This window comes from Bacillota bacterium, from assembly GCA_023511455.1.
Lineage (GTDB): Bacteria > Armatimonadota > HRBIN16 > HRBIN16 > HRBIN16 > HRBIN16.
In genome coordinates this window covers 1-57671 of the sequence record JAIMBJ010000006.1, presented here as the reverse complement: position 1 = coordinate 57671, position 57671 = coordinate 1, and the positions used below count along the sequence as shown (strand labels likewise).

The 57671-nt window shown below is 58.8% G+C and carries 42 protein-coding genes (1 of these 42 running past the window's edge); 29 read left to right on the top strand and 13 right to left on the bottom strand.

The window, feature by feature from the left end:
• Positions 1-285, top strand: the 3' end of a protein-coding gene (locus tag K6U75_05690) for a tetratricopeptide repeat protein (protein ID MCL6474527.1). The gene continues 651 nt to the left of window position 1, outside the view; only the last 285 of its 936 coding nucleotides appear in the window; its start codon lies beyond the left edge, outside the window; the stop codon is at positions 283-285.
• Here the strand turns inward: K6U75_05690 and K6U75_05685 are convergent.
• Together K6U75_05685 and K6U75_05680 are read right to left on the bottom strand one after the other, a co-directional pair.
• Positions 266-772 (bottom strand): VanZ family protein, encoded by a 507-nt coding sequence (locus K6U75_05685; GenBank protein MCL6474526.1) that lies wholly within the window; start codon positions 770-772, stop codon positions 266-268. The two genes, K6U75_05690 and K6U75_05685, sit on opposite strands and share 20 nt — an antisense overlap.
• A 17-nt stretch (positions 773-789) precedes the next feature.
• Positions 790-2619 (bottom strand): PDZ domain-containing protein, encoded by a 1830-nt coding sequence (locus K6U75_05680; protein MCL6474525.1) that lies wholly within the window; start codon positions 2617-2619, stop codon positions 790-792.
• 235 nt (positions 2620-2854) lie between these two features.
• On the opposite strand from K6U75_05680, the gene nadA reads away from it, so the two are divergent.
• The 10 genes from nadA to K6U75_05630 all read left to right on the top strand — a co-directional run bounded on the left by nadA (position 2855) and on the right by K6U75_05630 (position 22603).
• Positions 2855-3988 (top strand): quinolinate synthase NadA, encoded by a 1134-nt coding sequence (gene nadA, locus K6U75_05675; protein ID MCL6474524.1) that lies wholly within the window; start codon positions 2855-2857, stop codon positions 3986-3988.
• 152 nt (positions 3989-4140) lie between these two features.
• The gene (locus K6U75_05670) at positions 4141-4887 is read left to right on the top strand and encodes a hypothetical protein (GenBank protein ID MCL6474523.1); all 747 of its coding nucleotides are present in this window, start codon (positions 4141-4143) and stop codon (positions 4885-4887) included.
• Positions 4888-4941: 54 nt separating this feature from the next.
• Positions 4942-8457 carry an NPCBM/NEW2 domain-containing protein gene (locus K6U75_05665; GenBank protein MCL6474522.1) on the top strand — a complete coding sequence of 1172 codons (3516 nt, stop codon included), beginning with the start codon at positions 4942-4944 and terminating at the stop codon, positions 8455-8457.
• 482 nt (positions 8458-8939) lie between these two features.
• Complete coding sequence (locus K6U75_05660; GenBank protein ID MCL6474521.1) at positions 8940-15998, top strand: hypothetical protein; 7059 nt, start codon at positions 8940-8942, stop codon at positions 15996-15998.
• Positions 15999-16013: 15 nt separating this feature from the next.
• Positions 16014-16385 carry a hypothetical protein gene (locus K6U75_05655; protein MCL6474520.1) on the top strand — a complete coding sequence of 124 codons (372 nt, stop codon included), beginning with the start codon at positions 16014-16016 and terminating at the stop codon, positions 16383-16385.
• A 20-nt stretch (positions 16386-16405) separates the two neighbouring features.
• Positions 16406-17968: a hypothetical protein gene (locus K6U75_05650; GenBank protein ID MCL6474519.1), complete on the top strand. Its 1563-nt coding sequence runs from the start codon at positions 16406-16408 to the stop codon at positions 17966-17968.
• 103 nt (positions 17969-18071) lie between these two features.
• Positions 18072-18767, top strand: coding sequence for a hypothetical protein (locus K6U75_05645; protein ID MCL6474518.1), 696 nt, complete (start codon positions 18072-18074; stop codon positions 18765-18767).
• 82 nt (positions 18768-18849) lie between these two features.
• Positions 18850-20202 (top strand): diaminopimelate decarboxylase, encoded by a 1353-nt coding sequence (lysA, locus tag K6U75_05640; GenBank protein MCL6474517.1) that lies wholly within the window; start codon positions 18850-18852, stop codon positions 20200-20202.
• A 119-nt stretch (positions 20203-20321) separates the two neighbouring features.
• Entirely contained in the window at positions 20322-20957 is a 636-nt protein-coding gene (locus tag K6U75_05635) for a site-2 protease family protein (GenBank protein ID MCL6474516.1), read from the top strand.
• Positions 20958-20983: 26 nt separating this feature from the next.
• Positions 20984-22603: a mechanosensitive ion channel family protein gene (locus tag K6U75_05630; protein MCL6474515.1), complete on the top strand. Its 1620-nt coding sequence runs from the start codon at positions 20984-20986 to the stop codon at positions 22601-22603.
• Positions 22604-22614: 11 nt separating this feature from the next.
• Here K6U75_05630 and K6U75_05625 read toward each other — a convergent pair whose 3' ends face one another.
• Positions 22615-24495, bottom strand: coding sequence for a glycoside hydrolase family 127 protein (locus K6U75_05625; protein MCL6474514.1), 1881 nt, complete (start codon positions 24493-24495; stop codon positions 22615-22617).
• Positions 24496-24710: 215 nt separating this feature from the next.
• On the opposite strand from K6U75_05625, the gene K6U75_05620 reads away from it, so the two are divergent.
• Positions 24711-25499: a phytanoyl-CoA dioxygenase family protein gene (locus K6U75_05620; protein MCL6474513.1), complete on the top strand. Its 789-nt coding sequence runs from the start codon at positions 24711-24713 to the stop codon at positions 25497-25499.
• On the opposite strand, the gene K6U75_05615 is transcribed toward K6U75_05620, so the two are convergent.
• A complete protein-coding gene (locus K6U75_05615; GenBank protein MCL6474512.1) occupies positions 25500-25949 on the bottom strand; it encodes a hypothetical protein in 450 nt (149 codons plus the stop codon).
• Between the two features lie 87 nt (positions 25950-26036).
• Between K6U75_05615 and K6U75_05610 the strand changes: the two genes are divergently transcribed.
• Positions 26037-29156 carry a PD-(D/E)XK nuclease family protein gene (locus tag K6U75_05610; protein MCL6474511.1) on the top strand — a complete coding sequence of 1040 codons (3120 nt, stop codon included), beginning with the start codon at positions 26037-26039 and terminating at the stop codon, positions 29154-29156.
• Between the two features lie 127 nt (positions 29157-29283).
• On the opposite strand, the gene K6U75_05605 is transcribed toward K6U75_05610, so the two are convergent.
• Positions 29284-31962, bottom strand: coding sequence for a hypothetical protein (locus tag K6U75_05605; GenBank protein MCL6474510.1), 2679 nt, complete (start codon positions 31960-31962; stop codon positions 29284-29286).
• A gap of 278 nt (positions 31963-32240) precedes the next feature.
• Here K6U75_05605 and K6U75_05600 point away from each other — a divergent pair, with 278 nt between their 5' ends.
• Both K6U75_05600 and K6U75_05595 read left to right on the top strand, forming a co-directional pair.
• A complete protein-coding gene (locus K6U75_05600; GenBank protein ID MCL6474509.1) occupies positions 32241-33605 on the top strand; it encodes a nicotinate phosphoribosyltransferase in 1365 nt (454 codons plus the stop codon).
• Positions 33602-34789, top strand: coding sequence for an AGE family epimerase/isomerase (locus tag K6U75_05595; GenBank protein ID MCL6474508.1), 1188 nt, complete (start codon positions 33602-33604; stop codon positions 34787-34789). The genes K6U75_05600 and K6U75_05595 overlap by 4 nt, the downstream gene beginning before the upstream one ends.
• Positions 34790-34865: 76 nt before the next feature.
• On the opposite strand, the gene K6U75_05590 is transcribed toward K6U75_05595, so the two are convergent.
• The 6 genes from K6U75_05590 to K6U75_05565 all read right to left on the bottom strand — a co-directional run bounded on the left by K6U75_05590 (position 34866) and on the right by K6U75_05565 (position 42042).
• Positions 34866-35813, bottom strand: a complete 948-nt coding sequence (locus K6U75_05590) for a hypothetical protein (protein ID MCL6474507.1) — start codon at positions 35811-35813, stop codon at positions 34866-34868.
• Positions 35792-35989 carry a hypothetical protein gene (locus tag K6U75_05585; protein MCL6474506.1) on the bottom strand — a complete coding sequence of 66 codons (198 nt, stop codon included), beginning with the start codon at positions 35987-35989 and terminating at the stop codon, positions 35792-35794. Before K6U75_05585 ends, K6U75_05590 begins: the two co-directional genes overlap by 22 nt.
• Positions 35990-36296: 307 nt before the next feature.
• Positions 36297-37430, bottom strand: a complete 1134-nt coding sequence (locus K6U75_05580; protein MCL6474505.1) for a hypothetical protein — start codon at positions 37428-37430, stop codon at positions 36297-36299.
• 19 nt (positions 37431-37449) lie between these two features.
• The gene (locus K6U75_05575; protein MCL6474504.1) at positions 37450-39021 is read right to left on the bottom strand and encodes a hypothetical protein; all 1572 of its coding nucleotides are present in this window, start codon (positions 39019-39021) and stop codon (positions 37450-37452) included.
• A 52-nt stretch (positions 39022-39073) separates the two neighbouring features.
• On the bottom strand, positions 39074-40204 hold the full coding sequence (locus K6U75_05570) for a hypothetical protein (protein ID MCL6474503.1): 1131 nt from the start codon (positions 40202-40204) through the stop codon (positions 39074-39076).
• Between the two features lie 5 nt (positions 40205-40209).
• The gene (locus K6U75_05565; protein MCL6474502.1) at positions 40210-42042 is read right to left on the bottom strand and encodes an N-acetylmuramoyl-L-alanine amidase; all 1833 of its coding nucleotides are present in this window, start codon (positions 42040-42042) and stop codon (positions 40210-40212) included.
• Between the two features lie 543 nt (positions 42043-42585).
• On the opposite strand from K6U75_05565, the gene recA reads away from it, so the two are divergent.
• The 13 genes from recA to fliR all read left to right on the top strand — a co-directional run bounded on the left by recA (position 42586) and on the right by fliR (position 54879).
• Positions 42586-43617: a recombinase RecA gene (gene recA / locus K6U75_05560; protein ID MCL6474501.1), complete on the top strand. Its 1032-nt coding sequence runs from the start codon at positions 42586-42588 to the stop codon at positions 43615-43617.
• Positions 43618-43707: 90 nt separating this feature from the next.
• On the top strand, positions 43708-45249 hold the full coding sequence (gene rny, locus K6U75_05555; GenBank protein ID MCL6474500.1) for a ribonuclease Y: 1542 nt from the start codon (positions 43708-43710) through the stop codon (positions 45247-45249).
• 8 nt (positions 45250-45257) lie between these two features.
• Positions 45258-46082 carry a TIGR00282 family metallophosphoesterase gene (locus tag K6U75_05550; GenBank protein MCL6474499.1) on the top strand — a complete coding sequence of 275 codons (825 nt, stop codon included), beginning with the start codon at positions 45258-45260 and terminating at the stop codon, positions 46080-46082.
• A gap of 576 nt (positions 46083-46658) precedes the next feature.
• Positions 46659-47300: a PKD domain-containing protein gene (locus K6U75_05545; GenBank protein MCL6474498.1), complete on the top strand. Its 642-nt coding sequence runs from the start codon at positions 46659-46661 to the stop codon at positions 47298-47300.
• A gap of 165 nt (positions 47301-47465) precedes the next feature.
• Entirely contained in the window at positions 47466-48518 is a 1053-nt protein-coding gene (gene hrcA / locus K6U75_05540; protein ID MCL6474497.1) for a heat-inducible transcriptional repressor HrcA, read from the top strand.
• 34 nt (positions 48519-48552) lie between these two features.
• Positions 48553-49155, top strand: a complete 603-nt coding sequence (grpE, locus tag K6U75_05535) for a nucleotide exchange factor GrpE (protein MCL6474496.1) — start codon at positions 48553-48555, stop codon at positions 49153-49155.
• Entirely contained in the window at positions 49155-50504 is a 1350-nt protein-coding gene (gene glmM / locus K6U75_05530; protein MCL6474495.1) for a phosphoglucosamine mutase, read from the top strand. Before grpE ends, glmM begins: the two co-directional genes overlap by 1 nt.
• A gap of 4 nt (positions 50505-50508) precedes the next feature.
• Positions 50509-51279: a type III pantothenate kinase gene (locus K6U75_05525; protein MCL6474494.1), complete on the top strand. Its 771-nt coding sequence runs from the start codon at positions 50509-50511 to the stop codon at positions 51277-51279.
• Between the two features lie 59 nt (positions 51280-51338).
• A complete protein-coding gene (locus K6U75_05520; protein ID MCL6474493.1) occupies positions 51339-52265 on the top strand; it encodes a DNA adenine methylase in 927 nt (308 codons plus the stop codon).
• Between the two features lie 166 nt (positions 52266-52431).
• Positions 52432-52980, top strand: coding sequence for an HNH endonuclease (locus K6U75_05515; protein MCL6474492.1), 549 nt, complete (start codon positions 52432-52434; stop codon positions 52978-52980).
• A gap of 80 nt (positions 52981-53060) precedes the next feature.
• Entirely contained in the window at positions 53061-53819 is a 759-nt protein-coding gene (gene fliP, locus K6U75_05510) for a flagellar type III secretion system pore protein FliP (protein ID MCL6474491.1), read from the top strand.
• Between the two features lie 10 nt (positions 53820-53829).
• Positions 53830-54090, top strand: a complete 261-nt coding sequence (fliQ, locus tag K6U75_05505; GenBank protein ID MCL6474490.1) for a flagellar biosynthesis protein FliQ — start codon at positions 53830-53832, stop codon at positions 54088-54090.
• A 3-nt stretch (positions 54091-54093) separates the two neighbouring features.
• On the top strand, positions 54094-54879 hold the full coding sequence (gene fliR / locus K6U75_05500; GenBank protein ID MCL6474489.1) for a flagellar biosynthetic protein FliR: 786 nt from the start codon (positions 54094-54096) through the stop codon (positions 54877-54879).
• Between the two features lie 6 nt (positions 54880-54885).
• Here the strand turns inward: fliR and K6U75_05495 are convergent, their stop codons facing one another.
• The gene (locus K6U75_05495; protein ID MCL6474488.1) at positions 54886-55116 is read right to left on the bottom strand and encodes a hypothetical protein; all 231 of its coding nucleotides are present in this window, start codon (positions 55114-55116) and stop codon (positions 54886-54888) included.
• A gap of 1596 nt (positions 55117-56712) precedes the next feature.
• On the bottom strand, positions 56713-57174 hold the full coding sequence (locus K6U75_05490) for a hypothetical protein (GenBank protein ID MCL6474487.1): 462 nt from the start codon (positions 57172-57174) through the stop codon (positions 56713-56715).
• Between the two features lie 201 nt (positions 57175-57375).
• On the opposite strand from K6U75_05490, the gene K6U75_05485 reads away from it, so the two are divergent.
• A partial coding sequence (locus tag K6U75_05485; protein ID MCL6474486.1) for an IS701 family transposase occupies positions 57376-57671 on the top strand: 296 nt, incomplete at its 3' end.

Sequence of the window (57671 nt, the reverse complement as noted above, 5' to 3'; positions counted from 1 at the left end):
CATCTGGCTACTGTATTCGCCCCATACGACGATTACTACAGTGCGTGTCTGGGTATTATGCACCTGCACACCGGCTCCCTGCCTAAAGCGGCGTCCGCCTTCCGTCAGGCGATACGCCTGAACCCCGATAACCCGAGCTACCACTACCTGCTCGCGGACACATACCGGCGGATGGGCATGGTGAAACACGCCGCCGCACATTATCGCAAGGCGGGCAGACTGGGGGCATACGACTCCGTTTTCGTGCGCCGCGTGCGGGACGAAGTCAGTCAATCGCGCGAGTAGTCGCCCCCATGGGTGCGGTGTGCATCGCCTCCCGCACGTTCTGCCATGCGTAAAGCACCGCCAACAGGATGAAACCGGTCATTACTCCCAGCGCATCGATGCCCACATCACGCAACGAAGGAGTGCGCGACGCCCAAAACACCTGATGAAACTCGTCTGTAAAAGCATACAGGATGCTGAAGCTACCGGAGAACCCCAGCGCACGCCAGTGTCTCCACGCTTCGCCATAGCGGAAAGCACGGTACGCCAGCACGGTGAGGATGAGATACTCCGTAAAGTGCGCTCCCTTACGCACCCAGTAATGCAGTTCGAACAGCTGCTCTGGTGTGGCGTTTGCCAGCCAGTGGGGGAAAAAGCGTTGCAGCAACCTGTAGAGCAACCCGGCTGTATGGGAAGCGGAGCCAATCTCGGTGGACATGGCGAAAATCAGCCCCATCCATGCCACCATTGGTCCCACATACCAGAGAAAACGTGCTGTCTTGCTCACCAGTTTCCTTGTGCTCCTTAATCTACCCCTGCTTGAGCGGAGACGCGGGTGGTACCCCGTAACAATCCTTCCCGCACCCGTATCACCGCGTCGTCAGCCGTTGGCTCGGGTGTCAGGCGGATGGAGTAGCGGGTCTCACCCCCGATTTTGCCTTCCATCACGACCAGACTGCCCCTGCGCCACACCGCTATTTTTATCGGGTCGCCGAGCTTCTTACGAGAGACCACGTCTTCAATGCGCCTGTCAGCGGGCTCTTCGTCCACTTCCATCACAATGTCGCCTGCCCGCAGACCCATTAGAAACGCCGGGCTCTGGGACTCCACCGCCTGTATAATCACCCGCCCGACTTCGTCTACCATGCTCGTCGCACCAAAATACGTGGTAGAGGTGCTCTGACGTTCCAGACGATAGCCGATATATTTCAAAATCTCGTCATATGGCAGAGGTTCGGTACTGGCAACCATTCGGCGATAGAGCGCACTCACGTCTTGCGCGACCACGCGGTTGATAGCCTGCAGGATACCGTCTTCCTCAAAGCCCGGCTTCGGGTAGCCGTAGCGTTCCATCAGGAAGCGCATCACATCGTCCAGACTCTTCCGGTTGCCGGTAACGCCACGGATGTATACGTCCAGCAAGAATCCCACCACTTTGCCCTTATTGTAGTAGCTTAAGCCACCGTAGCCCATGCCGTTGCCTTCCCAGACGTTCCAGCTCGCCTCTTCCAGCGTCACCCGCTCCCGCGCAGGATTGTTCTCCAGCGTGAAGATTTCCCGCTCCATCTCCTGCCAGAAATCGCGGTCACCGATGAGACCGGCACGCAGAAGGAGAAGATAGGCGTAGTAATCGGTGACACCTTCGCACCACCACAGCGCGCGCGTGCGCACCGGCTGCGTGTAATCAAAGGGTCCCAGCACCTTCGGGCGTATGCGCTTGACGTTCCACGCATGAAAGTACTCGTGTGCCGCCAATGCGTTGATGTTCAGGTCGCGGCGGTCTGGCACATTCAGCACGGTGGATTTCAGATGCTCCAGTCCACCCGCAAATCCTCTGCCGCTTAAATGAACGATGAACAGGTAGCGTTTGAACGGTGCACTACCGAAAAGGTCGATGCCCACACTGGCGATACGCTGAAAATCGGCAGTTATTCTGTCCATATTGCACAGGATGTTGCCCGTCTCAGAGGCGAAAACCACACGCATCGGCACGCCACGAGCACGGAACTCACGCACGTCAAAATGCCCCATCTGCACAGGGTCATCGATGAGTTCGTCGTAGTTGGGGGCGATAAAGGTGTCTCGCACATCCCCAAACGGCCTCTGCTCACTCTGCGAGGCAAAATCCATCGCTGTTGCGACCTGCCAGCCGACAGGCAACCGGAACCGCACCTCGTGTGGCACATTTTTCGAATCCATCTCGTAGACGAAAGCAGCAGCGCCATTGATGAAGGCGTGGTGGGGTCCCATCGCCACCCCAAAGAAGCCCATCCCCTCTTCGCGCGCCAGCACGCGATAGCGCAAACGCACCGTTTGCGCCCCGCCGGTATCTATCCACCAGCTATAATGATTCACGGACTGAATCGACAACGGCTCACCCCTTTCGTTCTCCGCCTGCATATCGCGGATACCCTCGCTGTAAGGCATCGTCTGATACCAGCCGGGTGTCCATGTCGGTATCGCCACTTTCAAAGTGCCCGAGTCAATGCCCTGAAACGTGTACTCCATCAGGAAGGCTTTCTGCGAGGGGTCTTCCAGGTGCACCAGAACGCTCACCCTGGAAACCGACGCCCAAGCAGTGCCGATGACAAACCACAGCACACACCCCGTTACTGCAATAAACCATCGTTTCATGGGTAGGGTTCCTCCATCGCGCGACAGAAAGTCCGGTTACATTTTGCGGGATTATAGGTGGGAAGTCAAGAGGTTCACCGGCAGACACAGCACCTCCGATGGTATTCCTGCGCTTGCATCTCGTTTCTTTCATCCGGTATACTATGAACACAAAACACCACAACGTTTGCTGTGTGCCAACATCCCCGTCCCGTGCAACCGGGACTGGCGCACAGCGTAGAAAGGACAGCGGAAAATGGTTCAGGCTCCTTTGCCACTGGAGTATTCCCAGCTTTCCGATGAGGAAACGCATGAGCGCATTCGCCGTGCGAAACAGTTGCTGGGCGAGCGCGTGGTGATCCTGGGTCACCACTACCAGCGCGACGAGATTATCCAGCACGCCGACTACAGGGGCGATAGCTATAAACTCGCCCTTGATGCGACCCGCCATCCCGACGCGGAGTTCATCGTCTTCTGTGGCGTGCACTTTATGGCGGAAACTGCCGATATCCTCACCCCCGATTACCAGAAGGTCATTCTGCCGAACATGTCTGCAGGCTGTTCGATGGCGGACATGGCGAACATCTATCAGGTGCGCGCCTGCTGGCGCGAGCTTACCAGCCTGTTCCCACCCGACAGCATCGTGCCTGTGACCTACATGAACTCCGCCGCCAACCTGAAAGCCTTCTGTGGCGAGCGTGGCGGTATCGTGTGCACCTCCTCCAATGCCAGAGCCATCCTCACCTGGGCTTTGCAGCAGGGCGAGCGTGTGCTGTTCTTCCCCGACCAGCATCTCGGGCGCAATACGGGTATCAAGATGGGTATAGACCCTGATACCGAGATGGTGGTGTGGAACCCCGACCTGCCCCTCGGTGGCAACATGGAGGAAGCTCTGCGCCGCGCGAAGCTCATCCTGTGGAAAGGACACTGCTCGGTTCACATGCGCTTTACGGTGGCGCAGATCGAAGCCGCCCGCAAGATGTATCCGGGCATCAAGGTGGTGGTGCATCCCGAATGCCGTCGCGAGGTGGTAGAAGCGGCAGACTGCGACGGCTCTACCGAATATATCGTGAGGGTGATTCGCGAGTCGCCGCCGGGCAGCCAGTGGGCGGTCGGCACGGAGATTAACCTGGTGCACCGCCTCGCCGCGGAGCATCCCGATAAGTTCATCATGTGCCTGGACCCCATCGTGTGCCCCTGCTCTACGATGTACCGCATCCATCCGTCCTACCTGTGCTGGGCGATGGAGAATCTGGCGCAGGGCAACGTGGTCAACCAGGTGAAAGTGCCCGAAGACATCGCGCACTGGGCGCGTGTGGCGTTGAACCGCATGATCGAGGTTACCGAAGCCGCCAGACGCGCCGAGACGTTAGCTGCAGCCGCGCAATGAGAAGTCTGCGGCGAAAAACCTTTTCCCCAGCCCCTCTCGCTCCGCGAGAGGGGCGCCATCTGCGGCTCACTGTGCAGTCATCGGTCACCGCGCTCCTGTTTGCGGTGCACGCACTAGTCTGCCTATCCCAGCCTGCTCTGGGGCAGGCAGAGGTGTTCCGAGCGCGTATCGTGCTGCTTCCGGGAGGCACGGTGAGCATCAGTGTGGACGGAGGCACACACTTCACGACCATCGGGCGTGTTATCGCTCTGCCCCAGCGTTTAAGCAATTCCAAACTCCCCCCGCGCACAGCGGCGGTTCAGGGCAAGGGACTGTGGCTGCTACAGCATAACGAGACTCAGAGCGTCGGTCTCGCAGCGGCAAATGTCCAGTCCCTCACCGCTCTGCGCACCGACATCCCCGCCGAGTCGGTGCTTTTCCGCGACTTCGGACAGGAGATCTCTGTGCGGCTGCTGCAACAAGAAGGGCGCATGGCATATTCCCTGCTTCCGGGGCATCGCTACCGTGTGGGCGACGTGTGGGTGCTGCAGGTGCTGGTACAGGACGAGGCAGGCGCGCAAGCGATGCGCGAGACAGTAGCGGCTGCTCTGCCAGGCGAGTCGCGGGAGGCGATCAAGCGCAGTATCCAGCGCGCAGAAAAAGCAAACCTGCCTGTGGTCAACGGCATCCTGAACCTGGAGGTTACCGCCCGCCACTCCGAGACGGTGCAGTTCGTGTTTTTCAGCGTGGACGGTTACCCCGTCGGCACGTCCAACGTGCTACCCACCATCTTCCGCTGGGACAGCACACAGGTTCCCGACGGCGAGTATGTTCTGGAGGCACGCGCAGTCAACACAGATGGGCGGGAGGTGGCACTGGTGCGCAAACGAATCCTGGTCAAGAATGGACAAAGTACGTAAGTGCAGGCAGGTAATGAAGCGGTTCCGGCGAATGTCTGACAGCGGGGATAACCAATGTTGCTTTCACTGATACGATTCATAGGAGCATTACTGACCATGACGAACAACCCTCAGCCGGTCGTGGAGTACCTCGCCGACTTGCAGCACCGCCTCGTGTACGTGCAGCAGGGCTGGGGCGAGCTGGGCATCAACACCTGCGCACACGCACCCGGGCAAACTCCTCTGCCCCTGCGTATCCGCGATAAGCAGTACGCCAGAGGTGTAGGGCATCATGCGCCCGGCGAAATCGTCATAGACCTCAACGGTGAATACGAGGCATTCGAAGCGGAGGTCGGGGTGCAATGGCAGAATGGTAATGTGGGCAGTGTGGTCTTTCAGGTTTACGTGGACGGCAAAAAGCGTTTTGACAGTGGTGTGATGCGCGAAACCGATGCCCCCAAACCGGTACGCGTGTCCGTCAAGGGAGCAAACGAGCTCAGGCTGGTGGTAACCGACGCCGGAGACGGCATCACCTGCGACTGCGCGAACTGGGCGGAGGCGCGTCTGACGCGTGCCCGTCAACCTGCCAGAGCGCAACGGCAGACCCTGCGCGTGGATATCGCTCCCTTTGCGCGGGTGATTACCTCGGACCCGAATCGAACCGAGGGTTGCCGCGCAGGACGCACCGAAGAGTATCTTGCGGAGGACATCTTCTTGGAACAGCCGCTGCTTCCCAGCTCCAACGGCACATACGCAGTGCCCCCTGGTGCCAATGGCCGGGGCAGTATCGGTTTGCAATGGCTGGAGAGAAGGAGGCTGGAGGAGCTGCGCCTTCGCTTCGCCTCCACACCGCCACCATCGGAGACGGTGCAAATGCAGGCATGGGTGGGCGAGTCACACTGGCAGGGCCGATGGGTTCCTGTCTCCGCGTCCATCGAGCAGGCGGAGCAGGAATGGGTCATCCGTCCGGACTGGCGAGGCATCGCAGGGGTGACCTACGGCGTGCGGAAGGTGCGCTGGGTTTTCGACCCCGTGACCGGGCCTCTTTCCATTCGCTCCATCCACGCCTTTACCAGTTCTCGCTGGGACGAAACAGAGTTGACACTCCGCCTGCAATCCGCGCGACAGGTCTCTATCCGCATGTATAACGGCGAGATTGTGCTGGATGAGAATCCGACACACGAGACGCAATGGGACGGGCAGACGCCCCTTCGCCTGCGTGTTCGCTGCAGCCGTGCCTCCCTGCTTAAATCCGACCGCACCGTGCTGCGCATTCGCCTTTCCGATAGCGCGTTTGGCGTGGCAGTAGATGACGTGCTGACGAACGGCGCGGTGTACGTACCTCATGTGGGCTTGCTGGTATCTCGAGACCCTGATCTGACCATAGAGCAATACCGGCGCAGAATCGCACGGCGCAAGACGGTGCTGGAGCGCGTTCGTCGGCTGCCCGAACAAACCTTCGCACAGGCGATGGAGAAGACGCATCACAAAGTGCAGAACAACGGTCCCATGATGCTTTCGCTGGCGTGCGACAACCGCAAATTCATCGTAGAACGCGATGGCACGCTCCGTAAAGAGGAGCTTCAAATACAGCCTCTGTACGCGGGCGGAAAGGCGCAGTGGACGGAGCGACACCTGCATCATGGCTGGCTACCTGTGACTGTCATGACGTGGCGGGACGGCGGTATGGTATATCGGCAGACCGCTTTTGTGGCGCCGCTGGACGAGAACCCCATCCCCGATTCGAACGGCTGGTTGTACGAACGCGCCGCCTGCTTCGTGCTCATCGAGGCAGAGAACACCGGTTCACACCCCAATACCGCACAGTTAGGATTGCTGGTAAAACCCGAACCGCAAATCCAGCCTCTTGCCAGCGGCTTCCAGATAGGGCATGGACAAACGGTTTCGGCGATAGTGCAACCTGCGGGCGACGGCTGGGCTGGGGAAGCTGGGGAAGGCGGCATTCGCTTCAGTACCTCGGTTCCCCCCGGCGACAAACGAAGCCTGCTGCTCGTGCTTCCGGCGTGGGAGATGTCGGCAGAAGAAGTAATCCCCACACTGTCACCGCAAGACGCTCTTACCAGAACCGAGCGATACTGGCAGTCGGTCATGAGTGAAGCCACGCGCATCGAAATCCCAGATGCCGACCTGATGAACGTGATTCGGGCGTCGCAGGTACACTGTTTGCTCGCCGCCCGCAACGAGGAAAACGGCAAACGTGTTGCGGCGTGGATTGCGTCGATGGCATACGGACCCCTGGAGAGCGAGGCGCACTCGCCCATTCGTGGGATGCTGTTACTGGGGCATCGCGAGTTTGCCCGCCGTGCGCTAGAGTTCTTCGTGCATCGTTACCACCCTGCGGGTTACCTCACCACAGGATACACGCTGATGGGCACGGGCTGGCATCTGTGGACACTGGGCGAATACGTTGCACTCACGCGGGATAGCGGGTGGCTCCGCCAAGTAGCGCCGGCGGTGGAGAATGTGTGCCGGTGGATTGTTCGCCAGCGGGAAAAGACGATGCAGCGCGCTCCCGACGGTGAACCTGTACCGGAGTATGGGCTGATGCCTCCGGGCGTGATGGCAGACTGGAATGCCTACGCCTACTACTTTGCGCTCAACGGCTACTATTGCGCAGGACTGTACCATGCTGCACGTGCCCTCGCCGATGCCGGCATTGCAGGCGCAGAGGAACTGCCTCAGGAGTCACAGCGTTTTCGCCGGGATATCCTGCGGGCATACCGGCAAACACAGGCACAGATGCCTGTGGTGCCCTTGCAAGACGGCACATGGGTGCCCGGCTCGCCGTCGCAGGTACACTGCCCTGCTCCCACCGCGCATCTGTTCCCCGGCGAGGATGCCAACCGCAGCTGGGCATACGATGTGGAGCTCGGCGCACACCAGCTGGTTCCTCAAGCCGTCATCCCTTCCGACTCGCGCGAGACAGGGTGGATAATGGACTACCTCGAGGACGTCGCCTTCCTACAGAGCGGCTGGTTCGATTATCCTGCCGAACAAAACCACAAGGACTGGTTCAATTTGGGCGGCTTCTCCAAAGTGCAACCCTACTATACGCGCAATCCGGAAATCTACGCTCTGCGCAACGACCGCAAGCCTTTCATCCGCTCCTACTTCAACATGCTGGCTTCACTGCTCAACGAGGAAACGCTCTGGCTCTGGGAACACTTCAACAACACCGGCGCGTGGAACAAGACGCACGAGACAGGTTATTTTCTACAGCAGACACGCTTCATGCTGGCGATGGAGCATGACAACGAACTGTGGCTCGCCCCCCTCGTGCCGGGCCACTGGCTGAAAGACGGACAGAGCATCCATGTACAGAACCTGCTCACCCGATTTGGCACAGTCAGCTACCGCCTTCGCTCGTGCCTCGCACAGGGAGTCATCGAGGTAGAGGTGACGCTCGCGGATGTTTCAGACGGCGTTACCACCTGCCTGCGCCTCCCCCATCCGGACGGAAAGCTCATCCGGCGCGTGGAAGTGAACGGACAACCACACAATGACTTCACAGGCGACTGCGTGAGGCTGCAGCCGGGTGCGGGAAAGACTATGGTTCGTGTCTCTTTTTGAGAACGAGCACGTGGCGAGGTATGGCGCAGAAAACGCACCCCCCTAAACTGCGTGTCTGCAGAACCGACTAGGAGTTACGCAGTTGTAAGACTATCCGAGAGTTTCCGATGTAAAGCGACATCATCTGTCATTCTGAGTGGAGCGAAGAATCTCTTTTAACGGGCTGAGATGCTTGGCTTTCGCTCAGCATGACAGTAAAGTGTCAGTGCAATCACTGAAAAAAGCCTGACTCGTTAGATGTTCATCGCAACTGCGTAACTCCTACCGAGAAAAATACGAGACAGAAGGAAAACATGGATACTCTTGAAAATTTACTCATGCTAACCTATAATGATTCAGGGTTACGCGGTTGGAAACGGCGGTTCTACAGGCACTATTGTGTCCACAGCGATAGGGCACAGTCAGAGCAGATTGCGAAGGTCACCCGCCTTCTCGCTGCGTAACTTCCGAAGGCAAAAAACCCATACGCCATGGAGGAGCCGATGACTGTAAGAGATTACAGATTATCAGTAAAACTATGGCCTGGAATCTGCACACTGCTCGTCTTTCTTCTCTATTCGTCCGCGCACGCGCAATCGGGCTTCGAGCAGATAGGCCACTATCCCGGTGACTCGTTCGGAGCGATGCAACTGCGCGGAAACTACGCCTATACCACCGGCACTGGTAATATCCTCGTCATCTACGATGTAAGCAATATGCGTCTTGTGTATCGCCTGCACGCGCCCTCCCACGATATGTTCGGCTATCAGGTGGTACTGGCAGGCAACTACGCCTATGTGCTGACTGCGTTCAAAGGGCGTCCAGGTGGCGCCATCAAGGTGGTGGATATTTCGAATCTGTCCTCGCCGCGTGTGGTGGGCGAATATACAGGAGGCAGCTTCGACGGGCTGATTATTCACGGCAATATTGGCTATGTGAGCAGGGGTTCCCAACTGCATGTGTTGAACCTGAGCAATCCTGATAATCCCCAACTTATCCGCACCGTGTCGCTGAGCGCGTCGCTGGGCGGAGACGGGGGAACCGTAGTCGGCAACCGGCTCTACCTGTGTGAAAGCACAGCAGGTCTTAGCGTGTGGGACCTCTCCCAGCCTGATAACCCACAACGGCTGGGCATTATCGGTAACATTGGCGTTGCGCGCGCCGTTCACGTGTCCGGCAATTATGCCTTCGTGGCCGCAGGTCAGTGGCTTGGAGGTATTCAGGGCGGACTGCGCGTGATTGATGTCTCCGACCCTGCCAATATGCGCGTCGTTGGCTTCTATCCGGAAGGCGATAATCCGACTGCCCCTCTCATCCATGTGGACAACTACCTGTACATGCCAATCATGGATTGGGGATTCAGCCTTGTGTTTGACATCTCCGACCCTGCCAATCCCCGCATCGTTGGCAGCATGGAAGGGCAGATTGGTGGTGCGGATGCGAGTTCCAACCTGGCTGTGAACTTCAGCAACACAAAGCTCTTTGTCTACGATATCGCCACTCGCGACGCCCCCGTGTTGCGTCGTACCTACACTGGTCGGGTGCCCTACGCGCTCGCTCACCGGTCCGGATTTGTGTTTGCGGCGGAGGATGGTCTGTTCGGGGTGTATGATGTCACCAACCCAGCCGCCATCTCAGGTGCAGGCGTGGCGGTGTTGCCCGCCAGGTTATCCGGTGACCCGCAAATACAGGTGCAAGACACCCTTGCTGTCGTGTCCTACTCTACCGGAGATCTCACGAAGGCGGTGACGCTGATCGACATCGCCAACCCGCGTAGCCCCTCCATCCTCAGCCATTACGGGGCGAATACGAACGTGGAAGACATCGCGCTCACGGGCAACATTCTTTTCGTCGCCCACCTCAACGGTCTGGATGTGGTGGACATCGCGAACCGCCTGGCTCCTGTACGAGTGCACCGCCAGAGCGCGAGCTACTCCAATCGCCCTGTGGCGCTGGAAATCGGCGGGGTTGGGGGTAACCTGTTGTATAGCGCGGACTACGACCGCAAGCTGCGCATCTATGACATTTCTAACCCTGTGTCTCCAGTGCTGCGTGGGGAGGTGGAGGTGGCGTCCTCTTCCTACGTGGCAGACCTGGCTGTGTTGGGAAACGTAGCCATCGTCACGCTCAGCAGCGGCGATGCGGTGGCGGTCAACGTGGCAGACCCCACACAGCCGCAGGTGGTGGCGAGGTGGGACAATCCACGACAGGCGATTGCAAAGCCGCGTGTGCAGATGGCGGACGGCATCGCCTACGTTACCGACGGGTATACCCTGTCTGCTTTTGACCTGTCGCTGCTGCCCGTGTTTTCGCCGGTAGCGCGGTGGGAGGGCAGTGCCTATCATGCGGCCTCCGCGGGCGCACTGGTCTACGTGGCGGCGGGAGAGGTAGGTCTGTACGCCCTGCAACGAGGCACAGGTGGTGAGTTCGCGGTGCTGGAGGTCGCGCCGTCACAAGCAGCCCCGGCGGGCACAGTGCGGGTGAACGTATTCGGCGACGGCTTTCAGGATGGGGCAACCTTCCGCCTGGAACGCAACGGCGACCGTATTGATGCAACCGACGTCCAGTTCGTCTCTGCAGGACAGCTCACAGGCACGCTGAACGTGGACGGCAAGCCTGACGAGAGTGTGTGGGACGTGGTGGTGCGCAACCCCGACGGGCGCGAGGCGCGAAAGGGCGGGGCTTTCCTGATTGCGTACCCGCGCCCGGTGGTGACAGGTGTTTCGCCCGCCAGTGCTGCCAACCTGGGTCAGGTGGAGCTCACTGTTAGCGGCAGTAACTTTGAGGAAGGGGCGACCTTCTGGCTGGAGCGAGAATCGGAGCGCATCGATGCGCTGAACGTCTCCCGAGTGGACGCATCACGCCTGCGCGGCACGGTGGATGTGGACGGTAAACCCGAAAACAGCCGATGGGATGTGGTAGTGCGCAACCCCAACGGTAAGACGGGACGCCTGCCGCAGGCGTTCACCATACAGCGTGCGGTACCAGCCATCAGCAGCGTCAGCCCCGAAAGGCTGTTCCCGCGCGTGGTGACAGTGACCATCCGCGGCAGCGCTTTTGCCCCAGCTGCGCGAGTGGAGTTTCGCCCAGCGGATAGTTCTGGTCTCAGCGCGCTGACCCCATCAGAAGCACGGGTCACCAGCCAATCAGAGATACAGGCGACGTTCGATTTTTCACCGTACCGAGACTATCTCGCGCGCAACTTCCGTTTGTCTGGACGCATCGTCGTTGCCAATCCCAACGGGGAACAGGCTTCTCACAACATCAACGTCGTAGCTCCCTCTGTCGATTTCGTCGTGCCATCTGAGATTGTGGTTGACCCAGCCGAACCGCAGCCGCTGCAGCTGGAATTGCGTGGTGCGTTCGACCCCACCCTGCCTGTGACGGTTCAGCTGCGTTCGGACATGGGCACAGTGTCTCCTGCGCAAGACCCGCGCGTCGAGGCAGAACGTGTAGTCGCGACTTTTTCTGCTGCGGATGTGGTGAACCTGGCTCCCGCTAAGGGATACTGGTACTGGCAAGTGGTGGTAGAACAGGATGGCTTCAGGAGTTCCCGATATGTTCAGGCGCGTTGGCCGCTATGGCTGGATGGGGTGTCTCCGAATATCGGCTTCTGGAACCAGCTCATCGGGATACCACTAACGTTGCAGGTCTATGGTGCTGGTTTTGACAACAGCGTGCAAGTTTTCCTCGACAACGGCACTGTTCGCGTCGCTGCAGAGCGGCTGTCGGACATTAGTTCGTATGCGCTGAAGGCGCAATTCAATCTGTCCAACCTGCCCAACACCGCATACGATGTGGTGCTGAAGAAAGGCCGGGCTGAGGTGCGCCTGCGCTCTGCGCTCTCGCTGGAAACGCCTCAGGATGACCCCATCCAAGTAACCACGTGGGCTGCACCTACAGACCTTCGCATCAATCGCCCTGCACCCTTCACCATTAGTGTCAGGGGGCGTGTTCCGCTACCGCCGCAACTCATCCGTATCTACGTGGAAGGACGGGGAAGCTATTGGATTGGCTCGGAGTTGGCGCCAGGACGCATGTATGACGAGTACTGGTTGCTGACGGAGCCGCTGGATGCTTGGAGCGAATTTCCGTATCGGTTCTTCGTCCTGCCCTACGGAGAAGCGACGGGCGCGGGCGTTGCCGATACACTCAAAGCCGATTGGATTAACCCGCGCAACCCCTTCGACTGGGAAGGATTTGCGGCGGAGCGACCAGCGAACGTGCCCGCGGAAGAGTGGAGGTCGCGCGTGCTGCGTGCCAGAGAGCGGATAGGTACAACGGTTCAGGACGTACTGAACTACCTCTATCCGCTCATCCGTAACCTACCCGATCCCAGCATCCGTTCCGACTTCCGCGCTCTGCTCACATACACCATTTTAGGGGCGTCCATAGACATTGGAGACTTCGCCACGAGAGGCAGGAGCGACCAGTTTACCTATACAAACGTATACCTCTTCAATGGCCTCAAAGACGGCAACGCGAGGACGCCGAACCTGACCACAGTGTCCACGGGACTAACTGGGTCTACCCAACTGGTGATTAACGATCAAGCGGCGAGGCAAACCATCCAGAGCGCCCAAAACGTGTATATCCTCACGCATGGCTACGGAGGTTACTTTGAAAATGCGTTGGATCCCTCCGTTGCTAAGCGAGATGACTTCAACAGGCTGGCACAAACTATCAAAGAGAAGGACCCGAACGCAGCTGTACTCATCCTGACATGGCAGGAGGCAGCTACCAATCCAATCATATTCGTCTCGGGCACTCAGGTCGGTCCTTCAGCGCAGAGCTTTGCCGCACAGCTGCAAGCGATTGGCATCGACACGAACCGCCAGAAAGTCACCTTTATTGGCGAAAGCTATGGAACATACGTGAACGGTGGTATTGCGAAGCAACTGGCGGCACAGGGGAACTACAATTTTAACAACGTCTACTGGATCGGCTGCAATCCTGCGAGCGAGAAGAGCGGACAGAGCCCGTTCAATTGGGTGGGCAAAGGAGTCTTTAAGGTGGCGGTCGCTTTGCAGACCAACTCACTGGCTGACACACAGTTCAAAGGATTCGCCGACTATCATATTTATCTCAAAACGGACAAAACAGATACTGTCGGCTTACACACATCGGGTATAACCGCCCTGACGCAGGCAATCAATGCTGACAGCGGGTGGTTAACTTTCAGCCCTGAGTTTAGACAAAGGTTGCAGAGCGGTAAAACCGACGACCGGGCGCAGTTCGTCTTTGACTTGGACGCTGGAGCGACATTCGGCTTCACTTATGATGGCACGCTCGACGCGGCTACTGGACAATACAATCCGGCCGAAAGATACCGCATACTCAACGACGGTGTCTTGCCATCCAAGCCGAAGAAAGTATCCTCTGCGCCAGACAAGAACTTACAGGTTTCCCACAATATGCGCACGTGGGCTTCTCGAGACCCCAACGAGAAGTTAGGTTCGGTTGGCGTTGGCGCACGCAACTACATCAACGCAGGTGCGTCCATCGGTTACACCATCTTCTTCGAGAACGTCGCCACCGCTACCGCCGCGGCGCAGACGGTGGTCATCACTGACCGCATTGACCCCACTCTGTACGACCTGAGTACCTTCTCGTTCGGGCCAGTGTGGGTAGCTGGAAGGCTGATTAACGCCCCGCCCGGCGGAACGACCTTCCGCACCGATGTCGACCTGCGCCCGCAAAACAACCTGCTGCTGCGCATCACCGGCAATCTGGACACAGTCACCGGCTGGATCGAGTGGCGCTTCGAGTCGATAGACCCAGAGACGGGACTGCCGACCGAGGACGTGCTGGCAGGATTCCTGCCGCCCAACCAGAACCCGCCCGACGGCGAGGGCTGGGTTACCTTCAGCGTGCGACCTAAACCTGACCTGCCCGACGGCACAGAGCTGCGCAACACCGCCACCATCGTGTTCGACGAAAACGAGCCGATTCAGACCAACGTGGTGGTGCATACCATCGATGCCGTGCCGCCCACTGCCCGCGTGAGCGTGCTGCCGGAGACGCAGCCCCTGCCGCGCTTCGTGGTGCGCTGGACTGGCGAAGATAGTGGCAGCGGTGTGGCGGAATACAGCGTCTACTACCGTGAGGACGGCGGTCCCTGGCAACAGTGGATTGGCGCGACCAGCCGCACGGAGGCGGTGTTCGTCGGCCGATTCGGCAGCAGCTACGAGTTCAAGGTGCGCGCCAGAGACTATCTGGGCAACGAGGAACCCGACTCCGACGAGCCAGAGGCGCAGACGCGCGTGGGACAGCCCCCCACCATACCCGCTGGGCTGCGTCTCGTGACCCTGCCCGTGTTCACAGAGAGCCGCGACACCCGCGTCACGCTGAACACGGAGCCAGCGCAAATAGCCTGGTTTGACCCGGCAACTAATCAGTACGCGATTGCGCCCGCTGCGGAGACGGTGTTCCAGCCCGGACGCGCCTTCTGGGTGCGGCTGGCGCAGGATACACAACCCGACATCAGCGGCGAGTTGCCAGCGATGCATCAGCCGTTTGCGGTCAACCTGCAACCTGGCTGGAACCTCGTGGGTAACCCATGGCTCACCGAGTGGGAGTGGAATGTGCAGGCGATTCAGGTGCAGCACAATGGACAGACCCTCTCGCTCAACGACGCAGGCAATCTCGTGGAGCCTTACGCCTGGCGATGGGACGGCAGCCAGTATCAGCTGGTGTACGATGCCTCCATCCTGAACGGCGTGACCAACCGCGTGCAGGCATGGGAAGGCGTGTGGATGTTCGCGCAGCAGCCGGTGCGCCTGCTGATTGCCCCGCCGAACACCCGCGCCGCATCTTCGAGTCGGGCGAACCGCAGCGAGAAGCCCGGCTGGTCGGTCACACTGTTGGCGCAGGCGCAGGGCAAGGTCGGACAGGTCATGTTCGGGGCAGCGGAGGGCAGTCGTGCGCTTTCGGTGGCGCAGCCGCCGTCGCCGCCGGGTGGGGAAGTCGGACTGCAGATACGCCTGGTGCGCAACGGACAGCCGATGCTGGCGGACATCCGCTCCGACACTCGCTCGACCCGCAACACATGGGAGGTGGAGGTGCAGGTGCCCGCTGGCGACGATGACAGGGCGACCCTGTGGTGGCAGAACGTGCATCGCGCCCCACGCGGGGTGAACCCGGTGCTGGTCGACCTGCAGACGGGTGAGCGACGCTTCCTGCGCCACACCAGCTCACACACCTTTGCGGTCAGTCGTCAGGGCGGTACCTACCGCTTCCGCATCGAGATGGTACCGCAGGGCGAGCTATTGCGCATCACGAACGTGCGCGTGAGCGGTGGACGCTCGCAAGGGTCGTACACTGTCTCGTTCGATATCAACGCGGGTGCGCAGGTGGAGGTGAATGTACTGTCCGCAGGCAAAGTGGTGCGCCGCCTGATGAACACCATCACCCGCTCGGAAGGCATCCAGCAGGTGAGCTGGGATGGACGCGACGCGCAGGGTATCGCCCTGCCTGCGGGAGCCTACATGGTGGAAGTGAGAGCAACAGGCACCGACGGACAGGTTGCGCGGGTTACCGTTCCCGTGGTGCTGACGCGATAAGGAGGGGGAATGCCGATGCGGAGGATAGCTGGCGCCGTGCTGGTGACAATGATGCTTGCCTTGTGGGGTTGTGGTGGCGGGGGAGGTGTGCCTGACACCACGCCCCCCGTTATCACCAACCTGCAAACGCGCTACAACGAGAGTAATCAGCTAATCGTGCAGGCGGACGTTGCTGACCCTGAGAGCGGAGTGGCGCAGGTATGGGTGGTGCGCGTCGGCCTGGGTCCCGAAGCCACAGAATTAGCGATGCAGAGCGCAGGTGGAAACACCTATCGTGCGGTGATTTCATCGCCCACCGCCAGAGTTCGGGTGAAGGCGCGCGATCGGGCGGGTAACGAAGCGCTCACGGACGAAACGCGCATCACGCCGCCTCCGCCACCGTTGTGAGCGAGAAAGGAGGGTACTCAATGACACCGACGTGGAGCCGCATGATATTACTGCTGGCTGTCATCTGTGGGTGGCAGCACGCTGTGGCGCAGTCATCGCCGACACTCAAACCAACAGAGATAGTGGACAGGCTACACGGTATAGCGTATCCCGCCAAAGAGGGATGGACAGGTAGTCCACGCGGCAACGCCTACCTCCTGCACGACCATTTTCACTTCATCTTGATGCGGGCAGCGCGCTACGATGGAAACCTCCAGAAGCTCGCGCAGTCCTGGCTGTCTGAACGCAAAGCGCTGGGAGCCGGGTTCCGTCACGAACGGTATGCCTTCCGCAAGGTGGGCAAAGGGGTGGTGCTGGTCGGAGAGGACCTGGGCTACCCGTACGCCCTCGTGCCCATCATGTCCGTCAACTTCGGACTAACAGGCACTTCGCCGCCAGAACCCTATCGGGAAATCACCGCCATCCTCCCGGGCGAGAAAATGGCGCTGCTGGTAACGCTGCTTTTCCCAGAGAAGACGGACAAATCCAAGCTGGATGAGATGGTTGCCCTGCTGCGAGGGGTGCACTTCTTGTCCGCAAAGGAGATGGTGTCCTGGCGGAAGGAGGTGGTTCGCGACGCCGAGGTGGGGATGGAAGCAGCGACCCTGCACGTGCCCGAAGGGTTTACCGTGCAAGGAGGCGTTATCCGACAGGGCACAAAGCGAATGCCGGTGCTGATCGTGCAGAAGGGCGAGCAGATGGTGCGCATTGATTTAGTCGATGTGAACTCGATGATGCTGCAGACTGGCTTCGGTGGCAACGCCACCACCATCATCACCATCAATGGACAAAGCACTCAACTCCCGCAACCTGTGATGATTTCGTCGGAGGAAGAGGTCATCCAGTTGCTGCTTGCGCTTTGGGAGGGCGAAACGGGTCAGAAGTGGGAGTTGAAGGAGCGCCAGAAATTACCGAAAAGCAGTCTGGAGCAGCAGATGGAGTCGAGGAACCTCGCTTTGCCGATGATGCCACCCGGTATGCGAAGCAGCTCCGTGAAAATTGCACTGCTCGCTCAGAGCGGTTCACTGACCCGAATGGCGCAGGTGCAGGGCACTCTGGTTACCAGTGGGCAAACGGACTACATCGCCAGCACGCAAAACGTCTTCGCAGGATTTATGATACACACCCTGCAGGCTCCGACGAACGAGTTTGCGCAGGCGTCCGGCATTTTTACGGGCGTGCTGTCCAGCTGGAGTACCAACCCGCAACATGCGCTTTCCGCTTTGCAGCGGTTTACGGATGAGCAGCGGCTGCTAAACCAGATGGTGCTGCAAATGATGAAAGAGCATAACGAGTTCAACAGCCGCACGGCTACCGCATGGAGCAACGTGCTGAGTGACCAGACCTACGTAAAGGACCCGCAAACTGCCGAAGTCGCTCGCGTCTACAAGCAGTCCTGGGAGAGCGGTGGGTTCTGGCGCGAGCCTATCTTCGGTGAGACGTTACTGGGTGGGGTGCGCGAGGGAAGCTGGCTGGAAGACCTGCTCAAAATGGAAGGTTGGCGCAGGCTGCAGGAGTCGCTGGAAGGCTTCCCGCAAAAATAGCCCACTTAAGATTTCGGTTTCATCACCGCCGGTAGCGCTTGCAGTGATAGGGTTCGGCAGGTACAATGATGTCGATGCTCACGCAAAGGAGGCAGCCTGACCCATGTCCACGCCAGTAGCCGCTGCTGGATTCTGCAAGCTTTGCGGCACGGAAATGAGCAAAGCAGCGGCAGCACGTCACTTGCGCACTTGCGCGCCCGCATACTTCGCACAGCACCCATCTGGCGACATTTCACATACGGTGTTCCTGCTGTCCGTAGCCGACAGACACATCCCTGACTACTGGCTCTACATCGCCATCTCTACCGATGCGACGCTGAAACGTCTGGACAGATTTCTGCGTGAAATCTGGCTGGAGTGTTGCGGACACCTGAGCCAGTTTTTGATCGGTGGTGTTATTTACCTCAGTCATCCCGAAGCCTCCTTTTGGGGCGACGAGCGCAGCATGAACCGCCCGTTCCATCAGGTGCTCAAGGAAGGCATGTCTTTCACGCACCAGTACGATATGGGCGACACCACTGAACTCACCCTGAAGGTGCTCTCTTCGTTTGAGGCAGAGGTTCCCAGCAAGAGCGTCTTTCTGCTGGCGCGCAATCGTCCACCAGACATCCGCTGCGACATCTGCGGTCAACCTGCAAAGTATGTCTGCAGTCAATGCGCTTGGGAGGGTTTGGGTTGGCTATGCGAACACTGCGCGCAGCAACACGAGTGCGGGGAAGAGATGCTGCTTCCCGTTGTCAACTCGCCGCGGGTGGGAGTGTGTGGCTACACCGGCAGCACCAAGTGGGGTGACGAATAACGCCGCACCTTGACTTCGGCAGGCAAACCGTGATATCCTTTGCTCTGATTACACAAACTCCACTGTCGGTTTGAGGGGAAGGATGTTGCTGTTAGGTACACAACGGATTAACGAGCAAGGACATCTGGAAATCGGTGGGTGCGACGCGGTAGAGCTGGCAAAACAGTTCGGCACCCCGCTTTACGTACTCGACGAAGCCACTTTTCGGCAGAACATGCGCGATTACCGCCGCGCCTTCGACAAACGCTATCCCCGCAATGAAATCGCCTACGCAGGCAAGGCGTTACTGTGCATGGCGGTCGCTCGTATCGTGGCGCAGGAAGGTTACGACCTGGACGTGGCGTCAGCAGGCGAGCTGTACACCGCGCTGAAGGCAGGCTTCCCGCCAGAGAAGCTGGTTTTCCACGGCAACAATAAATCGCTGTTCGAGTTGCAAATGGCGGTGCAGCATGACGTGGGGCGCATCGTGGTGGATAACCTGCTGGAGCTGGAGATGCTGGAGCAGGTTGCCGCCGAGGCAGGCAAGCAGGTACCTATCCTGATTCGCGTCACGCCCGGCATCGACCCCCACACGCACCGCTTCATCCGCACGGGACAGGCGGACACGAAATTCGGCTTGAACATCCGCAACGGCTACGCGCTGGAAGGGGTACGCCGTGCGCTGGAGACGCAGCACCTGCGCTTGAAGGGTATCCACTGCCACGTCGGTTCGCAGCTGCTGGAGACCGAAGCGCAGGAGCGGGCGGTGAAGATTATGGTGGACTTTATGCACACCCTTCGCAAGCAGCTGAACTACACGGTGGAGGAGCTCAACATCGGAGGTGGGCTGGGTATTCGCTACATCGAGAGCCACCAACCTCCGACCTTTGAGGAGTATGCGGAGCGAATTGTCGGTGTGTTGACCCAGCAACTGGAGCGACGCAACCTGCCGTACCCCACGCTGTTGCAGGAGCCGGGGCGCGCACTTGTGGGAGAAGCAGGGTTAACCCTGTATACCATCGGTGCAATCAAGCAAGTGCCCATCCATCAGCCGCCCGGCACGCGCACCTATGTGGCGGTGGACGGCGGGATGTCCGATAACCCGCGCCCGCAGCTCTACGACGCTGTATATACCGCGCTGGTGGCTAACAAAGCAAACCGCCCGGCAAATACCGTCGTGACTATCGCGGGCAAGCACTGCGAAACCGATATTTTAATACGGAACGTTGCCATTGCCCAGCCGGAACCGGGCGACATCCTGGCTGTTCCGTCTACGGGCGCATACAACTACGCCATGAGCAGTAACTACAACCGTTTCCCGCGCCCGGCGATGGTGCTGGTGAACGCAGGGCGTGCTGAGGTCATCGTGGAGCGCGAAACGTTGGATGACCTGCTGGCACACGACCGCATCCCGGAACGGCTGCAGTCAGAACAACCGGTGATGGAAAGAGCGTAAAGTAAACCGGAACCGTTTGGAGACCGTCTGGCGCGTTCGGAAATGCGGAACGCGCCAGTGATTTGCTGCGTATATGAAAGCGCAAGCACGACGGAATCTAAAGAGGACTGTTCGGTAAGATGGGAAATCTGGATTGGAACTTCATCTTCATGCAGCTGTTGGCGTTTGTGCTATGCATTACCGTGCATGAATTCGCACATGCCATCGCCGCTGACCGCCTGGGCGATCCCACGCCGAGACGGCAGGGGCGTGTCTCGCTGAACCCCATAGACCATCTCGACCCGCTGGGCACGTTGATGGTGGTGTTGATGGTGGTCACAGGCGCACGCGGCATCGGCTGGGGCAAGGCGGTGCAGGTGAACCCGGCCAATTTCCTGCATCCGCGCCGCGATATGATGCTGGTCGCGGCAGCGGGTCCTTTCTCGAACTTGGTGTTCGCTGCCGTGTTGGCCGTTGTTACGCGCCTGTTCGCCCCAAGCATGACGCCAAGCCTGGCAGATTTCATGGTGTATATGGTCTACATGAACATCGGGCTGATGTTCTTCAATCTCATCCCCATCGCTCCACTGGACGGTTCTAAGATTCTGGCTGGCTTGCTCCCCGCCGACGCGGCATACCGCTATGAGCTAACGATGTTCCGCTTCGGTCCCATCCTGCTGCTCGCGCTGGTGTTTGTGGTGCCGGGCGTGCTATCTGTGCTGGTGGGACTGCCTACCGCAATGGTCGTGTCCCGCCTGCTGGGAATGGGACTATAGGAGCACGTTCTTGGAGGTGTCCACTCGTGTCAGTTCGCCACTGTCACCTCTATTTACTCATTGTTTTCTTGTTGCTCTCAGGTATGCCTCCATCGCTCACCCAAGAGTCCTCGTCGCCCCCTGTGCCAGTACGCATTGGGAACAAAGAAGTCTTTGTGCTTCGACACGCGCTGGGTGGAATGTCCGTCCAACAGCGTGTCGCGCTTGTGAACTACCGTCTAGAAAAATTGGTGCAAGACCGTCTGGCAGACCCCGCTGACTTCGTAGTAGGCATCGATCGGGTGACTGGACTGCCCTATATCCAGCACAAGCGTTACAAAGGCATCTTGCTAGTAATCGGCGAGCAGGACGCAGGCGAACGCAGCCCCTTATCTGTAGCCACAGAGTATGCAGAAAGACTGGAGTTTGCGCTTCGCGAAATCCGCTTACAGCAGCAGAAAAAGGAAGAGCAACGTCGCCTAAGAGAACTGCGTCGGGAATACACCCGTGCCACTATGCTGGCGATAATGTATAGTGTCTTGCTGCCATTGGTATGGCATTTTGTTCGACGACTAACATCTTTCATTGACCAGAGGTTGCAACGGTCGTCTATATGCTCGAACGGCGTGTGTTGGAGACAGGCGACGCTGATTTCGCCTCAGAAAGTAACCATACTGATGGCACGTATAATCTCGATAGAGCACTTCGTCGCATACACCGTCATACTTCTTGTCTATATCCAGCTGTTACTGGCTACCTTCCCTGCCACACGACCACACAGCGATTTGTTGCAACGAGCGGCTTTACAGACTTTATCACGCATGGGCAGTGCTATCGTAGACTCGATTCCTGGAATCGTCAATATCTTTATTATTGTCATTGTAGCCCGATTAGTGTTGAGGGGCTTCGAGATGGTGATGACATATGCAGAATCGGGCGCGGTCAGTCTGGAACCTTATGTGCCTCATGAATTTGTCAGACCAACGCGCTCGCTGGGCAAGTTTGTAATTGTATTAGTCGCTCTCTTTTTTATCGCCCCTAATATACCTGGTGCAGGAACAGATTTTGCAAAGGTAGTGACAGTTTTTATGGGAGTCATTGTCTCTTTCAGCTCCTCGACCACAGTCGGGAACTTCATCGCAGGAATTGTCATCGCTTATATGCGTCCTTTCCGACGAGGAGACCGCGTTAAGATTGGAGATTATGTGGGCGACATTGTGGATTCCACGTTTATGTACACTCGCTTGAGAACTCTGAAAAACGAGGATGTGCTGATCCCAAGTCTGCAAATCCTCAGCGCAAGCGTGGTCAACTATTCCTCTGCCCCGAATGGGATCATTCTGCACACGACGGTATCCATCGGATATGATGTCCCGCGGCAGCAGGTGGAGGCTTTGTTGATAGAAGCAGCTCTCCGAACCGAAGACTGCGAAAAGAATCCCGCGCCCTTCGTGCTGATAACCTCACTTGACGATTCTTACGTCACCTACGAGCTAAATGTGTACACCTCTTGTCCCAATCGCCTGCAGGTTATCTATTCTCGTCTTCACCAGAACATTAAAGACGTGTTCGATGCGGCTGAAATAGAAATCATGTCACCCACCTACCTGGCGATACGCGATGGCAACCGCATAACTATTCCCGACCGCAACACCCAATCGCAGTAACGTTGCTGCTTTTATCGGGTGATAGGTAGCCACACCTTCATCGCGCCTGCTCCACGGTTCGCCCACGCATAATACGGTACCCATCGCACCCGCACTTCGCGATGGCGTGGGGGAATGTAGCGTGAAACGGGCACATACAGCGGCTGGCTTTCGCGAGGCACGGTATCCAGCAGGGCGTTCCCTTCGATAGCCACCACTCCGCCCAGCAACGCAGGCATGTGTTTCGCCCGCAACCTGCTGGTATCTTCTGGCATGTAAATGTCCAGCAAGCTACCTTCGGCAAGGTCTACCTGCTCGAGGCAGTACACTACCGGTCCGCGGCGAAGCGCAGCACTGGCTCTGTCCTCTTCAATACGCGGGTTGGCACGAAGGAGCTCAATCGTCATGGGCAGCGAGAGATGTACACTATCGCCTTCTTGCCACTCGCGTTGCACAATAGCATAACTTCCGGGTGTGGCTTCCAGTCGTTCACCGTTGATGCGCAGTTCCGCCTCCCAAGCCCAGCCGGGGATGCGCAAGGCAAGCGTATAGCTGCCTGGTGACGGTTGCACCTCGATGTCGCCAGACCATGGGTAGTCGGTCTGTACCCGAATCTGAACGGGCTGACCGTTGGGTAACCGGGTGTCCAGATGGCTACCCGCGTAGAAGTGAACGTATACCGTCTGCTCGTCCAGACTGTACAGATAGCCCGGCAGCGACGCCAGCGTGCGATGCACGTTGGGCGGGCAACAGGCGCACCCGAACCACGGCGAACGCTCGTAGCCGCCGCGCGACTCCAGCGGGTTCATGTAGAAGTAGCGTCTACCGTCCAGCGACATACCCGACAGGATGCCGTTGTACAACGCGATCTCCATCCAATCGGCATAGCGCGCATCGGGTTCCACCTGCAGCATCCGCCAGTTCCACATGAAGCCTGCAATGGCAGCGCAGGTTTCCGCGTAAGCCCGCAGGTTCGGCAACTCATACGCCAGTCCAAACGCTTCACCCTCATAGCGTGCGCCCAGTCCACCCGTCACGTACGCCTTGCGGGTGAATACGTCTTCCCAGAGGGTATGAAGGGTTTCTATCAACGCCGCTTCACCGGTTTCCAAGTACAGGTCTGTTGCACCTGCGTATAGGTACAGCGCGCGCACCGCGTGCCCCACCGCTTCGCGCTGTTCGCGGAAGGGGGCATGGTCCAGCAGATAGATCGAGCCGTCCAGCACAGGCGGTTTCCGCCCACGGGCATCGATCATGCGTGATGCCAGTTCCAGATAGCGGCGCTCCCCGGTCTCGCGGTACAGCTCTACCAGCGCCATCTCCGCTTCAGGGTGTCCGCACGCACCCCATCTGCCTTCTGGTCCGAACAGGCGATACAGCAGTTCAGCAAAGCGTCGGGCGACGTTCAGCAGTTTGCTCTCGCCTGTCACGCGGTGGTGGGCGATAGCCGCTTGTGTGAGGTGCCCGAAGCAATATATCTCGTGCGCGTGATCGAGGTCGGTGAAACGCAGGGATTGACGCTCGCCCATAAAATGGGTGTTTACGTAGCCGTCCTCTTCCTGCGCCGCCTCAATCACGTCTACGAACTCGTCGATCCACGCCTTCAGGGTATCGTCCTGCGCGTGTGCATACGCCCAGCACGCCGCTTCCAGCCACTTATAGCCGTCTGAGTCGATGTAACGAGGCCCCTTCACCTCGCCGGGGCGGCGCCCACTCACCACATAGAAGTTGGGAATGGTATGGCTCTCCCACAACTGCGTCCAGCCTGCGGGAATACCCGCGGCAAGGTTAGTGCGGAACCGCTCATGCAGCAACCCGCTGGTTAGCTGAACCTCGCGCACACCAACGGATTTCAAGCGGGCATATGCGCTGCTGCGCGTGCACACGACCGTCGATGAGGATGGCGACTGCATCTATCGTGATAAACCTCCCCATTGTATTCGGTGATACAGTGGAAGTTTCACCGTGTCGGTGGGCAAGTCCTCTTGCGGCGACCTTAGCCCATGACATCCCTCTCCGTAGCGCAGACTTCAGACTGCGCAGGGCGATATGCCAGGTTGACTGCCTTTCCTGCACATGGTAAACTATGCTAAACAACTTGGAACACATCGGAACTGGAGGCGCGCTGATGACCACAGTACTGCATTATCCCCTGAGCGAGGAGCAGATTGCCTTCTTTCGCGACAACGGCTTTGTGCAACTGGACAACGTCCTGAGTGAGGAAGAGCTGCAAGCACTTCGCGCTGCTGCCGATGAGGTGCTCTCACAGCGGTTTGACCCTCGCATCGAAACCTCTGCGGCGAACCCCGAATACGAGAAGGTCTTCGTGCAGAAGGTGAACCTGTGGCGGGTTCATGAGGGCATCCGTCGGTATGTGCTCAGCCCGCGCATCGCCGAGATCGCGCGGCGTCTGATTGGTGCGGAGCGCATTCGCCTGTGGCACGACCACTTGCTCACCAAAATGCCGGGCGATAGCAAACCGTCTCCGTGGCACCAGGACCGACCATACTGGCCCATGATAGGCTATGACCAGCTTTCGTGCTGGATGGCGCTGGACGACGTGGACGAGAACAACGGCTGTATGCAGTTCATCCCCGGTTCGCATCTGTGGGGCGAGCTGGAAGCGATTAATCTGGTCACCCCGCAGGACATCTTCGCACTCGTGCCCGACAAAGAGGTGAAACCTCCCTATGTTGCTCGCATGAAGGCTGGCAGCTGCACCTTCCACCACGGGCTGACGTTCCACTATGCGGAAGCGAACCATACCGACCGTCCACGCCGCGCGATGGTGACCATATTCATGGCAGACGGCACCCTGTACAACGGCAAGCCCCATGTGGTAACCGATGGACTGGGCTTACAGCCGGGTGAGCCTTTAGCCGGGGAGCTGTTCCCTGTGCTGGCGGAAGGTGCCTAGCTACTCCGCGTGTACGACTGCCAGATGTGGCTTCAACGGGCTGGGGAAAGGGCTGTCGGGGCCGGAGCCATAATGGGGTGCGTTCACGTAGTGCGGAAACTCCCACTCCCCCAGCCCGCGCTTCAGCTCCGCGCGAATCTCCCAGAGCGACCGACGCGGCGGAGGCAACAGGATAACCTGTGGAACGGCAGGCGGTGGGGTTACGGTTACCATCGGCGGGGAAACCGTTGGGATCGGCATCGGCTTGGGCGCGGGCAGAACGTAGCCTCTGTGGAACATCGTGGATGGCTGGCGAGGCGATCGACCGACAAGTAACCCCAGCGACGCAAGCATGCCGAAAACGCCCGTAACGGCAACCACAGCAGCGATTTTGCCTGTACGCCTCGCCCGACCGGGCGAACCATGCGCCCGTTGCATCATCGGACCCATATCCAGAGATGTTCTTTCCACAAAAGACCCTACAGGCGTGGAGTAGCCATTCGCCCGTAAAACGAATATACTACTATAGTGTACTGCTTTCAGCACACAGGGGTCAATATGACGACGGCAACGGAGACGACAAAGCCACCTCTAACCGTATGGACAGCACGCGCACTGGGTGGGAAAACCCGTCGGTGCATTCAGGCCTGCCTGAAAGAACGGGCGCAGGCGTGTCTGGTGCTGCCGTCGGAAACGCAGTCGGAGGTTGCCCGCGCCATCCTGAAAGCGGAGGGCACGCCCCCCGAACAGGCTGACAGGACGGTACGGAGCCTGTATGCTTTCGCCTCCGAGGTGGCGCTAACCGCAGGAGGAGCGCGGGTGGTTCCCCTGCACCTGCGCCGCTGGATCCTTCGCAGGGCGATTCGCTTTCTCGCTCAACCTGGAAGTCTTCTGGAACACGCTGTCGGCCGCGATGGTATACTCACTCTGCTCTCGGCGTGGGCAAGGGAGATGGCTCGCGAGGGGATTTCACCGGAAGCGTTGCAGAGTATGGCTCAGCACTCACAGGAAAGGGAGAAAGTGGACGCACTGGCGCGGGTGTGGGGCTCCTATCGCCGCTTGCTCACCCAACAAGGCTGGCAAGAGGAAGACGATGTGTACCGTATCGCCGCCGCAGCATTGCGCGATGCACCTCGGACCCCTCGTATCCCGCGCCGTGTGCTGTTTGACGGCTTCGCCCGTTTCAGTGCCAGTGAATTGGAGTTCTTACGTGCCCTCGCCGAAACTGGGCGTGACCTGGTGGTCACACTCTGCTGGGAAGAAGGGCGAGACGCGCTGTTCGAAAGCACTTCTGCTACGCTGAAATGCCTGCAAGAACATTTTGAAGTGCGCCACGAACAGTTGTCCCTGTCACAGGATGAACAAACATCCTCAACGGTTCTGCACATTGCTGCGCATCTGCTCTCCCCTGCGCCTGTCGGGGCAGCCGTACAGGTATCGCCGTCTGTGGAGATATGGGAGGCACCGTATCTGCTTGCGGAGATCGAGTGGATTGCCCGTGAAATCACGCAGCTACACCGCAACGGCATGGCGTGGGGTGAGATTGCGGTACTCTGTCGTGACCTGCCCGATGTGCTGCTGACCATCGAAGCGGTGTTCTCCCGATTTGCCATCCCCACGCAGAGCTTTGAGACCAGACCCCTGAGCGAGCATCCGCTGACACGCGCCCTGACCGTTTTCCTGCACCTCCATACAAGTGACTACCCACGCGAGTCCGTATTGCAATGGCTGAAAAGCGGCTATCTGCCGATAGACATCATGGATGCAGACCGTCTCCGCCTGCTGGCGGTTCGCCGGGGGATACGTTCAGGGGCAACAAACTGGCTGCGCCTCCCCGAGCAGGCATCGGGTGAAGGCAATCCGGCAGCAACTCTCCTTCGCGAGACCATCGAGTGGACACAGGCTCTGGCACAATCCCCCACTCCGAAGCAATGGCTGGACACGTTAGAAAGGGCACTGAGCTCCATGAAGTTCGGCTCTGTGCTGGCAGCGGAACACGGCGATGCTCTCGCGCAGGCTCTGGAGGTAGCGCATCAGGTGGTTGCCTTGCTGGACGCGGAGGAGCCCGGCACGCCGACCGACTGGGCGCGAGCGGTGGAACAGGCATGGGCGGTAACTCCCCAAAGGCACAGCTACTCCCTTCGCAACGCGGTGTGGCTTCTGGAGGCTGCCCGCAGCCGTCCCCTGCGTCCACGTGTGGCGTTCGTCATGGGAATGCAGGAAGGGAGGTTCCCCAAACGCGCTACGGAGGATGCCCTCCTGCGCGATGACGACCGCCGCTGGGTGAACGAACATGCGGGTTGCTACCTTCCGCTGAGCACGGACAGCGCCGCTCTGGAAAGGCTTGTCTTCTATCAGGCAGCGACCTGCGCCTCGCAAAAGGTGATTTTCACCTACTCTCGCACCGAGGGCGACCACGATGTCCAACCCTCATTCTACCTGCGCTCTCTGCGCGAGATATTCCCTCCCGAAGGCATCACCCAGCGCAGCCTGCGCCTCAACGACGTCACCGCTCCCCTCTCACACACGGTGGACGAACGAGATATGGAGCGTACCCTGGTGGACTCGCTCTTCGACTTTAACCCGCACACGCGCCGCGAGATGGATACCACCGAACGACTGCACACCGCACAGACCCTTCATCGCTGGCTGAACGAACATCCCGAAAGGTGCAGGCAATGGTGGCGGTGGCGCTTTTTGCCCGATTTCCCCCGCCTCACCACCCGCATTCCACATCCCACCCGCCGCGCGTACTCGGCAAGCGAACTGGAAGATTTACAGCAATGCCCCTTCCGGCATTTCGTACGGTGGGAGATGAAACTGCGTGGGGAGAGAACGCACTACGCCACCGGACAGGGTCGCTGGCTACACGCGGTGCTGCATCGCCATCAACGCAACCAGCAACAGCCTCTGCATACTCTGCTGCAGGAGATAGCGCAAGAGCAACCTGTAGACCGTCCCATCGGGGAACGGCAACTGCTGTTACAACAGCTGGAAGATATGGTGCGCTCGGTGCTGGAACGCGAAGAGCAGATATACACCGCGTTTGGTTTGCAGACGCTGTATACGGAAGCGGTTTTCGGTCCTGCCCCGGACGACGAGGAACAAACCCTGCCAGTTACTCAGCCACCGCTGCACCTGACCCTGCCCAATGGAGAGAAAATGCGGATATGCGGCAGGATAGACCGCGTGGACATCTGCCCGCAGACATCTGCAGCCGTACTGATCGACTACAAACGCAACCTGAGAGACAGATGGTGGCAGGAGATACAGACGGGCGAAGATTTACAGACGATTCTGTACGTGGCTGCGCTGAGGCAGGTATGGAAGCTGACGCCTGCTGCCGTCGCGCTGGATGGCGCGCTGGAAGGCAAACGGTGCCGCATACTGTTTACCGACACGCTAAATACCGACCTCCTGCAACGGCTGGGCAAACAATCTCAGGAGGATTACAACGTGGTACAGCATGTGCACGGCGAACGCTGGAAAAGCATCGAACGCACCGCCGCGCGCAAGATTAGCGAACTGCTGAACCGCCTGAAAGCAGGCGACATTGCGCCCGTACCCGGAGACCATTGCAGCCTGTGTGAATACAGCGGAATATGCCGCACGGTCAAGGGCACGGACACGCCCGTGCACGATGGCGAACCTTATCCCTCAAACGAAAAAAACTTGTGAAAAGTGCGGGTTCTTATGGAACAACCCCTTTGAGAACCCTCCTCCCGCAGGTACTGTATTTTACTCTGGTGTCCGCCGCAGCCAGCGGCGTTTGAATAGGCACAGGCTACCACCTGTGCCATTTGCTTTACGGTTGCCAGTCTACCCGTACACCGACCCCCTTGGCGCGGTTCGGAAAGCTCAGGAGCAGGTAGTGCCCCTCAGCCCGTGTGTTGACGTCCACCGCGTTACCTCCGCTATCCCAGGCACGCATCCGCGCTGGTGTTCTACCCGCCGTGTGGAGCCGTACCGCCGCAGTGGTTCCGCTCGGCGCTTTGATAAAGAAAGCGGTTAACTTGTCGTCCGCCTGCAGGTGCGTAATCCGCGCCGTAGCGTGCAACACAGCAGGAGATTTCAGTCTCTCTGGCAGCGCTTTGAAAAGTCCCCAGCCTCCTGCAGGCACGGAGGGATTGGTTACCACAGGCAGGTCCGGTTGCAGCACGTTGACGTATGTGCCGCGAAGGGTCACGCCACGTTCGAAACAGCGCACAATGGTGTAGTCCCCTCGCTTCAGCACCAGATTGCCGCTCTCGGTGTAAGGGATGCACAGCCCGACCAGCCCCCTCAGCAGCTCACCCCCTTCACGAGAGGACGCGAACATCTCTGGGGGCAGGGAGCACACCAGTACACCTCCCTTTCCCAGCGATTGACGCCAAACCACCGGCTTGCCGCTGGCTTCATCTTTCATCAGCACCTCTGCCCCACGGGGCGGAGCCGTCACAGTGATGGTGGAGAGTGTTCTGACCGAAAACCGCGCCGGCAATCGGGTGTGTGAAGGATTCGTGCGCACCAGTGCGCGACCTTGCCACGGCTGACCGCTGGCGCAGACCTCAAACTGATTGCCCATGTCGACCTCTAAAGTCACCTGCGCCCCTTTGCGTGCAGGAAAGCGATACACCCAGAATGCTTGCCCATCGGCGAATCGCGAGCCACCCACCAGACCCGAGCTGGCATCCGCAACCAGATACGCTTTCTCTGTGGGAGAACCCACCCGGAATCGGACTCTCGTTTGTCCGTCTACCTGCAGATGGAGCTCCGTCACCCAGGCGCCCCACCCGTCCGAGGGCTGTGCATCACTGAAGCGCACCAGCACACTGTCGTTTTCTCTCACAAAAGAAGAGAGGTCTATCCGGTAACGTCGGCGGTTGCTGAGGTCGGTGATGCTGCGTTCCTCACGAGCAACTGTTGTCCATGAGGGCATTGGCGGCATACCCAGAGGCTCTCTTTTCAGCATGGCACCCCACAGTGTCGTAAACAGATGCTCCAGAGGCGATTTGTAGCCCGCTTTGACCCACCACGCATCCGCCACACCAGCGTACGGCGAGTCATCTCCCGCGATGATGAGCCATCCCCCCTGCTCCACCCACCTATTGATAGCGCGATGGGTCTGTGCCGCAGGCGGTGTCATCGTATCATAGTTCAGCAATAACACCTTGAAGCCGTTCAGGTAGCCTGGCTCATGTGCCCAGTCCAAAGAAAGCACCTGTACGGGGATGCCCTTCGTCAGCAGGGGGTAAGTCAAACCGTCAAAGTTCTCCCAGCGGCTGCGCGCCGGCTCCGCCCGTTGCCACATCATGCTGTCAGCCGTAAAGGTAGCGATGCCTGAAGTGCCCGCTTGCAGGTGGGCACCTTTCTGTTCGGGCATGGACTGAAGCACGCTCAACACGGAAAGCACCTGCGTCGCCTGCGCGTCGGGCACGCGCCCAAAGATGCGCTCGGGCCACGGCATGGCTTCATAGCGCGCTACCTGCGGAAACATCAGCGCCGCGATCAACGTCTGCTCATAGTTGCTGCGATAGTCCTCCATCGTGCGGTTGGGGTTGTCCTCGACGGGGTCCATCAGGAACCACATCACTTTGCCTGTGCCTCGCACCAGATGCCACAGCGAAGAGTACTCCAGATAGGCGGTCTCGAAGGTGCGTTCCGCCCTGACGCCATCCAGCAGGCAGGGCGTGCGTGCCGTTCCCGTCCACACCTGCCCGATAATCTCCTGCAGTTCGGGCATCGCCACCGCCGCCGCGTGTGGAAAGACGATGCCCCAGTTCGCATAGTTGATGGGACTGTGAATCGCCAGCATCCGGCGAGCATCCGGCTTCACCCGTTGCGCTTCGCGAAGCATCTCCCGGATGATATTCAGCTCCATCTGAGCCTTTAACCGCTCGCTGCGCCACCTCGCCAGCGGGCTGCTGTGCGGCGGCTGCCATTCCTCTCCATACACGCGTTGCCACTCCTGCTTAAAGCTCTCTTCGTAACCGGCGCGCGCGAAGTACTCCGGCTCTTCGGGAACAATAGCCGCTGACCCGTTTGCCAGTGCCTCGCGAACGTACTGTTTTGCCGCCTCGACCCGCGCGGGCGCGGGAACCATGTAGTAGCTGACGCGCTCGATCACTAACGGCAGACCGTACCGGTCGCGCTGCACTTCGTCGGGGCGAGCCTGCGCATAGTCCGTATACGTGCGGAAGCCATACATCGTGTGTACGGTGTAACCTGCCTGCAACCATGAACGTATCCGCTCTGCCTGCGAAGAGTACACGATAGCCACATCGGCGGGCACGGCGATAGAAGGTTGATACATCGCGCCTGTCTGGAAGGAGGTTACCGCGTCACGCCGCACCAGAGGACGCAGCGACCCACCCAGCCGCTGTTGCAACGGGTCTGGGATACCATTGCCGTCCGCATCCGGCGGGCGGGCGGAAGGCTCCTGCGAATCCACATCCGCCATCAGCAAAGCAATGGCAAAAGCAAAAAACACCAGAATCTGTCGCATGACCACCTCCTCCATCCGAGTCCGAGCTCTGGGATAACATACCTTTCCTTCTCTCTACCCGTTATGGCACTATCACCATGTTCTTGTCCGGCGAGGACGATTCATCCTGCCTGCGGTTGCGCATGATACCCTTCCAAAGTATAATGATTCAGGTTACCCTGATGCGAGTGGACTGTACGGGCGTTCGAAACCACACAGAATGTAGCCGCAGGCTTTAGCCTGCGTCCAAGAAGCCTGCGTTTCTGGAGGGCGAAACACGCAGTCACGAGGTCATGACAATGAGTGTTTTTGACGGCAGACGAATACCTGCAGACAAAATGGGGTTAGACTGGGAGGGCATTCGGCGCGGCGACTACAGCGACCGCTACTTCTGGAACGGCATGACCATCCTGACCCATCTGGCACGGGAACGGTATCGTTTTCAGGGACACTCTTCCCTGCTGGAGGCGCAGGGTATCTTCGACTACCATCACCTGCCCACCGGCGACATGGTGGTGGAGATGCAGTGGTTTCCCCGCCGCAAGCCCTTCACGGTGGTGGCAGGCGTGGACGCCGCAGTCGCCATATTGCAGCGGTGCAGCGGCGAGTGGGATGGAGATACCTTCATCCCCACCGGCGACCGGCTACAGATACTGGCGGTGCAGGACGGGGACATTGCCCCTTACGCGGGCAACCCGATAGAGATTACCCCCGTGCTGAAGGTGCGGGGGCGCTACCGCGATTTCGCCATTCTGGAGACGCCCACGCTTGGCGTACTGACCCGCGCCAGCCGCATCGCCACCAACACCTACCAGCTGTTGCAGGCGGCACGAGGCAAGCCAGTGCTCTTCTTCCCCGCCCGCTTCGACCTGCCCGCCACACAGGCGATGGACGGCTACGCATACTATATTGGCGTGCAGCGATATAACCACGACTTCAGCGGCAGCACTGCCCCCTTCGTCTCTACGCCGGCACAGGCGTCGCTGTGGGGTGGTAGAGCAGGCGGTACCGTCGCCCACGCCATGATTGCCTGCTTCCTCGGCGACACCACCGAGCTGATGCTGCAGTTCGCCCGTATCCTGCCGCCGGAGGTGCCCCGCATCGCGCTGGTGGACTTCCATAACGACTGCGTGCGCACGTCGCTGCAGGTCGCCAGAGCCTTCTTCGATCGCTACCGACAGGCGGTAGATGCCGGCGACCACGAAACGGCACAGCGGTATCGACTGTACGGCGTGCGCCCGGACACCGGCGGCGAGTTGCGCGACCGCAGCCTCCAGCACCTGCCCGACGACCCCAGCCTCTACGGCGTTAGCCCTGCGCTGATTCGCGCCCTGCGTGACGCCCTCGACAACGCGTGGAAAGACTGGAACATCCCCGCTGAATGGCGCGAGCGCGCCGCCGAGTGGTGCCGCCAGATTAAAATCGTGGCGACGGGTGGCTTCAACCTGCAGCGCATCCGCCAGTTCGAAGAAGAGGGTGTGCCGGTGGACGTCTATGGCGTCGGCTCCTCCTTCTTCTCCAACAGCTCCGTCGAAGGCACGATGACCGATTTCACCGCCGACGTGGTGCGCGTGCAGATAGACGGACGCTGGGTGCACATGGCGAAAGAGGGGCGTCGCGCCTGCGAAAACCCCAACCTGCAGTCAGTGGAGGAGATGCTATGAGCGAGTGGGTCCTGCCCTCCGCGGAGCAGATAAAGCATCATGTGCTGAGCAACCTCGCCTTCTGGGCGGAGCACGCGGTGGACCGCGAACACGGCGGTTTCTGGACGCACCTGAACCGCGACGGCAGCCGCTACGGCGACGGGCAGAAGTTTCTGGTGATGCAAACGCGCCTCATCTACGCCTTCTCCATCGGCGCAATCTGGAGCGGCGACAGCTTCTGGAAGCACCTCGTGGAGTATGGCTTGCGCTTCCTGCAGGATAAGATGCACGACCCTAAATGCGGCGGCTGGTTTTGGACTGTGTCGCGCGATGGGGAGCTGACCAATGGCAGCAAGATGGCATACGGGCACGCCTTCGTGGCATACGCCCTCGCCTGCGCCGGGCACGCCCTGCAGGACGACGCCCTGCTTCACGATGCGGAGGACGCCCTGCACTGGATGTACGAGCATCTGTGGGACAGCGAGCGGGGCGGCTACGTGCAGTCGCTGACGCGGTGCCTGTTCCCGCTGGACAACACGAAACGACTGGACACGCAACTGCACAGCATGGAAGCGGCGTCGGCGGTGGCGGCGTTCACAGGTTCGGCGTTCGCGCGAGAGCATCTGCGCGAGCTGGCGCAAACCGTGGTGACGCGCACCCTCCATCCGAACGGACGATGCGCCCGCGAGTGGTTCCTGAACGACTGGAGCGAGAACGTGGATGCGACCGGCGGGCACGTCAGCATCGGGCACAATCTGGAGGCGGCGTGGTTCCTGCGGGTTGCGGGACTGCAGCTGGGCGCGGACGCCTTCATCCCCGTCGCCGATGCTCTGTTGACCTTCTGCCTGCAGCACGGATGGGACGAATCCCGCCATGCCTTTATCCAGACGGTAACGCCAGAAGGCCACGCGGTGAACCGCCACCTCATCTACTGGACGCAAGGAGAAGCGATGGGCGCACTGTCCCTGTGGTGCCGGCTAACGCAAAAGGAGTGCTACCGCCAGCGGCTGGCGCAAGTGTGCCATACGGTGCTGTCCCGCTTCCACGACCCCGACTACGGCGACTACTTCGAGACGCTGGACGAGTCCTCTCAGCCCTCGCACACCTGCAAAGGCAGTGCATGGAAAGCGGCGTACCACCTCACGCAGGCGTGGTGGCATGTTGCCAGAAACCTGTACGACACGGACATAACATGCGTGTTGTAAGCGGGGTGCCCCTGCACCCTCCAGGAGGTCTCCGGCAGCTTTACTTCGGCTCCTTGCGCCATGCGTCGATGTTCGCCTAATAGGCGCGGGAACCCGGCTTGGGCAAGCGGTAGTACGCGGTAGACCTGCTATCCCACGCAATCTCGTCCGTGTGTAACTGCACAGAGAGTGGTTCTAACCGTTGGCCCGGCTTCCGCGCAAAACGCCCCAGCACGTTGCCATCCCTGTCCAGAAGCAGGGTAGCCATTGGTCTAAAGTCACCGGAAGGCTTTTTCTCCAAGCCCAAGAGGAAAAGATTATCCGCACCGCCACGCTCAATCCCATTGCAATACGCAGGCAACGCGCGCGTCCGAAGCAGTTTCCCCTCCCCATCATACACGAACAGCAGCGAGTGCGCCCAGTCGTCGTTGAAGGCGCAAGCCACCACCAGCACGCGACTGCCGTCCCGAGTCACACTCAGCCAGAAGCAGAGCCTTCTATACTGCTTTTCATGCTCCTCCCAAAGGGGGGCTATCTGCTTGCCCGTCACCGTTTCCGGATGTTCCACCGCCTCCCACACCAGCAACGGCGCAATCCACCGCTCACCCCACTCCGCATCCAGACAGGCGACCCGATACCGCATCCGCCGGCTCCCCTCCGGATCCTGCCAGAGCAGAACGGCTGTATACCGGTCGTTCAGTGTGCCCGCACAGTATGTCTCAGCGACAAAGCCCCACTCTTCGGCTTTCCACACCCACAGCACCTCTTCTCGCACCTCTAAGTCCTGCCGGCGTGTCGCGCCGGGAAACTTCCATCGGAAGCGTTTGCGCACCCCGGCGTATACATTGGGGGCATCCACGCGACCGGAAAGCATCGCGTCGCCCGCTCGCTCGGGAGCCGGGCGCACGAACTTCGGCTTGATCTCGGGATGTGGGTATAGTAACCAGTAGATGAGATTGGGGGCTACATGGGGATTGCGCACGATATGGGTGTATAGGCTTCCCGCCCGAAGCGTATTCCTGGTCAGTTCTTGCGCTTTTTGCATCTGTAACCTTCATCAGACGTTCCTTCCCATGCAGGCAGGATGAGGGGAATGTCCTGTTCCCAGTTTCCGCTCAGCAGTTTGGCATCGAACTTGCCCAGATCAGGCTGCGTCCATCCCGCAGTGGTCACCACACGGCTCAGCAAGCCAATGCAGAGCAATCCTTTAAAGAGTCGCATCGCAATTTCCCTCCTTCGCTAATTGGACGCGCCGAAGGCTCAGTGGGTAACAACTCTGCCTCAAGCGTGTTCGCTCAAGAGTCTGATGTGTGTCCCAGCGGCTGAAAGAGGCGGACAACGCGGGGACGAAACCTGCGTTCAGTTGCCCGGACAATCCCATGTCCAAACACCCCATCCCGCGCCATCATACGAACACACGTGTCCCGGCGCTGCTAGCCAGTTGTCGGAGATGTTGTGAATACGACCGGGCAGAACGCCTTTAGACGCGCTCTTCCCATCCAAACCGCACTATACCTGGCTCCCACACCTAACGGGCGCTCTGGGGTACAGGAGCCATCATGACCTTTACACCGTCCTCGCTGGGTGCAAGCCAGTAGACGTTGGCCTCTTTGTCCACGGTGATATTGCAGCGGCTGAAAGACTCGCAGATAGCACGTAACCCTACGAACTTGCCCGTCTTATCGTATTCCACCACCCCGATATACCGCTGGTAGTCCTGCTCGAAAAGAGGCACGTCGTATACCACCCTTGGGTAGCGGGTCAGGTAAAAGTGGCCCCGACCATCGACGGCGTGCAGACCGGTGTAGAACGGCAACTGCTTCTCTACCTCACTCAATTCACCGCTCGGCAGTTGCACTTCTCTCAGCAGCCTTCCTTTGTCGTCATGCACTAGAATCTTGAGGCGGCAGCCTTCGGTCCAGTCTACTTCGGTATAGTATACTTCGCCCGTTCTGTAGACATACCACTTCTTACCGGGAACGCCAGGGTCGGCTTCCTCTATCTGATACAGGTATCCGCGATGCGCATTGACCTGAGGGGAGTCGGCCGTTTCGGGTACCTTGTCCAAAGTGCCGGTCACGGGGTCGAGCCGATATCCATCACCCACAATCAAGCGACCGTCAGGCAGGCACTTCAGGTCAAGTCCTATGATGTCGTAGCGACTAGTAGACTTCGCCAGCGACCGGGCTTGCTCCACAGCTGGCTGCAAAGAGGACTCTACTTGCTTCAGTCGCTTGCCGTCTCGCCCAGTAACCAAGATCTTCTCTTTGCCCGGCTCATAGCAAAACGCCATGACTCTGCCTTGCGAGTCAACGGCGGGAATGCTAACCGATTTGTCTTCAGGGTCCGCCTGCACGGGGAGCCGCTTGAGAAGCCTACCACTTCGGTCAAACAGCCTTACTCCGCCGGGTAACACGAGGTAGACACTGTCTTCTGAGCTGACGTGCAGCTCACATGGACCATACCAGTCGCCCTGTTCCACAGGTCTATAAAGTTGGTCAGAACCACTGCCCCATCGGATGGTAAACAACACCTGCGGTTTGGTCAGCAGATGTGCACTCAGGTCGGGCTGCTGTGGTACCGGCGGCTGTTGGTCAGCGGGAAGAGCAGTCAGGCATGTCATCCACACGACAGTCCATGCCAAAAGCGCTTGCGGCTTCATTGGTTAGACCTCCTTCGTTCTATTGTGGGTAAGACTTGAGCCTGTAGGGACGGAAGCCCCTGTCTCTCCAATAACTAGCGTTTTTAGGACAGCGATGGGTTGTATTGTATAAACTCTGTGGTTCCCCTTCCGGCGCGGCACCGTGTGCATCGAGAACCTCGTCTGTCGGATTTGTTGCCGTACCATTGACCCGATAGATCGTAACCACGTGCACCCCAGCTCTGGCAAGAATGTCTCCAGGTTCTCGCTGTTCCCATGTAATCGGAATGCTATACGTTTCGGTGACCAATGCAGAGACTGTGTACGGTTCCAACGGCCAGTTATAGCCTGCGCGTTTGGCTGCAGCATTGACAACGCCGACGCAATCGAAGCCGTACCCATTGTAAGCGTTATCATATCCGGAGGCATCCCCCCTTACGTCCTCCGCTTTGCCACCATACCACCGACCGCCCCACTCGTATGGCACACCAAGGCAGCTTGTCAGCCACTGCAAGTATGAACGACGAAGCGGGTCCGCTTGCCAACTATTGTCAATCTCTCCATTTCGCACGCTGATGCGAACGGGGTACTCTTCCCGTTCGTCACAGTTTTGGCTCCAGGTCAGGTCCCAGTTGACCGGTGATGGATTAGGAGATTGGTAGCGGCCCGGGGCCGGCGCAGGACTTGCCACGACACGCCTCTGTCCACGAACCCACCATATCACACGCACAGCGTAGCGTGAAGTACCGAGTGCAACTGGGAGAGCGTCCGTCCCCCAGCCGATACTTAGACTCGTGAAAGGCGGGTAGTAGTAATAGCGATGGATATGTTCCGCTCTGTTGTTGCATGTGCATTTAAAATCTGTCTGTTTGAAAGATAGGTTCTGCTCCGAGTCTACGCTGTGTGTCAAACGATACCATGAGAAGTGTAACATACCACCCGGCCAACGGTATACTCGCTGCGCTGCGTCCAAACGTGGTAAAGAATCCTCGTTCCAAATAATGGGGTCCCCATCGGTACCAGTCGCAAACCAGTAACCATCGTTCTCAAACCACCCGCTGCTGCTGTTCCTGAACCCCATGCCGCAGAAGGCGTAGTATCCCTGCCGGGTACGGACCCATACGATAGCCCTGAGCGCTACTGTGTCCGTGGTAAAGGGATAGGCTCGAGCGCGTTCTGTCAGGTTACGGTAATATACCCGCACCTTGTCTATCTCCACGTGTAGTTGCGCATTCAGCGGCAAGGCAAATTTCCGCCGGTGATGCTTCTCCTCTGCCGCATGGTCATCCACCGCGTGAACCATAAACAGGTATTCGCCGGGAGTAACCATCAGGCTCACCGGCACCCGCACCAGAACCCCATGCCTCACCCCGGATGCGCTGGCGGTCAAGCCGTCGGGCTGGTGGTTGTGCTCCACACAGGGCAATTGCGCCAAATCCCACGTGCCGATGCGCTGTAACTCGGGGTCAAACAGCCATATCTCCCCACGGTGTGCGTTCGTGTTCAGGCTGTCTTTCAACACATACCAGCGGATGAAGTAGAGATGTTCATCATCCGTCTCATCCTCTGGCGTTTCCCTGTCATCATACCCCCAGTACTCGGCATACAGCATCGGCTCGTTGTTTTCGTCAACCGCCCGCTCAATGAACAGTTAGTCCATTTAGCTAGCCAGCGACGGTTCGCCTCAGCGGTATCGGCGGCGCCAGCCAAGGGAAGGGCGCACCCTCAGCCCGCTTCTGTTGCCGCTTAGTGGGCTTTGCTGGTTTAACAGGCTTGGCAGACTTCGCAGGAGAAGAAGCATGGGATTGCATGTTGGTTACTGGTGCAGCCTTCACCACGTTGAGCGTGTCCTGCCCCTTCGCCTGCCCGTCGGGATAAAAGTGGGTCAGCCTGCGCAAGCCGGTACCGTCGACGCGGCAGATGTAGAGGTCGGTGGGTACCCACTTTCCCCGCCCAAACACCAGATACTGTCCATTGGGGGAGAAACGGGGCGCGGTGTAATCGTAATCTTCCTCGTCTATTTCCAGTACACGCAGATCACTACCATCGCGTCGCACCAGACAAATGGATGAACCACGAGTCCGCGGCTGCCAGCGTGCTGATGAGACAAAGGCAATCCACTCGCCATCTGGTGAATACACCGGGACACTATCACAACCTGGCTTGAAAGTTATTTGCCTCCTCTGTTTGGTCTGCACATCTACCTCGAAGAGGTACGTTATCGGATTGTTGCCTATAGTATCTTCAACAACCAGATATCTTCCCGAAGGGTGCCACGCTGCAGAATAACCAGTGCAGACGAATCGCACCTCTTCCCCCGTATTGGTCATCAACGCGACATACGGTCCACCGTCTCCGCGTCTTGTGGTGAAGGCAATCATCGATCCGTCTGGTGACCATCCCTCAAACCCAAGAAAGCCTGGGTGATATCCCAGGGAGCGCAGATGGGTGCCGTTCACGTCCAGTACATACAGTTCGTCGGTCATCTCTGTGCCTCCGACACAAGCAAATTTCGTCCCGTCAGGTGCCCACACGGGGTTGGCATACCATTCGGGGGTAATGGCAGTTAAACCCGTGCCGTCTGGGCGTATCTTGTAGATTTGTGAGGGGCCACCGTCGGGAGCATAGCGCACGAATAGTATCCACTCACCACTCGGCTGCCAGACTGCTCCTCCCACCTGGTAAAGCGTTTCCAATGCGCGTTCCAGCTCTTCTTCGCCCGGCTCTGGCGTCGCCCACGCCATCGATAGGCAGGCGAACACTGTCAGCACCAAGCAACTCACAACCCATCTCATCGTTTTCACCTCCCATAGAACTCGTCGGTCCCAAGATGAATGCCGAGAACGGTCTGCAGACGTCGTTCTCTTCCTTGTGGATTGTCCGGGTCAATCTCTTGCAGGTCCACGGGATTATTCATCCATCCTGCTTCTACGAGTACCGCGGGTACTTGATGACCTATTCGACGCTTCTTCCCGCTTCCTGTTACTTCGATAGAATGCCAATGCAGGAAGAAGAAGTTAGCTCGCTTGGGGTTATCTGCAGCTGGTCGGAGCTCAGGTCTCAGAGCGACACGGAGCCAATCGCATACTGGCTGCGCCAAAACACTGCCATGAACATTTTTCGGGGCATAATATACCTCAACGTCGCGACGCTGTGTAGTTCCCGGACTACTGTTGTGGTGGATGGAAACTAAACTGCTAAAACCACGTTCTACTGCTTGCGCTATCCGCTTAACGCGTTCTCGTCGTCCTTTTTTCGTATTGTTAACTGCGGGGTCCTCACGGGAGCTTCTGGTGTAGGCAACGGTATACGCGAACAGGTTCCCGAACTGCCAGCAATCAGTATAGGTAAGATGGTTGCTAACAAGCTCGGCCCCGAGCAGGTTGGCGAGCACGAAGTTGACATCGCACTCGTAAACGACCTTGGACGGTACGCCGTATTGCCCAACAGCTCCCGGCCCGCTTGCTCTTCCCGAGTGTCCCGCATCAACCACTACTCCCACCAGAGGCACCCTGGAGTTCAACGGCAATGCCCAGCGCATCCGGTGTGCCTTATCCATACCGTTGATATGCCCGCGGTCGGGAATCAACGCCAGATAACGGATGGAACCCGGAGGCGATTCCTCCATAGGCGGCAGGATGACCTCCAGGCTGTTCCACCCCGCGTTGGTGGCGACGCCCACATCCCACATGATTACCTCTTGAGGCGAGGGGTCAAGAGCCAGTACAGACCCATCGCTACCTGCCTCGCTGAGATAGTAGCGGAACAACAGCCGACGGTCCTCCGAAACCTCAAGCCGCGTTTGCGTCATCCGCAAACTGTCCGAGCGATTGCTGTCGCTATCGGGAAGGGTGGGCACGTAGGCGAGGGCCGACAGGCGGTAAGTATAGACGCCACGCGGCGCAATGACTCCGTCTGCCAGCTTCCCATCCCACGTCCATGACCAGGTGCCCGGACGGGAAACGCCATCGAACTGTCGAACGAAGATGGGGTTCTGATTGTCCTCAGTGCGGAATATCTCCAGCTTCACCGTGCACGTCCCCGCCTGCGCGTGCTGCAACTGCGCCGAAAACGGCACGCCTGTCATCTCGTCCGGCTTCCACACAAAGTAAGGCTCTGGCCGACTGTCCACCAGCAGCAGGTTCAATACGTTAAAGGTGAACGAAGCCACCTCCGTGAACGTCTGCCGGTCGTTGGGTGGAGGATTGCCTGTGGACACGGTGTATTGCACCGTCACATCCAGCCGATACTGCCCGTTGTGCCTGTCCGCAAGGTTCTGCTGGCTTTGCAACACCACCACGTTACCGGTGGGGTCACCGTAGGCAGGATTGGGCTGTGTGCTCTGGAAGGTTGGGGATGTGGGCGTTACCGGATGCACGTCGGTCTGCTCGGCGAGGGCGGATTGGGTCACACTGGCACTGATAATGTAACCGCTTTGGGGTTGCACCCGCAGACGCAGGTAGAACCATCCACCGATGGTGGCTCCGTTTTGCACCACTTGAGGCGGGCTGTTGTACCCGTTGGGATACCACACGGCGTAGACGGTGACGGAAGCGTGCGCGTCAAGCAGGCACATCAGGGCGAGGGCGGTCAGTACCCCCCCCCGTTTGAGTAGCAAAGCAAGGCGTTTCATCTTTTTTGCTCCTTTCACGAGGGGTAGAAGTCTGCTTACATGATACAGCATTCTTGCAGAAATGTCAATGATTGAAAGAGAGTGTTCGATAAATTGCCTCGCGGCTTGTTCCAGCGACTGAAGCGGCACTTTCCTGTCATGCTGCGCGCAAGCGAAGCATCTCAGCACCTCAAAAGAGATTCTTCGCTTCGCTCAGAATGACAGATGATGTCGCTGTGTGTCGCCAACTCTGCGAGACTATTGCAGTTGCCTGACCCCCACCACTTTTTGAACACCTTCATGACTGAAAGGTCTGGGGTGTTCGAAACAATCTGTTCGATGCCATCTGGCTGGCAAACCTTCTGGTCAGCCGCTCCTCACCTGCCTGCGTTTAGGGCGAGCTTCACCACTCGATGCGAGCTGCGCCCGCCGCATTGCACCGCATAAAGGAAAACCTCTTGCCCTGTCGAAAAGAGATGCCACCGTACCTTTACAGGGCTGGTGTCATATGCTATAATCCTTTAGGTATACAATCTTCTGGTAAAGGAGCGAATGCGCGTGGAGATTGCACAGAAACAAAAGGTTCTGGAACAGGCGCTGACGCAGATAGAGAAGCAGTTTGGCAAAGGCTCGGTGATGCGGCTGGGTGACGCCGCCAAGATGCAGGTGGAAGCCATCCCCACTGGCTCCATCGCGCTGGACATGGCCATCGGCGTGGGAGGTGTGCCGCGCGGACGGATTACCGAAATCTACGGCACCGAGTCGTCCGGCAAGACCACCCTCGCGTTGCAGATTATCGCCGAGGCGCAGAAGCGCGGGGGCATCTGCGCTTTCGTGGATGCCGAGCACGCCCTCGACCCCGAGTACGCCCGCGCCATCGGGGTACAGATAGACCAGCTGTACGTCTCCCAGCCGGGCACTGGCGAGGAGGCGCTGGAGATTATGGATGCTCTTATCCGCACGGGCGCCATTGACGTGGTGGTGCTGGACTCGGTGGCTGCGCTCGTACCGCGTGCCGAGATAGAGGGCGAGATGGGCGATGCGCACGTGGGGATGCAAGCACGTCTGATGAGCCAGGCGCTGCGCAAGATTGGCGGTTCGGTCTCCAAGACGGGCACGGTCGCCATCTTCATCAACCAGCTGCGCGAGAAAATCGGCATCGCCTACGGCAACCCCGAGACCACTCCGGGCGGACGTGCGCTCAAGTTCTGGGCGAGCGTGCGGCTGGAGGTGCGCCGCGTGGACACCATCAAGCAGGGCACAGAGGTCATCGGTGCGCGCACGCGGGTGAAGGTGGTTAAAAACAAGGTGGCGCCGCCCTTCAAGCAGGCGGAGTTCGACATCATCTTCGGCAGGGGCATCTCGCGCGTGGGTGGTATTCTGGACCTGGGCGTGGAGAGCGGTATCATCACCAAGTCGGGCACGTGGTTCACGTATGGCGACACTCGCCTGGGGCAGGGTCGCGAAAACGCACGCACCTTCCTGGAGGAACACCCCGAGATTGCCGACGAGATAGAGGCTCGCATCCGCTCGGGTGGAGCAATACCCACAGTCTCCGGTGCTCCTTTGGAGGAAATAGCCGAAGCGGTCGAGTAATTAACCTGTATAACGGTAGAGGGCAACTTTTTCCGAAGCCCTTCGCTCATCCTCTGGACTCCTCCGCGAGCCTGGAGGTGAGAGAAGGTTATGGATATACTCATTGGCACAATCACGGGTCTGGTGGTGGCAGCCGCCGCCACAGTTATCCTATGGCGAACGCTGATACTACCCAGAGAGAACGAGGTCAAGGCGCGCCTGGCTCAACTGCAGCAGGAGCGCGAGGAGACGCTCAAACAGATAGACGCACTGAAAAAGGAAGCTGTGCTGGAGGCAAAGGAAGAAGCCTACCGCATCCGCGCAGAGGCGGAACGCGAAAACCGCGAAAAACGCGCGGAGATACAGAGGATAGAGCGAAGACTGGCTCATAAGGAAGAGACCCTAGACCGGCGTCTGGAGGGAGTAGAGCGGAAGGAACGCTATCTGGCTGCCAGAGAGGCAGAGATAGAGAACCTGCGCCGCGAGGCGGAGGCTCTGGTGGAACAGCAGCAACGGGAGCTGCAGCGTATCTCCGGCTTGACCCCGGAAGAGGCAAAGCAGATATTCCTGCGCGGCATCGAGGAGACCGCCCGTCAGGAGGCAGCCCACCTCATTCGCGAGATCGAAGAGGAAGCCCGACGCGAAGGGGAACGGCGCGCCAGAGAGATACTGATCGACGCCATGCAGAGGTGCGCCGTAGACCAGGTGACCGAAACCACCGTTTCGGTGGTGCCTTTGCCCAGCGATGAGATGAAGGGGCGCATCATCGGGCGGGAAGGACGCAACATCCGCGCCTTCGAGATCGCTACGGGCGTCGACCTGATTATCGACGACACGCCGGAAGCGGTGGTGCTTTCCTGCTTTGATCCCATCCGGCGCGAGGTGGCGCGCATTGCGCTGACCAACCTCATTGCGGACGGGCGAATCCACCCGGCGCGCATCGAAGAGGTGGTGGAAAAGGCGCGCGACGAGGTGGAGCGGCGCATCTGGGAGGCGGGCGAACGCGCGGTGCTGGAAACGGGTGTAACCGGACTGGCACCCGAGCTCGTCAAAATGCTGGGTAAGATGCGCTATCGCACCAGCTACGGGCAGAACGTGCTGGCGCACAGTGTGGAGGTCGCGCATCTGTGCGGTGTGCTTGCCAGTGAGCTGGGCGTGAACGTCGCGCTGGCGAAAAGGGCGGGACTACTGCACGACATCGGGAAAGTGGCAGACCACGAGCAGGAGGGACCGCACGCGCTGTTGACCATCGAAATCCTGCGCCGGTACGGCGAGCCCGAAGAGGTGGCGAACGCCGCGGGAGCGCACCACTTTGACGTCGAACCCGCCAGCATCGAAGCGCTCATTGTGGCGATAGCGGACTCGCTCTCTGCCGCGCGACCGGGCGCACGGCGCGAGATGCTGGAAAACTATGTCAAGCGGGTGCAGAGTCTGGAGAAAATCGCGGACTCTTTCCCCGGCGTCGAGAAAGCGTTCGCGGTGCAGGCGGGGCGCGAGGTGCGTCTCATCGTCAAACCCGACCAGGTGGACGACCTCGAAGCCATGCGGCTGGCGCGCGAAATCGCGAACAAGATCGAGCAGGAGATGGAGTATCCGGGGCAGATTAAGGTGACGGTCATCCGCGAGACGCGCGCTGTGGAGTACGCGCGATGAGCCACGTGGTGCGTGTGCTGTTTCTGGGAGACATCGTTGGCAGAGCAGGGCGCCACGCGGTGCAGCAGTGTTTGCCTTTCTTGAAAAAAGAGTTCGCTCCCGATATCGTCATCGCTAACGGGGAAAATGCGGCGGGAGGCATCGGCATCACGGCGGAAATCGCCGCGCAGCTCATGGATTACGGTATCGATGTACTGACCACCGGCAATCATGCGTGGAAGGAAAAAGCGGTGTACGCCTATCTGGATGCCGAGCCACGTATCCTGCGTCCCGCCAACTATCCGCCGGGTGCACCGGGGCGTGGATGGGCAGTATACCCGGCTGGGGGGCACGCACTGGCAGTGGTGAACCTCAGCGGCAGGGTGTTCATGGACCTGGTGGATTGCCCCTTCCGCGCAATAGATGCTATACTGGAAGAGGTCAAGCGCACCACACTGCTGGTGCTGGTGGACTTCCACGCGGAAGCCACCTCAGAGGCACAAGCCTTTGGCTGGTACGTGGACGGGCGGTGCAGCGCGGTGATTGGCACGCACACCCACGTGCAGACAGCCGATGCCCGTATCCTGCCGCAGGGCACCGCCTACATTACGGACGTGGGCATGTGCGGTGCGCTGGACTCGGTGATCGGGATGCAGGTCGAGCAGGTGGTGCAGAAGTTTCGCTCCCAGTTACCGGTGAAGTTCGAGGCAGCACGCGGACGGCCGGCAGTGCATGGCGTCTGCATAGAGATTGACGCCGTCAGCGGCCGTGCTTGCGAGATACAACGATTTCAGGCGTTGCCCGATGCAACGGGCGTCAAAATGCGCGCTGAGCACGGGCTACCACCCGAATAAGGGCACTCCACGGAAACGAGGTGAACCGAAGTGCGAACATGGACAGTGTGGCAGACAAGGTTCCTGGCGGTGCTGGCGGCAGCCTGTCTGGTTGCCAGCCTGAAAGCATCGGCTCAACAGGAGCTGGTCATTTTCAAGGGCGACAGGCCCTCCGACGCAGGGCTGATACTGAGCGGATGGGGTAGTGGCGACATCCGCGAGTCGGGCGAAGCGGTCTACATCGGTAGTACCTCCCTGCAGGTGGTCACCCAGAGCTTCTATCAGGGCGGGCGTATTGCCTTGCAGCAGCCAATCAGCCTGGGTCATTTTGCCACTGACCCCCATGGGTATCTGCTGTTCCAGGTGCGATTGCCGGGCGGTACCGGCAGTCTTTACACGGCGGGCTATGGTAGAGGCGCAGGCATGGGACTGCCGCCCGGAATGGGCGCCCCCGGCATAGGTGCGCCGGGAATGCCGTCTACAGGACGCCGCGGTGGTGCAGCGACCGGCGCCGGAAGGGCGGCAGGTAGAGCCGGTGGAATGCTCGGCGGTATGACTGGTCCACCGACGGGTCCCGGAGTGGGAGCACCGCCCGGTATGGGTGGCGGTGTGCCGGGTGCACCGGGCGTAGGCACGGGGCGACGTACGGGGGGTGTGACTGGCGGCGTGCCCGGAATGCCGGGAATTCCCGGCTACGGTGGTTACCGGGGTGGCTACCCTGCACCCACGATGACCACGCGGGTCATGAAGCAGATGCGTGTGGTTGTCGTTACCGATGACGGTAAGCAGTACGAGGCAGTTGCCCCGTTCGAGCCGCCCATTACCGACCAGGAAGGCTGGTTCCCCATCGGCATCGCGCTCGGAGCATTCAAAGGATTGTCTCCGGACGCGAAGATCAAGGAAATCCGCGTCTTTGGTGACGCTTATGGCGTGTTCTACGTCGGCGAGATACGTGTGGCAACCGATCCCACCCCCATCACCGGGGACGCCGGCGAGGAGCAAATCGTTGCCGCCAACGACCTGGTGAGACTGGAGGCACGAGCCAGCGCAGGCATTACCCCGCTGAAGTACTCGTGGGATTTCGATGCCAGCGATGGCATTCAGGAAGACGCGATCGGCAAGGTAGTTACCACGCGCTACCGCAAGGCGGGTGAATACATCGTCACGTTGACGGTCACCGACGTATTTGGTTTGAAGAAACCCTTCGTCGCGACCACCAAAGTCACTGTGAACGAGTAACCCAACCCACTTTCTGACCCCCTCTCCTGCAAATCGGGAGAGGGGGCTTTATTCTGCGCTCTCTGCACAAACGTATCCCATTTGCCACAATCGTTAACAGGGGGTGAAAACTTGACAAAATGCCCTTTGTGAGGCTATATTCACATAAGGGGGAGAGCAATAAAGATGCACAGGCTGGACGAGCGCAAAGCCTTCATTTTGCAGGCAGTGGTGCAGGATTACGTGGCTACCGCCGAGCCGGTGGGCTCGGAGGCGGTAGTGGAACGCTATCGCCTGCGCGTCAGCTCTGCCACCGTGCGCAACGAGATGGCGGAGATGGCGGAGATGGGCTATTTGCGCCAGCCGCACGTCTCTGCAGGGCGTATCCCCTCCGACTTGGGCTACCGGTACTATGTGGAACACCTGATGAAACCGGTGCCGTTGAGCAAATTGCTCTCTCCTCAACAGACCAGTCTGTTTTCGCCAACCAACCCCGAGGTCGGCGAGGTAGAGCGACTTCTGCAAGCCACGTGTCGTCTGCTTGCGCAGATAACCCACTACGCTTCGGTAGCAACCGCGCCGGAGACGGATGTGGTCTCGATACGCCATATCTTGCTGTCTCAGCCTGCTGCGGACAAGCTGCTGCTCGTGGTGGTAGCTAGCAGTGGACAGGTGGAACACCGGCTGATCCCCGTGCCCGAGCGGTTGAGCGACCAGCAAATGGCTCTTCTGGACAGGATGTTGCAGGAGCGCTATGCCATGCGCTCTGTGCGCGAACTGCTGAATGTGGAGCCTCTGGCCATTCCGCCGGAAATGCTCTCTGTGGAACCAGTGTGGAGGCTGACGGAGCAGGCGGCACAGGACTGCATCGAGGCACTCAGCCAGCAGGAGTTATTCCTCGAGGGTCTACAGCACATCCTCGAGCAGCCCGAGTTCCGGCAGGTGGAACGCCTGTATCCGGTGATTTCGCTGTTAGAGCGACCGCAGATGTTGATGCGCCTGCTGCAGAGGGTGGAGGCATCGAACAAAGTGCAGGTTATCATCGGTGAAGAGAACCCCCTGCCGGAGATGCGTTGCTGCAGTTTGGTGGCATCTTCTTATCGTATAGGCGACCGCGTGGCGGGCACGGTATCCGTATGGGGACCGACCCGCATGCACTATGAGGTGGCAACATCAGCCGTAAAATACATCGCCAATGCGCTGTCGCACGTGCTGACACAAATCAGTGTGAGCTCGTGAGAGGGGCATTATCGATATGATGGAGAGAGATGGGATGAAACGTAAATCGCAACGACATCACGAAGAGCAACCGGAAGCGCGCCAGGATCAAGCACAGGCTACCCCGCAGGAGATATCATCCGAACCGACGGGGGAGCCAGCTGCGGCAGACGTAGCGGGTCTGGAGGCGCGCTTGCGTGCACTGGAAGAGGAAAACGCGCTGCTCAAACAGCAGCTCGCCGAAAAGCAAGATAGCCTTTTGCGCGCGATGGCGGACTTCGACAACTTCCGCCGTCGCACACGCCAGGAGATGGAAGAAATCCGCCGCATCGCTCTGGAGGAGTTCCTGCGCAGTCTGCTGCGCGTCATGGACAACTTCGAGCGGGCTATGCAGGCGGCGGAAGAGAGCCAGTCTTTCGAAAAACTCATGGAGGGCGTGCAGCTCACCTACAGGCAGTTGCAATCCCTGCTGCGAGAGGCAGGGGTGCAGCCCATCGAGGCTGTAGGCAAACCCTTTGACCCCAATTTCCACGAGGCGGTACAGCGCGTGGAAAGCCCTGACCATCCCGATGAAACCGTGCTGGAAGAGGTGGAACGCGGTTACATGATACAGTCGCGGGTGCTGCGCCCCAGCCGGGTGAAGGTGGTAAAGAACTGATGGGAGAGCTGTTCGGAACCGACGGGGTGCGCGGCGTTGCCAACCGCGAACTGACCCCTCTTCTGGCATTGCAGCTGGGTATGGCTGCAGCTGCTGTTTTAGGCAACGGCAATCACGCCCCGCAAGTACTGGTGGGGCGTGATACTCGTCTATCCGGAGATATGCTCGAGGCGGCGCTGGTGGCTGGGCTGTGTTCTGCAGGGGCAAAGGTGATTCTGCTCGGCATCGTGCCCACCCCTGCAGTAGCTTACTGCACCAGGCACTCTCAGGTGGACGCAGGAGCAGTCATCTCCGCTTCCCATAACCCCTTCGAGGATAACGGCATCAAGTTTTTCAGCACCGAGGGATGTAAACTACCTGACGACCTCGAATGCCACATCGAGCAACTGATACGGGATTGGGAGAGCATCCCCCGCGCCCACAGGGAACGTATCGGCAATGTCCAGCGTGATAATGAGCTTATCGAACGGTACATCGCCCATCTCATCGCCAGCGCAGACTGCTCGCTGAAAGGGTTGCGCGTTGTCGTGGACGGAGCGAACGGAGCGGCTTACAGTATTGCGCCGCGTGTGCTTTCGCAGTTAGGCGCGGAGGTCATTCCCATACACTGTAGCCCTGATGGCATGAACATCAACGCCGGATGCGGTTCACTGCACACCCAGAGTATGCGTCAGGCCGTTTTGGAACAGCGTGCTGATGTTGGGCTCTCCTTCGACGGCGATGCGGACAGGGTTATCATGAGCGATGAGTACGGCAACGAGGTGGATGGCGACCGCATCATGGCGATGAGCGCGGTGTACCTGAAGGAGGCGAGTCGCCTCCGCAACAATGTGCTGGTTGCCACCATCATGAGCAACCTGGGGCTGGAAGAGGCGATGAAACAGCACGGCATCCGTCTGGAGCGCACCCGAGTGGGCGACCGTTACGTTGCCGAGCGGATGCGTGAACTGGGTGCCGTGCTGGGCGGTGAGCAGTCGGGACATATCATCTTCGCGGAGTACACCACCACCGGCGATGGTCTGTTGACCGCTCTGCAGGTGCTTGCGCTCATGCAGCGTAACGGAAAGCCTCTTTCCGAACTGGCGTGCGTGATGGACAAATACCCGCAGATAATACGCAATGTGCGCGTGCGCGACAAATACGCCTGGGAGCGGTACGAGCGAGCCAAAGAGGCGGAAGCCTGCGCGGCGGAGCAGCTTGGCAACCCCTCGCGCGTGAACATCCGCCCTTCGGGAACAGAGCCTGTGGTGCGCATCATGCTGGAGGCAACCGACCTCGCCCGTATGGAGCAGGTTGCAGAGGAACTCGAAAAAATAGTGCTGCAGGTGTGTGGCGAACCCGAGGATTGAAAACATGCTGCTGGCACTGGATGTGGGCAATACCAATATTGTGGTGGGGGTGTTCGACGGGCAGGAGCTGGTCGAACACTGGCGTGTGCGCACCGACCGCGAACGCACTGCCGATGAACATGGCTTGCTGGTGACACACCTGCTGCAGTATGCCTGCCTTCCGCCGGAGGGCGTGAAAGGCATCATTATCTCCAACGTGGTTCCCCCGATGACCGACGCCCTGCTGGGGATGGCACGGCGTTTTTTTCACGTGGAGCCAATTTTCGTCTCGCACGAGCTGGACCTGGGCGTGCCCATCCGCTACCACAACCCCAGCGAGGTGGGAGCCGACCGACTGGTCAACGCGGTGGCAGCAATCCATAAGTATGGTGCGCCTGCGATTGTGGTGGACTTCGGCACTGCAACCACGCTGGACGTGATTTCCCCGTTGGGGGAGTATCTGGGAGGATGCATCATGGCAGGCGTGGGTATCTCGGCAGAAGCGCTGTTCCGTACCGCTGCCCGCCTGCCGCGTATTGAGCTGGTTGCCCCACCGCACGTTATCGGGCGAACTACTGTGGAGGCTATGCAGTCGGGCATCTTGCTGGGCTACGCGGGAGCCATCGACGCCCTGGTGGAGCGCATCCACAAGGAGCTGGGCTGCGAAACGACAGTGGTTGCCACTGGTGGTTTGGCGGAGCGCATCGCCGCCGAGACTCGCACCATCCAGCACGTGGACCCCTGGCTGACCCTCGAAGGCTTACGCCTCATCTGGGAACGGGTGACAGGTGATTGAGACCGACGATGCATCGGTCCTCTCCAACACGCAGTTTTCGCGTATAACATGGCAAAGAAGTGAGGGCGTTTCGAACGCAGATTCGGGTTCCTCATCCGATACCATACCAGGGCAGCAAGCGCGCAATCGCAGGGGAAATCTTAAGGTACTTTCCTCGTCGCGTTTTGCGCCTGGTGGAGCCTTTCGCTGGTTCAGCCGCTATCAGCATCGCTGCAGCAGCGTACGGCAAAGCAGAGCGATTCTGGATTAACGACATCAACGCGCCACTCATGCACCTGTGGCAAACGATCCTTCATGACCCGGAACGGATTGCAGAGGATTACAGGAATCTATGGGAGGAACAGGCAGGTCGTGAACGCGCATATTACGACCTCATCAGACAGAAGTTTAATCAAACACACCGACCCGACTACTTACTTTACTTGCTTGCCCGATGTGTTAAAGCATCCGTACGATACAATGCAAACGGGGAGTTTAATCAGAGCCCAGACAAGCGCCGCCGGGGGATGCATCCAGCCACGATGCGCCGTCATCTCTTGAATGCTTCGCGCTTGCTCAGCGGGAGGACGCTGGTCACCGCTTGGCATTATCGTGATGTGCTGGACAAAGTCTGTTCCGATGACCTTGTGTATATGGACCCGCCCTATCAGGGGGTGTGTCGTGGACGCGACCCGCGTTACTACACAGATATAGACCACGAAGAGTTCATAGACTGGTTGTACAAACTTAACAGCCAGGGCGTTGCCTATCTACTCAGCTATGATGGGCATAATGATTTGCGACAGTACGGGCGTCCACTGCCCGATGACCTCAAACTCACGCGCGTCGAAATCCATGCTGGACGCTCCTCCCAAGCGACGCTCTTGGGAATAGAGGCATACACGGTAGAGTCCCTGTATCTTTCGCCTGCGCTTGTAGCAACCCTAGATAATCTGCCAGAAGCACCCGTGCGGCAGCAACAGTACATCCTTTTCGAAGCGTCTTAATGATGGATGAACAGCTAAGCATCTCAGGAGCGTACTAGCACGGGCGTCGGAAAGGGCACGGCGTCTCGTAGAACATATCCTACAGCACGGACAGGTAACCACCGAGGAACTCAGGGACCTCTACGGCTACGACCATCCTCCCCGAGCTGCACGAGACGCCAAGGAGGTGGGCATCCCGCTGGTAAGCACGCGGGTAAAGAATGCACAGGGGCGATCGATCGCTGCCTACAAGCTGGGAGACCTCAGCCGGATACGCCGGTTGACCGGTAGGCAGAACTTGCCCAAACGCCTGAAACGCGCACTCTCGGAACAATACGGAGACAAATGCCATCTCTGTCAGGCAGCGTTCCCGCTACGCCTGCTGCAGGTCGACCACCGCGTGCCTTATGAGATTGCTGGAGATATAGCTGACCCGATGCAGCATCTTGTAGAGTTTATGCTCCTGTGCGGCTCCTGCAACCGCGCTCAATCGTGGTCGTGTGAGCACTGTCCCAACTGGCAGGAAGACCGCAAGCCAGAAATCTGTAGAAAATGCTACTGGGCTAATCCCGAATCCTACCAGCATATTGGCTTGCGCCAGCTGCGCCGCCTCGACCTCGTCTGGACAGACGCTGAGATTGCGGTATACGAACGTCTCATCCGAAAGGCGCAACAGTCCAATCAGCAGTTACCTGATTTTGTCAAATCAGTACTCCGGCGGCTCACGGAGGAATAAATCACTCGCTCCACTCCACTTCTCAAAACCTCAAGCATTACATTCGCTTTTCCGATAATAAGGCTGTGAGGTTTGCGGGGATGTGGTACCGCCGGCACAAGTGGTTCTTTCTCCTGCTTTTCTTCGGGGTAGCTGCAGGCGCGTGGGCGCAGACGCCCGTAGCGGTGCCGCGCGTGTCGGTACAGGTGGGCACAGCACAGAACCCCAAGGATGTGGCGGTCACCCTGCAGGTGCTTATCCTGATGACCCTGCTCACGCTCGCGCCTGCCCTGCTCATCATGACCACCGCCTTCACGCGCATTGTGGTGGTGCTGGCGTTCCTGCGAACAGCCATCGGCACGCCGACCATCCCACCCAACCAGGTGCTCATCGGGCTGAGCCTGTTCCTGACCTTCTTCGTGATGGCGCCCGTGTTCAACGAGATTAACCAGAACGCTCTGCAACCATACCTGAACAACCGTATCAGCTTTCAGCAGGCACTGGCGAACGCCGAGAAGCCGCTGCGTGCCTTCATGCTGCGGCAAACCTACGAGAAAGACCTGCAGCTGTTTATCAACCTGAGCAAGCCCAAACAGCCGCCCCGTACGCCAGACGATGTACCCATCACCACCATTATCCCTGCCTTTATCCTGAGCGAGCTCAAAACGGCGTTTATCATCGGCTTCTACATTTACATTCCGTTTTTGATTATCGACCTGTTTGTCGCCAGCACGCTGATGAGCATGGGCATGATGATGCTGCCGCCTATTGTCATCTCCCTGCCGTTCAAGCTGTTGGTGTTCATCATGGCGAACGGCTGGACGCTGCTCATCGGCTCGCTGGCGGCGGGCTTCAAGTGAGGTGAAGAAGATGACAGAAGGACAGGTGCTGGAGGTAGGACGGCAAGCGCTATGGGTGCTGGTGCAGGTTGCGCTTCCGGTGTTGATATTCGGCATGGTGGCGGGAGTGCTGGTCAGCCTGTTTCAGGCGGTGACGCAGATTCAGGAAGTCACTCTCACCTTCGTGCCCAAGATGGTGGCTGTGGCGGTAGCGATAGTTATTTTCGGTCCCTGGATGCTGGCAACGATGGTAGCGTTCATGGTGCAACTCCTTTCGTTTGTGCCGCGGTAAGCGATGGATGCTGTCTGGGCAAGTACGCAGCTGTTCTGGGCGTTTCTGGTGGTGCTGTTTCGCGTGGGCGGGCTGATGGTTACCGCGCCGGTGTTCGGTAGCCCCAATGTGCCTGCGCCCGTGAAGATTGGTTTCAGCACCGCCTTTGCGCTTGCGCTTACACCGGTGACGGTGGACAAAGTGGGCGCGCCTCCTGAAGACTGGTGGTTGCTGGTGGGAATCCTGATCAGCGAGACGCTTTTCGGGATGCTGGTGGGATATCTGGTGTCGCTTTTTTTCAGCGCGGTGCAGATGGCAGGGGCGTTTATCGACATGCAGATGGGCTTCGGCATCTTCCAGCTGATGAACCCGTTCGCGCCGACGCCTGCGTCGCTGCTGGCGCAGTTCCATACCCTTCTGCTGGTGGTGGTGTATCTGCAGGTGAATGCCCATCACTGGCTGCTGGCATCCATCGCCGAGTCGTTTCAGGCAATTCCACCGCAAAGCGTGGCGTTAGACCCCGTGCGTCTGCAGCCAGTGTTGCTGGACGTGGTTTCGCAGATATTTATGCTGGCGATACGCATCGCCGCCCCTGCGACAGCGGTGCTTATCGTAGTGGATGCCGCGCTGGCGATAGTGTCTCGGGCGGTGCCGCAGATGCCGGTATTCTTCGTGGGCGCGCCCGCCAAGATTGCGATGGGGTTGCTAACGGTAGCCACTGTGCTGCCGCTGGTGGCGAACGTGTTCGTGAACACCATGCCTATCGCGGCGCAGCACGTGCTGAACCTGTTCAGGGCGATGGCACAGTGACACCCCTCACATGCCTAGCGCCTTGCACACCTCTTCTACCGGAGCAATCAAATCACCCTTGTAAGGGAAAGCAGGGCGCGACAGTTTGACCGTTCTACCATCCCACGTCTTCATCTCCCAGTCAAACGCCCGCAGTTCTACCCATCGCTGCCCCCATACTACCCGCACGCGCCAGTCCGTACAGGCTGTGCCAGAGGCATCGTATGGACCGGGGTGCCGTGCTAGTGGTACTCTCACTCGTCTTGTCCAAGACAAAGTTGGGCGTTCGCTATGTAGTGTGCATCCAGCTTCTCTGAAGCGCGATACAGGAGCAACAACCACCCCGTTGAGGTCCACCCTACCATCTATATCGATACCAGCACTATTCTGTCCGTGCAGCACTTTATGATGCAATACACGGTACAGCAGTCCCCATGCGATGGCTTCTGTCCATCTCGCGGAAGCCTCCACATGCTCCTGTTGTTCAACCACTACTAAAGTACGCCCCTTAACGAAGGCCACAGACGCATCATGGGATGTCTGCGAGGCAAATACGCAGGCTTCACCAAGTGGGCTCCCCGAAGGCAGACCGTTTTTGCCACGAGCACTCCTTGCTTCGTTTAACTGTGACGCGCCTGGTGCCATATGCCAGCTCTTTGGGCGATGATGTGCCTTTTCTGCGTTTGGAAAGATAAATATCTGCACATTCACTATCGTTTGGGGAAGAAGAGATGTTTTGCTGTCGGCGGTGAGAGGGTACTGCGCAAGAGATACATATCGACGCCAAAATATGCTGACGGTGTCCAGATGCAAGCCGGTATGTATGCCACTGTCTTCGCTTGGTATAGACGACAGTCCCGGTATTTCGTCCTGTGCATACAGTATATCTAAGGCAACTTGCCAATTCAATCCGCTAACTGCTCGTCCCGGAAACTCTCCCCATACGCAATGCTTCCAGACAGCCTCCCGATAGACGGAACCGTCGCTCCGGGCAAGTGTTTGAAATGCATCGTTTGGAGGAACTTCCTGCGCAATGCAATACGACGCCACGAGAGTTACAAGCACAGATAACAGCCCACTTTTCATCTTCTGTACCTCCTTTTCTCTTCTTACCGATCGGAAATCGGTTCAATGGTAGTCACGTTGGGGACGAAGCCTGCTGCTGGCGTCGGGTTCCACGGTTCGCTCGGACTTCCCGGCAGAATGGGACTGCCTGATTGTTGTCCATCTAGAAAGTAAATGTAATACCTTACCAATGCCTGCTTGTAACGACTGTCACGCTGCCATCCGACTGCGATTTCAATGCCACTAACCGACGATACAAAACCGTAAGAAGGGTCCCAAATCATATTGTCGTAGACCGCAAATTGATGATGCGATACCCCAAGGGACGTCAGCGGGGGCGCACCCGCAGGGTCTATTTGCTGGGTGTATATCCTCCAGCCGTTGCCGTTTGGTTCACCAGAGTAAGCGGTTCCTAAGGGGTAAGATCGCTGCGAACGCAGGGGATAGGCTCCCGCGCTAGTGACCAAACACACAAGAAAATCTGCAAGGTCATTACACTGCCCCCTCAAAGGTAACCAACCGTAACTGCCTAGGAACGTCTTGAGATGAAAGTCCTCTCCTCCGTCAGTATGATTGCGTGTGCAAGCCTGCAATTGTTGGACGGCAGCCCCAGTGATATACGTGCCCCTTATCCACAACTCTTTGGTTAATAATTCCGCAGCTCGTGTGGGACTGACTGCTTCCCTCGCCCAAACGCAGCTATACCGCAACACACTCACCCGTGCCGGGTTCATCGGAGCCTTCGGTGCATGTAACACCGCAAACACCTCCGAAGGGTTAGACCGAGTGCTATACTGCAAAACACCCACAGGCTGCCATGGAAAAACCGGTGGGCACCAGTAACTGACCCTCACTCCATAAGCGAGCATACTCTACATAACCCGGCAGCGCAGGCAACAGATACATGACATCAGGCGGTAACCAATCGCCACCCCCTTGCCACAGTTGCTGCCATATCACCGCACCCGTCACCGCGCTTTCGAATACGACCTTTACGGGACGCCATCCCATCAGCGCGCCAGCAGTGCCGTTCCAGCGGATAGCCAATCCCAAGGTACTCCCCTTCTTGGCGCAAACAGGCAATCCTAGCACGGAGGGGCTGGGCACGAGGTCTGCGCTACCCTCCACGTTGCCCCAGCGCAGTGGATACACATCGCTACCGAGCACAGGGAAATCCCATTGCTGCGCCCAGCACAGATTGGACGCCAGCACCAGCAAGAGGGTTACGCCAAAGAGGCGTTTCCACATCATTGGTCACCCCCTCCTTTACTCATGCTTGTTCTGCGTGTCCAGCTGCAAGATACCATGTCGGAAAAAATCAAGGGCTCAGAGGATGTTCGAGAAATCGGTGGATATCGGGTATATAAATTACTTAGGAGTTACGCAGTTGACCGCGAACCCCTATCGACAATACTACGATAACATGAAAACGGAAGCCAGTCAAGGGGAGCGATGCAGAAAATGAACCCGCCCAAATGCGATGATTTAGACTACATCCACTTCCTCATTGCCGCCCAGAAGGTCTTCACGTGCACCGAAGCAGCCAGATGCCAACCCGAAGGGCAACACTCTCCCGCCCACGATGCCTTCACTCGCCTGCTGCGCAGACAGCCTTTAGACACAGAGGCGTTGTGGCAGGAAGCGAAGGCGTTCGTAGACCCCAAGCGGGGTCTTTTGGACAAGCCTTATGCTCAGCAGATGGAACTGGTGACCACTCACTGGAGTGGCAAACACCAGAGGGTGGTGCG

Bases quoted from the DNA above. Each gene is read 5' to 3' on its own strand.
- rny (MCL6474500.1), top strand. From the start codon at position 43,708: ATGGATATACTCATTGGCACAATCACGGGTCTGGTGGTGGCAGCCGCC.
- K6U75_05600 (MCL6474509.1), top strand. From the start codon at position 32,241: ATGAGTGTTTTTGACGGCAGACGAATACCTGCAGACAAAATGGGGTTA.
- K6U75_05645 (MCL6474518.1), top strand. From the start codon at position 18,072: ATGTCCACGCCAGTAGCCGCTGCTGGATTCTGCAAGCTTTGCGGCACG.
- grpE (MCL6474496.1), top strand. From the start codon at position 48,553: ATGAAACGTAAATCGCAACGACATCACGAAGAGCAACCGGAAGCGCGC.
- K6U75_05660 (MCL6474521.1), top strand. From the start codon at position 8,940: ATGACTGTAAGAGATTACAGATTATCAGTAAAACTATGGCCTGGAATC.
- K6U75_05650 (MCL6474519.1), top strand. From the start codon at position 16,406: ATGACACCGACGTGGAGCCGCATGATATTACTGCTGGCTGTCATCTGT.
- K6U75_05655 (MCL6474520.1), top strand. From the start codon at position 16,014: ATGCGGAGGATAGCTGGCGCCGTGCTGGTGACAATGATGCTTGCCTTG.
- K6U75_05570 (MCL6474503.1), bottom strand. From the start codon at position 40,204: ATGAGATGGGTTGTGAGTTGCTTGGTGCTGACAGTGTTCGCCTGCCTA.
- K6U75_05595 (MCL6474508.1), top strand. From the start codon at position 33,602: ATGAGCGAGTGGGTCCTGCCCTCCGCGGAGCAGATAAAGCATCATGTG.
- K6U75_05665 (MCL6474522.1), top strand. From the start codon at position 4,942: ATGTTGCTTTCACTGATACGATTCATAGGAGCATTACTGACCATGACG.
- K6U75_05635 (MCL6474516.1), top strand. From the start codon at position 20,322: ATGGGAAATCTGGATTGGAACTTCATCTTCATGCAGCTGTTGGCGTTT.
- K6U75_05580 (MCL6474505.1), bottom strand. From the start codon at position 37,430: ATGAAGCCGCAAGCGCTTTTGGCATGGACTGTCGTGTGGATGACATGC.
- hrcA (MCL6474497.1), top strand. From the start codon at position 47,466: ATGCACAGGCTGGACGAGCGCAAAGCCTTCATTTTGCAGGCAGTGGTG.
- K6U75_05610 (MCL6474511.1), top strand. From the start codon at position 26,037: ATGACGACGGCAACGGAGACGACAAAGCCACCTCTAACCGTATGGACA.
- fliR (MCL6474489.1), top strand. From the start codon at position 54,094: ATGGATGCTGTCTGGGCAAGTACGCAGCTGTTCTGGGCGTTTCTGGTG.
- K6U75_05605 (MCL6474510.1), bottom strand. From the start codon at position 31,962: ATGCGACAGATTCTGGTGTTTTTTGCTTTTGCCATTGCTTTGCTGATG.
- K6U75_05565 (MCL6474502.1), bottom strand. From the start codon at position 42,042: ATGAAACGCCTTGCTTTGCTACTCAAACGGGGGGGGGTACTGACCGCC.
- K6U75_05620 (MCL6474513.1), top strand. From the start codon at position 24,711: ATGACCACAGTACTGCATTATCCCCTGAGCGAGGAGCAGATTGCCTTC.
- K6U75_05575 (MCL6474504.1), bottom strand. From the start codon at position 39,021: ATGCTGTATGCCGAGTACTGGGGGTATGATGACAGGGAAACGCCAGAG.
- K6U75_05590 (MCL6474507.1), bottom strand. From the start codon at position 35,813: ATGCAAAAAGCGCAAGAACTGACCAGGAATACGCTTCGGGCGGGAAGC.
- nadA (MCL6474524.1), top strand. From the start codon at position 2,855: ATGGTTCAGGCTCCTTTGCCACTGGAGTATTCCCAGCTTTCCGATGAG.
- K6U75_05680 (MCL6474525.1), bottom strand. From the start codon at position 2,619: ATGAAACGATGGTTTATTGCAGTAACGGGGTGTGTGCTGTGGTTTGTC.
- fliQ (MCL6474490.1), top strand. From the start codon at position 53,830: ATGACAGAAGGACAGGTGCTGGAGGTAGGACGGCAAGCGCTATGGGTG.
- lysA (MCL6474517.1), top strand. From the start codon at position 18,850: ATGTTGCTGTTAGGTACACAACGGATTAACGAGCAAGGACATCTGGAA.
- K6U75_05585 (MCL6474506.1), bottom strand. From the start codon at position 35,989: ATGCGACTCTTTAAAGGATTGCTCTGCATTGGCTTGCTGAGCCGTGTG.
- fliP (MCL6474491.1), top strand. From the start codon at position 53,061: ATGTGGTACCGCCGGCACAAGTGGTTCTTTCTCCTGCTTTTCTTCGGG.
- K6U75_05545 (MCL6474498.1), top strand. From the start codon at position 46,659: ATGGGTGGCGGTGTGCCGGGTGCACCGGGCGTAGGCACGGGGCGACGT.
- K6U75_05525 (MCL6474494.1), top strand. From the start codon at position 50,509: ATGCTGCTGGCACTGGATGTGGGCAATACCAATATTGTGGTGGGGGTG.
- K6U75_05490 (MCL6474487.1), bottom strand. From the start codon at position 57,174: ATGATGTGGAAACGCCTCTTTGGCGTAACCCTCTTGCTGGTGCTGGCG.
- K6U75_05625 (MCL6474514.1), bottom strand. From the start codon at position 24,495: ATGCAGTCGCCATCCTCATCGACGGTCGTGTGCACGCGCAGCAGCGCA.
- glmM (MCL6474495.1), top strand. From the start codon at position 49,155: ATGGGAGAGCTGTTCGGAACCGACGGGGTGCGCGGCGTTGCCAACCGC.